A 56,175-nucleotide genomic window follows, 5' to 3' on the forward strand; every position below is an offset into this window, starting at 1 on the left:
CCCCCACCCCTGAAGATGGAATATCTCTGAAAAAACAAGATGAACAAAAGTAATATCTGTATAGTTACTATTCCTGGGTATACAATTACTGAACTTATTTATGCTAGTAAAAAAACTACAGTTTATCGTGGTCAACAGCAAACAACACAGATTTCAGTTATTATCAAGATTCTCAACGCAGAATATCCCCGGTTGCAGGATTTAATAGCATTTAAAAATCAATTTGCTATTAGTCAACAAATAGATCACCCAAATATTATTAAATGTTATGCCCTAGAAAAATATGGTAATAGTTATGCCATAATCTTAGAAGATTTTAGTGGTATATCGTTGAGTGAATATACCAATTTACAAAAATTAGATATTAACTCTTTTATATCTATTGCGATCGCAATTACTAAAGCATTAGAGTTTTTGTATGCCAAGAAAATTATTCATAAAGACATTAAGCCCAGAAATATTCTAATTAATCCCCAAACTCAGGAAATCAAGCTGATAGATTTTGGTATTTCCTCCCTATTACCTAAAGAAACTGCGGACATCAAAAGCCCGAATGTATTATCAGGGACACTTACCTATATGTCTCCAGAACAAACAGGAAGAATGAATAGAGGCATAGATTACCGTACTGATTTTTATTCTTTAGGAGTAACTTTTTATGAATTACTCACAGGACAATTACCTTTTTATAGTCCAAACCATTTAGAATTGATATATTACCATCTGGCAAAAGAACCTATTAATGCTAGAGAAATTAATCCCCAAATTCCTCAAGTTTTAGCAGATGTCATTACTAAGTTAATGGCAAAAAACCCTGATGATAGATATCAAACAGCTAGAGGAATTATATATGATCTAGAAATATGTCAAAAAATGTTATTAACTGAAGGTGAAATTAATAACTTTGAATTAGCAAAACGAGATATCAGTGATAGGTTTCTGATTCATAACAGACTATATGGTAGAGAACAGGAAATTATTACTTTATTAAAGGCTTTTGAGAACGTCAGTGCTGGTAATAAAGAATTAATGTTAGTGGCAGGTTTTTCTGGGATTGGTAAAACTGCTGTCGTTAATGAAGTTCATAAACCAATTGTGCGGGAAAAAGGTTATTTTATCTCTGGTAAATATGATCAATTTCAGCGAAATATTCCCTTTTCTGCATTAGTGCAAGCATTTCGCAGTCTCATGAGACAACTGCTAACTGAAAATACAGTACAGTTACAAGAGTGGAAGATTCAGATATTATCAGCTTTGGGAGAACAAGCACAGGTAATTATTGATGTCATTCCTGAACTAGAAAATATTATTGGTCAGCAATCACCAGTTCCTGAACTGACGGGAAATGCTTCAGAAAATCGCTTTAATTTATTATTTAGTAAGTTTATTCAGGTATTTGCCACAGGTGAACATCCATTAGTCATTTTCTTAGATGATTTACAATGGGCTGATATAGCTTCTTTAAAATTAATAAAATTATTAATGTGTGAAAAATACACAAAATATTTATTATTAATTGGAGCATATCGAGATAATGAAGTCAATCCGGGACATCCTTTAATCACAACTTTAGATGATATTCGTCAAGAAAATATCACAATTAATCAGATTATTTTGCAAGCTTTAGATAAATCTCATATTAGACTATTAGTTACAGATACTCTATCTTGTCCGAAATTACATAACCAAGACCTAACAGAACTACTTTTAAGAACCACTCAAGGTAATCCATTTTTTACCAATCAGTTACTTAAATCATTACATGAAGATGGATTAATTACTTTTAATTTTAGCCTTGGTTATTGGCAGTGTGATATAAATGCAGCCAAAGCTTTATATCATAATGATGATATTGTTAATTTTCTCAAAATCCAATTACAAAAATTACCTAAAAATACTCAAGATATTTTAAAAATAGCTGCTTGTATTGGCAACCAATTTGATTTATCTACCCTGGCTATAGTTTGTGAAAAATCCCAAATACAAATAGCGGCTGAATTATGGGATGCTTTGCAAGAAGAACTGATTATTCCCCAAAATGAAGCATATAAATTTTTTACGGGCGAAGAATCAGTATTTGATGTTTTTAACTTAAATTTCCCGGTTAATAACACTGAATCAATTTTCGCTAAATATAAATTTTTTCATGACCAAATATATATGTCTCAAATGCAACTACAAAGAGCAATAGAGACAGGGTTGAATTTAGTCAACTTGCTGGGAGTAAATTTAGAAAAAACACCTCCACAAAACTTAAATGTTGATGATTTAATCAATTTACCAGAGATGATAGCTACTGATAAACTTGCGGTGATGCGGATTTTAACTAATCTGACTGCTGCTAGTTATTTTGTTGATCCAGAATTATTCCCAGTTATTATCTTTACCATGATCAATCTATCAGTAAAATATGGCAATTCTCCATTTTCTGCTCCTGGATATGTGAATTATGGGGTGATACTCTGCGGTTTTGTTGCTGATATTGAAACTGGATATCGTTATGGTGAATTGGCTTTAAATATATTAGATAAATTTGATGGTAGAACAGTTAAATGTCGAGTTATGCTAATGTGGGCTTGCAATGTCCTATTTTGGAAAAAACATCTCAAAACAGTAGTAAGTAGCTTACAAGAAGCCTTACAAAGCGGAATAGAAACTGGAGATTTAGAATATTCTGGTTACTGCTCGTCAATGTATAACATGAATATGATTTTCAGTGGTGAAAACTTATCCTATGTATTTGAGCAGTTAAAAAGTCATATACTTTTAATGTATAGCTTGAAGCAAGAAGGTAGTGTTTTACTACATAAGCTATGGTATCAGCTAGTTTTTAATCTTGCAGAAATTAATGAAACCAAACAAACATTTGATGGTGAGTTATTTGATGAATCTCAAATATTACCAATTTTGATCGCATCTAAAGCATCAACTGTAATATTTTCATTATATTTAGCAAAAACTATATTTTATTACTTCTCTGGTTTGACCAGTATTGCTGTTGAGAATGGGATTCAAGGTGAAGCTTATTTAGAATGTGTAGTGGGACAAGTTACTACGAGTCAATATAATTTTTATTATTCTTTATCTCTTTTAGCTGAATATGATCAGCAGTCTGTGAGTGGACAAAAACAATATTTAGAAAAGGTTTTATCCAATCAAGAGAAAATGAAAAATTGGGCTGTTCATGCACCCATGAACTTTCAACATAAATATGAATTAATAGAAGCAGAAAAAGCGAGAGTGTTAGGAAACAATTGGCAAGCAATAGAGCTTTATGACCAAGCAATTATTGGAGCTAAAAAACACAAATATCTTCATGAAGAAGCACTAGCTAATGAACTAGCAGCTAAATTTTACCTGAGCTTTAATAAAGAGAAAATTGCTAAAACTTATTTAATAGATGCTTATTATTGTTATGCTAATTGGGGAGCTAGGGCTAAAATTGAGAGTTTAGAAACAACCTATCCTCATTTGCTTGAACCTATTATTAATCAAACTAAAACTAAATTAACAGCCGGTGAAGTAAGTACACTTATTAGTAAACCTAGTTTGACAGGTGTTTCTGCATTATTAGATTTAGGAACTGTGACTAAAGCATCCTTAGCCATTGCTTCGGAAATTCAGATAGATAAGTTATTATATACTCTCATGCAGGTAATATCAGAGAATGTTGCCGCCAATAAATCTGCATTAATTTTGCAAAAAGAGGGAAATTTAATATTAGTAGCTCAATGTATGAATGAACATGAATGTAAATTTTCTACTACACCAATTAACGATAGCCAAGATTTACCATCAAGTATTATTAATTATGTAGCAAATATGCAAGAATATTTATTAATTAGTGATGCTACAAATGATCAGGATTTTGCCAATGATTCATACATTATTCAGCATCAATCTAAATCCATATTATGCAATCCTATTTTGAATAAAGGGCAATTAGTTGGTATTATTTATTTAGAAAATAATCTAACTGTGGGTGCTTTCACTATTGACAGATTAAGAATATTAAATCTCCTATCTTCTCAAGCTGCTATTTCCCTAGAAAATGCCCAACTCTATAGTAATTTAGAAGAAAAAGTCACTCAAAGAACTCAGGAACTCAATGAAAAAAATCTGCACTTAGAACAAACATTGAATGAATTAAAAGCCACACAATCACAATTAATTCAAACGGAGAAAATGTCCAGTTTAGGACAAATGGTTGCGGGTATTGCCCATGAAATTAATAACCCCGTCAATTTTATCTATGCGAATATTGAACACGCTAGTAATTATACTGAATCTATTATCAATTTACTGAATATATATCAACAAGAATATTCTAGTCACTCAGCTACTATTGAAAAATATAAACAAGACAATGATTTTGATTTTGTTATTCAAGATTTACCTAGAATTCTTGATTCAATGACGGTAGGTTCAGAACGGATTCGGAAGATTATTTTAAGTTTACGTAATTTTTCCCGTCTTGACGAGTCCGAAATGAAACCTGTAGATATCCATGAGGGAATTGATAGTACATTAATGATTTTAGAAACTCGATTCCAAGAAAAGTTAGGCTATTCTAGCAATGTAGTCATTAAAAATTATGGTAATCTTCCCTTAGTCCAATGTTATGCTTCTCAACTAAATCAGGTATTTATGAATATCATTAGTAATGCCATTGATGTTCTCAAACAGCGTGAAAAAAGTTTATCTACCGCAGAACTCAAGAATAATCCTAACCAGATCATTATTCGCACTCAAATCATTAATAATAATTGGGTACAAATTGCCATTAAAGATAATGGTATGGGGATAAATCCCGAAATTAAACAACGCATATTTGATCCTTTTTTCACCACCAAACCTGTAGGAGAAGGTACAGGTTTAGGACTATCAATCAGTTATCAAATTATCGTAGATAAACACAGTGGTAAATTAGATTGTATCTCTGCACCCGGAAAAGGAACAGAATTTATCATTGAAATTCCCATAAAACTCCACCAACCATAAAACGCCTACTCTCCGCGCCTCTGCGCCTCTGCGTGCAAAAAAATATTCAACTCTGCATAACAGCATCTAATAATAACCCAGCCCCAAACCGAACAGGATCTGTACAAGGTAACTTAGTTTCTGCTATAATTTGAGCGATCGCATTTTTCGCCTCCACTTCCCCCAAATTCCGAGTATTCAACGCAATTCCCACCACAGGAACAGGACGAAAAGCCCCCGCACCACTAGCAACAATTTCATACATCCGAATCACCTCAGATAACGCTGGAATTGGTATATGAGGATTATTACGGTTATGGGTTTGTCCTGCTTGATGCACCAATATTAAATGTGTAGGCTGAGAACCGCGAATTAACGGTAAAGTAGCCGTTGAGCCAGGGTGTAAAAGAGAACCTTGCCCCTCAATTTGCAAAATGTCGTAATGTTGACCAAAACGCATGACCAACTGTTCCACCGCACCCGCAGCAAAATCCACCCGCACAGCGTCTAAAGCCACCCCTTCCCCTTCCAACATTAACCCAGTTTGACCAGTAGCCAAAAACTTAGAACGGATACCCTGCAACTTAGCCACCCGGTGTAATTCCAGACTGGTAGACATTTTACCAATAGCCATATCCGTTCCCACCGTCAACACCCGCCGACAGGGCAGAGTTTGCGCCATTGCCGAGGCTACATCTAAATTAGCTGGTTCTTTGCGGACATCCCAAATTAATTGTCCTGGTTTCAGGAGGGCATTTAACTCCGGTATATTTGCCATTGGTGTATGTAACCCATTTACCAAAGACATTCCCGCCTTGAGGGCATCTTTGATATCCAGCCAATAATCATCAGGAACAGCACCACCTTTAGGTGCAATCCCAATTACTAGAACTTCCGGTTTATACTGTAAAGCTGCTGTCACAGATGCCACAATTGGCGCATCTCGCTGAATACCTGTTAACTCGACTAAAGACTTACCTACAGATTCTCTATCAATCACCGCCACAATGGGGGACTCGCTGTAGCGTAAAATTGACAACCCTGTTTTTCCTTGAACTCCAGTAATTCCCTCATGAAGAAGAATTGCTATTTTTTGATTAAGCGACAGACGCACAGTGTTTCACTCCCAAACCAGGTAAATTATTCGGCAAAACTCGCCCATTTTCTACCACTGCACCAGTAAAAGGATCATCAATTAGATTTAAGTGACTATCTAAATCCAAATAATCAGCCAGTGGTGCAAGTTGTAAAGCGGCGGTATTAGCTAGACAACTATCAGAATAACAGCCAAACATGATTTGTAAATTATGGGCTTTGGCTGTATGCACCATCCGCATGGCTTCAGTGATTCCCCCAGATTTCATTAATTTGATATTAATGCCATCAACATGATTAGCTAATTGGGGAATATCCGCACTGGTAAAGCAACTTTCATCTACAAAAATTGGTAAGGGGGAATGTTTTTTTAACTGGGCTAAATTTGCTTCTTCACCCCTTGCTAATGGCTGTTCTACATACTTTATTCCCAAATCAGCCAACCAATTACACATATTTACAGCATCGGTTAAATTCCAACCTCCGTTAGCATCAACAAGTATATCTTTTCCGTCCGCTTCTTCCCGTACCGCTAAGAGCATTTTTTGATCTGCTTCTATTCCCTCGGTTGAACCTAATTTGACTTTTAACAACTGCACATCCATAAATTGTAACCAGTCTCCCGTCCTTGCCCTTGCACCTGCTGGGGAGTTAATGCCAATTGTTACCGATGTTGGCACTATAACATTTTTATCCAGTCCCCACAGTTGCCACAATGGCAAATTCACACGCTTACCCAACCAATCATGTAATGCCATATCCACAGCCGCTTTGACTGCGGACGGAATTTGCATTTGTTCTAATAGTGCCTCAATTTCCTGCCGTTGCCAAGGGCTATACTTTTGTAAAGTAGGTATGATTTGCTGCAAGTTTTCCTGGATTTTCTCCGTAGATTGCCTATGGTTGCCTACGCCAAAAGGAGATGCTTCTCCCCAACCTGTAATTCCTTCTGCGGTAATTTGTAACCAGATATTTGTTGTTTGTGCTGTTGTCCCGCGACTAATTGTGAGGGGAAATCGTTTGTTAACGGTAAAGGTTTGAAAATTGATTTGCATAAATATATTCAATGGGGAATATGTATTTTACATGGAGTTGGAATTGTCAGCTACTTGATATTTTCCAGTCTTGTTAACCATTTATCGAAATGCTGACACTGTTTACGTATTGTATCCAATCCGATATCCATAGCAATTAAAGAACCATGTAACGGTTTATCATATCCAGGACAACATCGAAGAATACGTTTAGAACTGGACGTAGATAAATATTATCATTAATAGGAGCAGCTTGTTTTACATAGGCACTGTCGCTGGTATCATGAAAATGATAAACCCGCCATTGCTGCATGGCAGATAATATATATTTATCCATTTTTGTACCAGTACCAGTAAAAGCCTGAGTTTCAAAATGACCACTACCTATTAGTGCTTGCGATCGCATTTTTGACTTACCACTACTCCAGCCAAATGACTCTTTAGAAAACATCAGACGGTTATCTTGAGTAGGTTCAAGGGTGGCAAGGTATCTATTATTGCCAAAATATAGTTCAATCTCTAATTGTTCAGTTGTTTTTCGACCAAAATGCAATATTGTATCTGGTCCACCTTGACGACTAACAAAAACTTGCAAATGTCCATCAAGTATCTCTTGAACCATGCGAAAAAAGCTGATAAAATTGGATTTTCCTGCGCCATTGCAGCCAATGAGTATATTGAGTTGAGTAAGTTCAAGATTACATTCTGCAATAGATTTAAAGCCCTTCAAAACAATCCTTGATAGTTGTTTTTCACTAATCAACTTTGCCAGAGTAATTTTTTCCTCGGTCATATTAATAATCTGACGGGATGACATATTTTCTCCTTGTTTCTGTTTTTGTAACTCTAAAATCCGTTGTTTAGCTAAGTTCAAAATCTCTTGATGATTTATTTTTTGATTCTTTTGTCTCTTGTAATTCTAACCTTTCAACTAGATAACTATAAAGTTCTAACCATTTTTCACGATTCTCTAGCTTTTTTAACAAATCATCACCAGCCTTTAAAGTATCAAAAGCAAATTGATAATTTCCCTGTTCACAATGATGATAAAAAGCATCAATATAATCTGTTAAATCATCTTCCCAATCCCAATCTTCCAGCCAATCACCTTCTATATCATCAACATAAAGATGAATATAATCTGAGCCATAGGTTTCTTTATCTAGCTGCAACTGTTGGGATGCTTCTAGATACTTTTCATCTACCTCGGAAGTTGACTGATTATAAATACTTACATTCTTAGTCATCTTTATTTATTTCTTCTTCTGTGTTCTCAACTGCAAAAGCTTCAATAGCAGTAAAAACTTGTTGTACTGTTTTCGGATGTAGAATCTTACCTGAATGAAAAGGAATCACTACTCTAACATTTTCTCGAAAATAAATTCTGTGACTACCTTTGCTTCTCATTTCTATAAAACCAGCATTTAATAGTAATTTTTCAGATTCTTTGGCAGTTAGTCGCGGCAGTTTAGGCAACTTTCACCTCCAAAGTCATAGTTAATATGTCTTTGTGCTGAAGTGCTTGTTTCTCAAATTCTGATAATGTTTCTATATATAATTCAACAGCTTCTTTGATATTTGCTTGTACTGTTTCTAATGAATCACCTTCAGATTGACATCCAGGAAGTTCAGGACAATAAGCATAATAGCCATGTTCATCTTTTTCAATGACAATACTAACTTTATAGGACATAAGTAACTTCTATTTGATGATTAATGACTGACTATTATATCATAGTTCATTATTTTGCATATCTATAGGAATCCGGTTTGATTCCTGATAGCGTTCACGCAGTGTGCCGTTCGCGGTAGCGTGCCGGAGGCATCAGGCATAGCGTGGCGTTAGCCATATTTTCCTACGTAGGAAGGCAAGAGGCAATCATGCAAGAGGTAAGAGGATTCAAGAATATAAAGGTGTACCGAGTTCCGTTCAAAAATCAAATAGGAGTCCTATAGCACAGGTTGGCGGAAATAAGATAACTATTAAAAGCTCGGAAATTGGTTGATTACAAGGCTTGAAAATGGTTCATTTACTTAAGCTGCACGGTACTAGTTAAAGATATTTATTCTGGGAAATAATTTGTTTTTCTTAATCGAAGTTTTCTTTGTCTGAATGATCATCTTCATTAGATTTTTTCATTCCTTCTTGTAAATTTCTGAGACTTTTTCCCAAGACTCCTCCCAACTCAGGAATTTTCTTCGGTCCAAAAATCAAAATAGCAACTATGGCAATAATCCCTACTTCCGGCCAGCCTAATCCAAACATGATAATTTTCCTCTTGAGTCACTGTAATTATACTAAAAACGGGTGAGATTTAAACTTTTGCCAAATGACAAAGAACCCAGATGTGTAGGGGTAAAGCAAAAGCTTATTGGTGTCAACTTAACGTAAAACATCTATCCCGCAAATCCCGCAAAGAACTCAAGTCGTCTCATTCCCAGTCAGAGACTGGGAATGAATTCTAGAAGGCTCTGCCTTCAATAATATTAGAGGCAGAGCCTCATCAACTGCATTCCTAGTCAGAGACTAGGAACGAGATGTGGTAGGGATTTGAGCTTAAGTTGACACCAATGAAGCTCTTGCTTTACCCCTACGTTTAGAATCAAACAGTCAAGCCGTTTTGAGTATAACTATAGAATTTATTCTGTTATAATTGGCATATTTAACCACTGACTTAATTCCCTGGCTAACCATTCCAGTTGTCCTACCGATTTGATCGGAAAATTATTAACACTAAACTCAAATTTTTCTACCCCTGCCCAAATTACCAATTTTGCAGGTACTTGAGTTTTATTCCCGTCTGAGTCTTTAGTAAAATATTGGGGTGTATAAACCAGTTTATTAATACTTTCTCTGGAAACTGAACGACAACGGGGGATTTTCCATTTCCCTAACTGGTGATTAAGAGAAATTTGTTGCTGATCTATATGTATGCTGACACCACCAAATAAGCCGTATACTATACCGTAAATCATCGAAAAACCTACACCCCAAAAAGGTAGGGAGAACAACGCAAAGGGTATATTACCGGGAAAAGGTGCAGAAAGAGCGCCAATAGTCCAAACTAAGATAAATAAATTCCAAAATATGGCAAAAAAACCCATAAACACCATTGAGGATTGAAAGCCAACGGGAGGAATAGTAATGTCTAAAGCATCTTCATTTTTTGTGAGTTGAACTTTACTACCCGCTGGTTTGTCCTGCTGCTGCTGTTGTTTGAGAGTCCAATTATTCTTATCCCAATACCAATCACCTCGTGTTAATTCTAATGGGATGATTTCTCTGGAAAAATCCTTTTGTAAAACAGACAAAGCTTCACTTGCAGAACTCAAGCGTTTTTCTAAACTAATTTGTGTCATCCACTTTAGCCAGTTGGTTAAACTGGGACTCAGGTTAGTTGCTTGCTCAAACTGAATGCAAAAATCCTTTTGGGGTAAATCTGCTGGGTGAGTCCCCGTTACCAAATATATCAGAGTTGCACCTAAACTATAAAGGTCAGAAGCGGGAACGGTACGCCCTCCAAACTGTTCCTGTGGCATATAACCGTAAGTACCAACAACAGTTCTTGTCCCTCCTTCTGCTGCTAGGACGGTCTGGACTGAACCAAAATCTATTAAATAAACTGAACCAACGCTATTACCAGAGCGCTCTCCCAATAAAATATTGCTAGGCTTAAGATCACGGTGGATAACTGGTGGATTTAAATTATGTAAATATATAAGAATCTCCAAAACGGATGAAGCGATTTCTTTAACTTCAATTTCTGTAAATTTTCTCCCAGTTTGTAAATATTGCTCTAGAGTTTGGGCTGGTATATAAGTTTGGACAAGGGCAAATCCTTGATATTTAGAGGAATTTACTTCAAAATAGTCTAAGTAGGCAGGAATCTGAGAATGTGATAAAGACTTTAAGATTTGGGCTTCTCTCTCAAACAACTTGAGATCATCCCATTCAAAATCACTACTGAAAGCAAGTAACTTGACAATTACCGATTTTCCAGTTACTAAATCAGTAGCGAGGAAAGTCCTTCTGCCAGCTTTTTTGCCTAGCTGTTGTTGAACTTCGTAGCGATTAGCTAATATTTCCCTGTTCATCATTGCAGTTTCCTGATGTCACTTGTCAGTATTAGGTAGGTTGGCGTTGAAAATTGTCGTTATAGCAAGGCAAGAGGCAAGAGTAAGGAAGTTTTCAGCGATTTTACGTTTCTTTACACAGTTTGGTTTTATTGTGTTCACCTACTTAGGGTTTGCTGGTAGCGTAGCGTGGCGTTAGCCATACTCCTGAATGGGCGCAGGCCCTGCGCCCCTACCTCCTGATAGCGCAGCGTGGTGTTAGCCATACTTCTGATAGCGCAGCGTGGCGTTGGTCATACTTCTAGCCCTCACAGATAACTTTTTCAGCAAACTCTACTTAATACCAAAATTATCGTCCCTATTTCCAATTGTTAAATTTTAATTGTTAATTGTTAATTGTTAATTGCTTATGCCTTCCCCACTTTGGCCTTACATCACCCCAGGTATTCCCGACGAATTATTTGAGAATTTACCAGGTATTCCTCTGAGTCAGCGAGAATTAAGATTGTTGTTGATTTCCCAATTACGACTACAAGCTGATTCGGTATTGTGGGATATTGGTGCAGGAACAGGTACAATTCCTATAGAGGTAGGTTTATTGTGTCCCCAAGGACGGGTAATTGCTATCGAAAGGGACGAGGATGTTGCTAATCTAATTAGACGCAACTGCGATCGCTTTGAAGTCAAAAATGTCGAAGTCATTGAAGGTAGCGCTCCAGAATGCTTAGACCAAATCAAGTCAGCACCTGATCGCATCTGCATTGAGGGAGGAAAAGCCATACAGGATATTGTCCAAGCTGCATGGCAGTATTTACCAACATCTGGTCGAGTGGTCGCCACTGCTGCTAATCTAGAAAATCTGTATACCATTTCTCAAAGCTTTTCTCAGTTAAGAGTTAGGAATATTGAAGTTGTCCAATCAGCAGTTAATCGCTTAGAAACACGGGGCTATTCTCAAACATTTGTAGCAGCCGATCCCATTTTCATTCTCAGTGGTGAGAAACTAGAGTGAACTACTCCGCCGTAAAACGGACGGAGCTTCCCAATTCATCGGGAATAGCCGCTAGAACTCCATAGTTCTATGGGTCTGACATTCCCTCCAAGGGCAGGAGTCCTGATTCCCAAGACCCAAATCTTTCTCTGGCGACACTTACCTATCAGCTTGGTTTTCGCTTACGGCATTGGTGGTCAAGATACACGATATCTTACCGAAAAATCCTGGCGATTCGTCATCCCCTGCTCACATCCCCACATTAGGAGTACATTGAAGCTGGGGACTTCCACAAATTGTTAAATTCCTTCGGTTTTCGGTTTTGGGTTGCATCCAAAATCCAAAATCTAAAATCCCAAATATTACCCTATGCCCTGGTCTCGAATTATTAGTGGAATTGTTGCAATTATCATGGCGCTATCTGCAACCCTATTGGGGGGTTGGTATTTTACGATAGCGATCGCTATTGTCGTATTTTTAGGTCAACAAGAATATTTTAATTTGGTTCGCTCTAGAGGCATAACACCCTCAGTTAAAACTACCATGATTGTTAGTCAAGTTCTACTGGCAATTTGTACTCTGAATGGTAGTTTAGCTGATGCAATTATGCCCATAGCCGGGACGCTTATTTGTTTTTACCTACTTTTTCAACCCAAATTAGCCACCATTGCGGATATTTCCGCTTCTATTATGGGTTTGTTTTATGTAGGTTACTTACCAAGTTACTGGGTCAGGTTACGGGGAATTGATCATGCTATTAGCAGTAATTTACCTTTAGGTGGTTATTGGCCATCTAATTGGCAAGATATCGGACAAGGCAATTTGACTGCCTTTCCCACAGGTTTAACTGCGACTATCCTCACGTTCTTATGTATTTGGGCTGCGGATATTGGCGCTTATACTTTTGGTAAATTCTTCGGGAAAACTCGGTTATCAGATATTAGTCCCAAAAAAACCGTAGAAGGTGCAGTTTTTGGCATTAGTGCTAGTGTCGCTGTTGCGATCACAGGAGCTTACTTTCTCAATTTTCCCGACTGGTTAATCACTGGTTTCACATTGGGTCTAATTATTGGTATTGCTAGTTTGTTAGGTGACTTAACAGAATCTTTGCTCAAACGTGATGCTGGTGTCAAGGATTCAGGACAATTGATCCCTGGTCATGGAGGGATTTTAGATCGCACCGATAGCTATATTTTTACTGCTCCTTTAGTGTATTATTTCGTTACATTACTTTTACCTTTATTAGAAAAAACGCTGTAACAGGAACTAAGATAAGATTTAATCTCTACTTGCCCACATCACTCACAATAGCCATATAATTTAAACTAAATTCAGGGAATATTGAATTTTGATTTTTTAATGATTATGGGTTAATGTTAATACGTCCACAACAACTGAGTTGTCCCGGTATCAGAGAAACTTTGGCGATATCAACATCTGTTCCCAGATTTATAATATAAGGAGAATTCCTTTCCCAAAGCACCTCCCGATCAGTCTTGATTTTAACTTGTGTTAATTGTAGTTCTTGACCATTGAGTAGTTCTAAGCCTAAATAAATATTGAAAAATGCCCCTTCTATCTCAGAGACTGGGATACCATTCAGGATCAATACCTGATTGTCAAGGGTGATTCTTCGCCAAGTAATGTCCTTGAAATTTAGGCTATATTCTGCTAGTAGTGGAATCAGTACATCATTTATAGCTGTTAATAATAATGGAGATGACAGAGAATTATTAAGATCCTGTTCAGCGATTATCAGCTTACCAACTACAGGTACTATTGCTGATAATTGCAAAGGTTGTCCTTTCAAAATTGAAGCCACATTCAGTTGGATCTGTTCTGCCTGAAGTTCAATTTGTGTAGCATGAAGACCTTGATACACGGCATTACTAGCAGAAATGGATACTCCAGGAATGCAACCAGACAGCAATTGGCGATCGCTTGCTGTAATCTGTACCTCTAAATGAGATACTTGATTTAATTGGCTTCTTAACCAAAGCTTAATCGCTGATGTTAAAACTTTTGTAATGATCCTGACTTTGCTGTTATTTGTATTTGGGGAACTTGGTTCTGTCATTTTTCGACGGTTATATCAATGTAAATATGCTCAAAACTTGAGTATCTTAAACAAACCTTAACTTTAACATGGAAGTTTGTTAACAACAAAATGCAAACATTAGCAGTATAAAAATATTCAGCGAGAAAATCACAGTTTAAACATGGAGGCACGGCTACAAAAAATTCTAGCTCAATGGGGTATAGCCTCACGACGTGAAGCTGAAGAAATGATTAGGCAATCACGAGTATGTGTGAATGGGGTATTAGCACATTTAGGACAAAAAGTCGATCCTCACCAAGATAAAATCTCTATAGATGGTCAACCTGTACTGGGAGAACAGCGTCCATCCAAAATGTATTTATTACTGCATAAACCAGCAGGATTTGTCTCCACTTGCCATGATCCCCAAGGAAGACCAACGGTTTTGGATCTCCTTCCGTCAGCATTAAGAACCGGATGGGGTATTCACCCGGTTGGCCGTTTAGATGTAGACTCGACAGGAGCATTGATTTTAACCAATGATGGAGAATTGACCTATGGACTTACCCATCCTAGTCATAGTATTCCCAAGACCTACCGCGTTGTAGTTCAAGGACACCCTCCAGCAAAAGTTCTCGAAAATTGGAGTCAGGGTATAGTTCTGGAAGGAAGAATCACAAGACCTGCTCAAGTGCGTTTGATTGAAAATTATATTGATCAAAGCTGTTTAGAGATAGTTTTACAGGAAGGAAGAAACCGTCAAATTCGTCGTATAGCCGAACAGTTGGGATATCCAGTCATTAAGCTACATCGCACGGCTATTGGTTCAATTCAATTAAAAACATCAACAACAGCATCCTTGCCATCTGGTAAATACCGTCATCTTAGTCAGGATGAAATTAGTTTTTTAAATAAGCAGATAATTCGCACACCTATTAAGACAAAGCCGAGTTAAGGAGTAAAAGAAAAACATGAAATGGTTCAGAAAGAAGGGTAAACAGTCAATCAAACCTTCTATCAAGGAACATCAAGCCGAAAAGTTAGGGCAACTTGGCTCTCAACTAGGTTCGCTACGGCAGGAACAGGGTTTAACTCTAGATGAGTTAGTCGTATTCACCAGAATTCCTCGAAGACTTTTACAAGCCATTGAAGAAGGTAATTTAAGCGACTTACCAGAACCCATCTATGTTCAAGGCTTAATTAGACAGTTTGCAGACGCTTTAGGAATTCGGGGTGGGGAATTTGCTAGTCATTTCCCCATTGGTTCTCAATCAGTAAGTGTTCAATCCAATTGGAAAGTACAAGCTGTTCCTCAATTACGTCCTATTCATCTTTACCTGCTTTATATTGGGCTGATTTTCTGCTCTGTTAACGGTTTATCCCAGTTGTTGAATAATTCCACTTTGCAAGCAAACAATCGCCAAATTCAACCAAAAACTGTAACCCAATTGGCAGGGGAAGAAGCTGCTAATAATACATTTATCAACAAGCAAGGGGATCAATCCGTACAAATTGGTGTCACATTAAAAGCTTCATCTTGGATTAGCGTGGTTACAGATGGTAAAACAGCCTTTGAGGGAGTTTTACCACAAGGTTCTAGCCGCACCTGGAACGCCACCGAGCAACTGACAGTAAAAACTGATAATGCTGGTGGTGTGTTAATGAGTGTGAATCAGCAAGAAGCAAAGGAAATGGGAGAAATCGGCAAAGCTCAAGAAATCAACATTGCTGCTAAACCAAACTTATAGTGGTCAGTGGTCAGTAGTCAGTAGTCAGTGGGAAAATTCTTTCTCCCCCCCCTACTTCCCCTACTCCCCCTACTCCCCCTACTCCCCCTACTCCCCCTACTCCCCCTACTCCCCCTACTCCCTGTCACCTGTCACCTGCTTCCCTATAAGCGCGTCCGCAACGGAAAGTGAGAGTTTTTAGGCGATCGCTTAAATCTGGCGTTAATACCCCCGATTGGTAACGCCACTCCCAATTTCCCACCGCCGTACTGGGAAAATTCATCCGGGCTTGAGTCCCCAAACCTAATACATCCTGCAAAGGTATAATTGCTTGATTGGCAATAGAACTCAAAGCTAACCTAATTAAATCCCAGTTTATACCATCTGGACTGATACAACCCAAATACAACAATAGATTTTGCTTTTCGTAATCATTTGCAGCATTAAACCAGCCTACAGTCGTATCATTATCATGAGTACCAGTATAAACTACAGCATTTCGTGTGTAGTTAAAGGGTAAAAAAGGATTACCGGGATCAGAACCAAAGGCAAACTGCAATACTTTCATCCCTGGAAACTCAAACTGATCTCGCAGTGCTTCCACTTCTGGCGTAATAATTCCCAAATCCTCCGCCAAAACAGGTAACTTACCCAAATGCTTTCTAATTGCCTCAAATAAAGCCACTCCAGGTGCTTCAATCCATTCGCCATTCATGGCAGTCGTTTCTCCCTGGGGAACAGCCCAATAAGCCTCAAAACCCCGGAAATGATCAATGCGAATTATATCCACATAATCCAGCATCGCCTCAAAGCGTAATATCCACCATTTGAAATCTTGTTTTTGCAATTCTTCCCAGTTATAAACCGGATTTCCCCATAATTGACCAGTAGCGCTAAAGTAGTCGGGTGGAACTCCCGCCATTAAAGCCACTTCTCCCGTTTCTGCATCTAAAGCAAAAATCTCAGGATTAGCCCACACATCAGCACTATCATGGGCTACATAAATAGGGATATCACCAATAATCTCTATCCCATTGTCATTAGCATAGTTTTTCAGTTCTGACCACTGCCGGAAAAACTCATATTGAACAAACTTGTAATAAAAAATCTCCTCTGCTAATTCTTTTTCCATCTGAGCTAAAGCTGCTGGTTCACGCTTTGCCAATTCCGGTTCCCAATTGTACCAGCTTGCACCATTTTGGATATCTTTAAGAGCCATAAATAGCGCATAATTATTTAACCAATAGCCTTTATCAGCACAAAACTTAGCAAAAGCCTGTTTTTGAGTTGAATTTGCTTTAATTTTAAAATCCTCACAAGCTTTAATGAGCAGATTGACCTTGACAGGGATCACCTCATTAAAATCTACCTTATCTACAGTAAAATCTGGTAAATCAGCCAAATCTTCGGCAATTAACAAACCCTCCTCTAACAACTTCTCTGGACTAATCAAAAAGTAATTTCCAGCCATTGCGGAGTAGCACATATAAGGAGAATTACCGTAACCAGTCGGTCCTAGCGGTAAAACTTGCCAATATTGCTGCTGACTATTTTTGAGAAAATCAATAAACCGATAAGCTTCCAAACCCAAATCCCCAATACCAAACCGACTGGGGAAAGAAGTAGGATGTAGTAAAATACCACTTGATCTAGGAAAAGGCATATTTAACCTGAAATATAGGAAAACGTAATTTTTTATAAATCACGCATCGAATTTATCATGCCATAGCCAGCGTTGACTGTTCTGATTCATGAAGAAATAGAAACAAGAGTAAATAATTAATACATAATCCAAAATCCAAAATCTAAAATTTTATGACTTACAGAAATCCTGCACCCACCGTTGATATCATTATTGAATTAATTGATAGACCTCATCGCCCCATTATCCTGATTGAAAGACATAATGAACCATTAGGTTGGGCGTTACCCGGTGGTTTTGTTGATTATGGTGAATCGGTGGAAAAGGCGGCAATTAGGGAAGCAGAGGAAGAAATAGGTTTAAAAGTAGAATTAGTCGAACAGTTATTAGTGTATTCTGATCCTAAGCGCGATCGCCGTCAGCATACGATTAGTATTGTGTTTTTAGCAACTGCTACGGGTGAACCTTTGGCGGGTGATGATGCTAAGAGTTTGGGTATTTTCTCGCCTTGGTGTGTTCCTGGTAATTTGTGTTTTGATCATGACCGGATTTTGCGGGATTATTGGCAATATAGAAATTATGGGATTCGTCCGAGGTTGGGGTAAGAGAAATAAACCACGAAGAAGCGAAGGACACGAAGGAAGAGAAGAAGAAAGAAGAAAAATGTAGGGGTTTAGCAATGCTAAACCCAAGGCGTTTAACTCTGTAGTCATGTTGCTTCTTTGTTTTATACTGTTTTCATGGTATTCAATGGTGCATTATGGACGCTGAAGAACTTTTAGAGAAATACGCTGCTGGGGAACGGAATTTTCGTTCGGAAAATCTGAAAACGGTAGACCTTGAAGGTGCGGATTTGAGTGAAATCGACTTCACAGGTGCAGATTTGTCGCGGGCAGATTTGAATGATGCTAACCTGAGTAAAGCGGATCTTGACCGTACAAATCTCACGAGGGCATCTTTAGAAAATGCTAACTTGAGTGAGTTAGTATGCGCTTCTAATTTGAATTTGAGTTGGGCTAACTTGAGTGGTGCTAATTTGAGTAAAGCAAAGCTAGAAAGTGCAAATTTCAGTAATGCTCACTTGGATAATGCCAACTTGATAAAAGCAAACCTCAATAGTGCAAATCTCCAAAAAGCCTGTTTACAAGGGGCAAATTTAGAAAGAGCAGATTTACAAAATGCAGATTTAATGAGAGCAAATCTAGATAGTGCAAATCTGAAAAAAGCAGATTTAACCGGCGCGAATATCTACGGTGCAACCTTTAAAAATGCAGACCTCACAGGTGCGATAATGCCAGATGGAGAAGTTTACCAAACATCTACAGATTTAGAATTCGGTAAACCAGAAACACCATTAACAAAAGAGCCAAAAGACATATATATTATGACTCGTAAAGTAATCCGTACCGATAAAGCACCTGCACCAGTTGGACCATACAATCAAGCAATTCTCGCTTCTGGGCAAATGTTGTTTGTAGCTGGACAAATTGCCATAGATCCCCGTTTAGGTGATGTTGACTACACCGAAGATGTAGTTAAGCAAACTGAACAGGTAATGAAAAATATTGAAGCTATCCTGACAGAAGCAGGAGCTACATTTGCAGATGTGGTAAAAACTGGTGTATTTTTAGCTGATATGAATGATTTTGCCGCTGTCAATGCGGTTTATGCAAAATATTTTTCCGAAGATACCGCCCCAGCGCGTGCTTGTGTGGAGGTTTCCCGTTTGCCTAAAAATGTGTTGGTAGAAATTGATTGTATTGCTGTTATTGGTGGTTAATTATACTCAAAACGGCTAGAAACTGGACTTTTTTATCATACAAAGAACAAGCTTCAAAGCCTCTCCCCGTTGCGGGGAGAGGTTTGGAGAGGGGTTTCATATTTGGTTAAACTATGAACCGTTTGCAGTATATCCTGTGGGCAATGCCCACTCTACTTTTATTTTTCTGGTTCGATACCTAATGCTTTTAATTGGGCAGCTAATTTGTCAGCACGTTGTTTTTGTTGTTCTATCTCTTGTTGTTTTTGTTCTACTAATTCTGAACTCCACAACAGCAAATTTCCCTGTTCGTCCCACCATCTTAACCATTTACTAGTGAGGTTTTCCCTTGTCCCTTCCCACACTCCCAAGTAAAGGTTCATTTCCTCTATCCAGTAACGTTGGTTTTCATGAGGATTTTGTAAGGTGTACAAACCTGTATTAGAGTTTAGCTGATAAAATTCTAAACTACCGCTATCTGGTTCAAAAATGGCGTAATTAGGTACTTTTAAGATTTTTTCATAGAAAAACCATTTTCCAGGGGGATAAGTAGGTTTACTGGAATATTCTGTTCCGTCTGTATCAGAAATAAATTCCATCACTATTACGGGAATATCTCCCTGTATTTGGGGTGTATAACTACGAAAGACTTCTTGCTTCGTGACGCGAATTTCGGGTATATAAGCCCAATCAGGAGCTTTAATGACAATTTTGCTATTGACGGTGGCACAGATACCGTAGTTAGTCGGTGTGAGGCAATTTGGGGGAAGTTTACCGGCTAGTTGGAGGCTTTCAGTCAGGGCAGCGGCTTGGGCTGGTTGGTAGATGTTGTCCACTGGATCATCTGGGAGAATGTAATCATCGGGTAGTTTTTCCCAAGTGATTTGGTATGCTTGGGTAGCAATAATCATGATGGGTTTTCCTGTATTCAGGTTGTAAATTCTAGTTTAACTAGTTAACCCTGTTATGTCACTCTCGGAAAACAATAATTGAATCCATTTTTTGTAACTCTTATTTCATCAAGGGTTGGCACTTTTTTTATGTATTAAAAAATAAAATTGCTGCATAAAATGTCAAAACCAAAGCTCCATAAACCTCCCAGGTATTGAATTTTCCCAATCTGACAGAAGAGGATTAACTTCATTTCTCTCGGACCGAAATGTTTTTTCTTTCACTTCCACAGAAGTAAATTGATAATCTTTGGCAAAATAAACCCCTCTGGTAAACCTCTCCAGTATTAAATGTTATTCGGCGTTGCTGATTAAGGGTATGAATTTTAGTCTCACGCAAAGGCGCAATCACGCTTCGTGATCTCGAAGAGTAGACGCACTGAGGTAAGATTTTTAAAGGTTCAATTTGGAAATTTCATACCTCGATTCAGCAACGCCTGTTATTCCTTTTCCCTCTCCTAAGAGGAGAGGGTTAGGGAGAGGTAGGGAAGGGGGGTTAGGTTTCTGAAGATTATCGGTTTCATCTAATACTTTTCAAACACCCTACTTAGGAAGACCTTTACCTATTCGCTAAATATTGATACATTTCCCATCTAGCATTAACTTCCATTTGCGCTTGTTCTAGCAACAACTTGGCAACCTCCGGTTTACTTTTCGTCAACATCTTAAATCGGTTCTCTTGATACATTGACTTCTCCACCGATTCAGAAGGTGCTTTCATATCCAATTGTAAGGGATTTTTACCCTGTTCTTGTAATGCTGGATTATAGCGATATAACAACCATCTTCCTGAGTCTACTAGAGCCTTTTGCTGATGTAAACCTTTGGTCATATCAATCCCGTGAGCAATACAATGACTGTAAGCAATAATGATTGATGGACCGTCAAAAGCTTCCGCTTCTAAAAATGCTTTGAGTGTATGTTCATCACGCGCACCTAACGCTACACTCGCCACATAAACATTACCATAAGTCATCGCCATTAAACCCAAATCTTTCTTTGGTGCTGGTTTTCCGCCAGTTGCATATTTAGCAACTGCGGCTTTTGGTGTGGCTTTAGAAGATTGTCCTCCAGTGTTAGAATAAACTTCTGTATCCATTACCAAAATGTTCACATTGCGTCCTGTGGAAATCACATGATCAATTCCACCAAAGTCTATATCATACGCCCAACCATCACCCCCAACTATCCACACACTTTTCTTGACTAAATAATCAGCGAGGGATTTGAGATTTTGGATTTTGGATTTGAGATTTGCGTCTTTTATAGTTTCCGCAATCTCAGCTAATTTGTGGTTGAGAATGACAATTCTTTCCCGTTGGTCCCAAATATCAGCTTCGGTTTTTTGTTCAGCTTTGAGAATGGCATTAACTAAATTATCGCCAATTTCACTACTTAATTGTGACAATAATTCTCCTGCAAATTCCGCTTGTTTGTCTATAGATAAACGATAACCAAAACCAAATTCGGCGTTATCTTCAAATAAACTATTAGACCATGCAGGACCTCTACCGTCAGCGTTTTGACTCCAAGGAGTTGTGGGGAGATTTCCACCGTAAATGGAAGAACAGCCGGTGGCGTTGGCAACGAGTGAGCGATCGCCAAACAATTGTGTTAATAATTTAAGGTAGGGCGTTTCTCCACAACCAGCACAAGCACCGGAAAATTCAAACAACGGTTCTTGTAATTGCTGCTGACGAATTTGGCTTACTTTCAAAGTTTTCCGGTCTGGATTTGGTAAACTCAAAAAGAAATTCCAGTTTTCCCGTTCCTGTTCCCGCAACGGTAACTGGGGACTCATATTAATCGCCTTGAGGGTGGGTTCTGCCTTGTTTTTGGCAGGACAGACACTCACGCAAATTTCGCAGCCTGTACAGTCTTCTGGGGCTACCTGAATGGTAAATTTCTGGTTAGCAAAGCTCTTATCTTTGGCATTAGTGGACTTAAAAGATATGGGTGCGTTGACTAAGTCACTGGATTGATAAGCTTTGGCGCGAATAGCAGCATGAGGACAAACCATCACACATTTACCACATTGAACGCAGACATCAGCCTCCCAAACGGGGATTTCCTCCGCAACGTTGCGTTTTTCCCATTTTGCAGTTCCACTGGGGAAAGTTCCGTCAGCAGGTAACGCACTTACAGATAAATCATCACCTTCCCAGACCATGATTTTGCTAAGAACATTCTCGACAAATTTGGGTGCATTATTTTGTAGAAATCTTGCGTTATTTTGTAGAGACGTTCCATGGAACGTCTCTACATTTACAGAATGCAGATTTTCTAGGGTGTTGTCTACGGCTTTTAAATTCATCTTGACAACTTCCGCGCCTTTTTTACCATAAGTCTTTTCTATGGCTTGTTTGATTTTAGCGATCGCTTCTCTTTCTGGCAATACCCCCGCTAAAGCAAAGAAACACACCTGCATGATAGTGTTAATTCTGTGTCCCATACCACTATCTTTTGCCACTTGACTAGCATTAATAGTATAAACTTTCAGGTTCTTGTCAATAATTTGCTGTTGAACTTTTGAAGGTAGATTTTCCCAAACATTATCAGCATCATAAGGACTATTTAACAACAAAGTCGCTCCCGGTGCAGCAGCTTTTAAAATATCAATAGTTTCCACAAATCCCCAATGATGACAACCGATAAAATTAGCTTTGTCTATCAGGTAAGTTGAGCGAATTGTTCCAGTTCCAAACCGTAAATGAGAAACTGTCATAGAACCGGACTTTTTAGAATCATAAACAAAGTAACCTTGGGCGTTATTTTCTGTACCTTCCCCGATGATTTTGATGGAGTTTTTATTTGCCCCTACTGTACCATCTGAACCCAAACCATAGAACATTGCCCGAACCACATGATCTGGTTCTGTAGAGAAATTGGCATCAAAATTCAAAGAAGTGAAAGTGACATCATCATTAATCCCAATTGTGAAATGATTTTTGGGTTTAAGTTGAGTCAGATTATCAAAAATACTCTTCACCATTGCTGGAGTAAATTCCTTAGAAGACAGTCCATATCTGCCCCCAACAATTTTCGGGAATGTAGTTTTTTTCCACCCTTCATAAATAGCTGTCACCACATCTAAATATAAAGGTTCTCCTGCACTTCCAGCTTCTTTTGTTCTATCAAGGACAGCAATAGATTTAACACTATTTGGTAATGCTTCTATAAATCTGGCTACATCAAAAGGACGGAAAAGCCGCACTTTGATAACTCCAACTTTTTCCCCTTGATTGTTGAGATAATCTACAGTTTCATGGACAGTTTCACAACCAGAACCCATAATTACAATTACTCTTTCTGCCTTGGGTGCGCCATGATATTCATAGAGTTTGTAATATCTGCCTGTGCGTTCTCCAAATTTATCCATTATTGTTTGAACAATATCAGCACAACCATCATAATAAGGGTTTGCACCTTCACGAGATTGAAAATAAACATCAGGATTTTGTGCTGTTCCTCGTAATACTGGTTTATCTGGAGTTAAGCACCGTTGACGATGTGCAAATACTAAAGATTGGGGAATGAAAGCTTGTAAATCCTCATCAGATAACAACTCAACTTTCTGCACTTCATGGGAAGTTCTAAACCCATCAAAAAAGTGCATAAATGACACTCTTGCTGCTAAAGTTGCCGCATGAGAAATTAAAGCAAAATCATGACTTTCCTGCACAGAAGCCGAACACAAAAAAGCGAAGCCAGTCGCCCTTGCAGCCATAACATCACTATGATCACCGAAAATAGATAAAGCATGAGTAGCTAAGGAACGGGCAGAAACATGAATAACAAAACTGGTTAATTCTCCGGCAATTTTGTACAAGTTAGGAATCATTAATAATAATCCCTGAGAAGCGGTGAAAGTTGTACTTAATGCCCCCGTTTGTAATGCCCCATGGACAGCAGCAGCAGCCCCTCCTTCGCTTTGCATTTGGGTGACACTGGGAACAGTTCCCCAAAGATTTGGTTTATTTTCCGACATCCAAGCATCAGCCCATTCACCCATATTTGAAGATGGGGTAATCGGATAAATAGCAATTACTTCATTCAATTTGTAAGCTACACGGGCAACAGCTTCGTTACCATCAATTGTGGCATAAGATTTGGGCATGATTTTCCTTCTGTGTGTCTCTTTTCTGTTTGTTTCAATTTTTCCGTAGGGTGCGTCAGATTGATAAATAGTCGAATTTAAGTATGATTTAACGTCTGACGCACCTTACTAATCTATGCAGAGAAACCAAAAAGATAAGCATTGAAAACAGCTAAAGTCAGGAAGTTAATTTGTGATATTTTCTACAGTTTTATGAATCGAGAATTATTAATTATCAATTAGTTTGACTTTTAGCCAATATTTTAATTATAGCAGATGGTAAATTTTCTATCTATATTAATGTTGTACTCAAGATTTATGATCTTTAATTTATCAAGGTTTGATGATTGTTATGGGGTAGAGGTGCGGGAGGTTTTTTCTAAAGGCAGAGGTACGCAGAGCTAGTAGCTAGTAAAGTATTTTAGAGTTAAGGATATATTGCTGGTATGATATAATGTTAAAAAGTTTCAGTTCATTACTTAAAAATTCACAAATAACTCAATCAAATGGAAACATTTAGGACTCTTAAGGAATACTTAGAACAATTACGTCTATTAGATGATGAAGGTGAGCGTCTAGAATTTAAAGAATATCAAGGTGGACTTTCGGATTCGATATGGAAATCTATAGTTGCATTTTCTAATACAAGAGGTGGGTATATCTTAGCTGGTATCAGAGAGTCTGACAAGACTGTGCTTGGTGTATCTAATCCAGATAGTGTACAAAAGGATATTGCTAGTGCAATAATAGACAAATTAGAACCACCTTTAGCACCTATTTTTAAAGTTATAGAAATAGATGGTAAGCGTGTAGTAGAAATACATATATTGGAAGCAGAAATACATCAAAAACCTGTGTATGATAAGCCAAAGGGTATAAATAAAGGTGCTTTTAAGAGAGTTGGATCTAGCAATATTATCCTCTCTTCAGATGATATTAGTGACTTTGAATTAGAACGTCGCAAAATTCCTCCAGATTCCCTATGGCTTGAAGATATAACCTTACAAGAATTGGATGAGAATTTGATCGATAATTATCGAAATCGTCTCCGTTCTAAAAAAGCTAGTAGTCCTCTACTAGGTTATGATAATATAAATTTTCTTAAAGGACTACAACTTGCGGTATCCCGTAAAGATAAATTACAAATAAATAGAGGATGTGTTCTTCTCTTTGGCAAATCAGAAATAATACAGGAGATTTTTCCAAGTTTCAAAGTTCAAATCATAGAAATTAATAGTAATGATTGGGAATTTTCCCAAAATGATAGAGGGAAAATAATTAACATTGAAGGTAAATCTATATTACAGCTTATACCTGATGTACAGGATATTTTAGAGCGTTATACACCAGAAAATTTACGCATAATTCCTGGCAAATTAGAACGTGAAATTGATCCGGTTTACATCACTTTAAGAGAAGCAGTAGTTAATGCTTTTATTCACCAAGACTATCTAGCAAATAGACCAACTCAAATCCGGCATTATAATAACCGATTGGAAATAGAAAACCCAGGAACTTCTAAAAAACCCTTGGACGTACTTATTGAAGCTGGTTCTTATCCACGAAATCCAATCCTTGTAAAGGTATTGCACAATATTGGATGGGTAGAAACTATAGGAAGCGGTGTACGTACTATGATTGATTCCATGAAACAAGCTGGATTTACACCACCAGTTTTTGATAGTGATGAAGTAAAAAGAAGTTTTCAAGTTGTTCTATACTGGCATCACTTTATGAGTGAGAAAGATCGCCAGTGGGTATGTCAGTTTCAAAATTTAGATGAACCTAGTAAAAGAGCATTAATCTTTACCAAAGCTGTAGGCAGAATAGCTAATGCTGATTATCGAAATCTTAATAATAATGAAACTTTAGACGCTAGTAGAGGTTTAGCGAAACTTAGAGACAGAGGTTATTTAGAACAACATAATGCAGGTAATAAAACTTATTACACATTGCTTAATAAATATTTAATAGAAAAAAGTGTTAAAGAAACACCTAAAAAAGATAACATTAACAAAGAGCCTACTTATACGCAACTAAATATGTTTACAGATATTCATCCTACATATACGAATACAAATATTGAAAATAAGAAACGCAGTAACTCGCAAGAAACACGTGCAATTATTCTAGAATTTTGTAGAGAACCACATACTTCTCACGAAATAGCTCAGTACCTAGGTCGTAGTCACAAATATATCAGAGAAAAATATCTGATGTATATGATAAAGGAAAAATTACTTGTTCATACTGAACATCCAAGCTCACAAAATGTTCGTTATGTAGTTAGAGAAAATAAATAATTTTGCTAGAAGTGCTAAAATGGACTTCATATCTGAAAAATATCTGACGAAAATATGAACAACACATCTATTAAAAATGAAACTGCCTTTAAACGCATATCAGCAATTGTGAAATATTTGATCGCTAATGACAGTGTGTATCAAGAAAGATTGGAACAAGATAAAATGATTCAGAAAATGTACGAACTTTTTACTAAACCAAATTCTGGTGATGATATAGATACAATTGCTGAAGATGACTTAACAGAAAGAATTAGTAAAATGTTAGCTGTAGAAGCAATCAGTGGTTTGTTAAATGATTTTACACCAGAAGAAATGGCAATATTTGATGAAGCAGTGAAACGGAAATAAGTCAATGGGATATCTACTAGATACTAATATGGTTACAGCAATTCTCAAGGAAAATCCAAAAGTAACCAATCAGCTAGAAAGTTTAAATCGTCAAAACGAGGAAGTTTTCATTAGTGGGATTACTTACTATGAAATTGAGCGAGGACTCTTAGCAGTTAAAGCGGTAAAGAAATTATCAGACTTTGAAAAATTTTTGAAGAAATACCAAGTTTTACTCTTGGACGATATGGCAATTTTTCAGAAAGCGTCAGAAATCTATGCTGATTTAAAACAAAGAGGTTTACCAATTCAAGATGCAGATATATTTATAGCAGCTACGGCTATTATTCACAATTTAATTGTAGTTTCCCATGATTCTGATTTATTAAGAATAAAAGAATTGCAATTGGAAGATTGGTTACAAGAGGAATTAAATTAAATCATTTTTAATCAACCGTTTTTGCAAAGCCGCAACAACAGCTTGAGAGCGATCGCTCACTTCTAAATTTTGTAAGATAGCATGGACGTGTACCCTAACCGTTCCTGGTGTAATATAAAGTGCAAGGGCAATTTCTTGATTAGTTTTCCCCGCTGCCAAAAGAATAGGGTTTAGCATTGTGCTAAACCCCTACAAATTACAAATTATTCAACTGCTACAGATTTCGCGGGTAAGTAGGTGAACACAATAAAACCAATCTGTGTAAAGAAAAGTAAAATCGCCCAAACCCTCTTCACTCTTGCATGAGTGCCTCTTGCCTCTTGCCTTGCTATAACGACAATTTTCAACGCCAACCTACTTAATCTCTGGCTTTTAAGTAGGTGAACACAATAAAACCAATCTGTGTAAAGAAAAGTAAAATCGCCCAAACCCTCTTCACTCTTGCCTCTTGCATGAGTGCCCCTTGCCTTGCCATAACGACGATTTTCAATGCTAACCTACTTACTTCTGGGAAACTTCTAAATTTTGCAACCAAACAACTAAATTATCAAAACTTGCAAAATCTAAAAACACTTCAGTTAAAGCTTCCAATTGTTCCAGAGATAACTTCTCAATCTGCATTTTTAGCTGACTAGGAACTTCCCCAAATCTTTTCGATAACAACCGCAAAATCAGTTTTACTTCTCCCTCCTGTTTACCTTGCTGCATACCTTGCTGCATACCTTGCTGCATACCTTGCTGCATACCTTGTTGCATACCTTGCTGCATACCTTGCTGCATACCTTGCTGCATACCTTGCTGCATACCTTGTTGCATACCTTGTTGCATACCTAATTCGGTCGCTTCTTCTCTGAGTTCTTCATACAAGCGAGTTTGCTGAAAACTTATGCCTAACATTGCTTCTATCTCCACACGACTTAAACGAGTAAACCGATAAGAAATAATCGTGGTAATTATTTCCATTATGCCACGTCTAGCTGTTGGTTCTTGTAACTCCTGCTGACAACGATTGATTAAATATCGTGCTGCTGCTGGGGCTTTGTTTTGTTTTAGAGTTGTCAATACCAACAAACTGACATCAAGGGGTAATTGCTCAAATTCTCCCAACTCATCCAAATATACTCGATGGACTTGTTCCGAACTCAAAAGTGCGCGATAGGGGTGAATGTCCCCTTGTTCCATACTCCGAGTTGGATAAATTAATACCGCTTGCCAATCTTGAAAACGCTCCCTATTTCTGTAAAAATAGAGAAATAACTCCCCAAATAACCGCTCATACAGTCGTTCATCTTTTTGAAATTGCACTTCACAGAAATAAACAATCCCAGGAGTTTCGGTTTCTGGTGGTAAAAACACCCCGTCAATTTCAAACTTTGGTTCTTTCACCGCTACCGAATCAAAGCGATAATTAGCCGCATTTGCGGGGGGATTTGGCAATAACTCAAACAGTATGGTTGGATATGTTTGAAATAAATAATAGAAAATAGAGTCACGTCGCATATTATGATTCTAGATTAATCCTACCCAAAATAAATTCTCCTCTCGATAATTGTTACATACACCAAAAGAGGGAATTATACAACTTTTTTATTTATCAACCTCACAGCAACAAAGTTAAATTTTCTCATCACCATAATGAACACATCAACCACACCATTAACACGCTTAGATTTTTACTACCAGCAAATCAAGACAATTATTTTAGCGCGTCAAAACCCGATTACTGGTTTATTACCAGCAAGTACCGCTATTACTGCTCATGGCGATTATACGGATGCGTGGGTGCGAGATAATGTGTATAGTATTTTAGCCGTTTGGGGTTTAGCTTTAGCCTATCGCAAATTAGATCATGATGATGGGCGAACCTATGAGCTAGAGCATAGTGTGGTTAAATTAATGCGAGGGTTGTTGTTTTCTATGATGCGACAATCCCATAAAGTCGAAACATTTAAACATACACAATCTTTATTAGATGGACTTCATGCCAAATACAATACAGCTACAGGTGATATAGTCGTCGGTGATGATGAATGGGGACATTTGCAACTTGACGCGACATCTATATTTTTATTAATGTTGGCACAAATGACCGCCAGTGGATTATCAATTATTTTTACATTAGATGAAGTGAACTTTGTCCAAAACCTAGTTTATTATATTGGTCGAGCTTACAGAACACCGGATTTTGGTATTTGGGAACGGGGGAATAAAATTAATCATGGTAGTGCAGAATTAAACGCTAGTTCCTTGGGAATGGCTAAAGCAGCTTTAGAATCTATAAATGGATTAAACTTATTTGGTGTTCATGGTAGTCAAGCATCAGTAATTCATGTTTTACCAGATGAAATTGCTAGAGCCAGAATTACTTTAGAATCATTATTACCTAGAGAATCAGGTTCTAAAGAAATTGATGCGGCGTTATTAAGTATTATTAGTTATCCTGCTTTTGCGGTGAAAGATGAGCAGTTACGAGAACGCACCTTGAATGAAATTATTAGTAAACTTGAGGGAAAATATGGTTGTAAAAGGTTTTTGCGAGATGGACATCAAACCGTTTTAGAAGACACCGAACGCCTCCACTATGAACCTGGTGAACTTAAACAATTTGAACATATTGAATGTGAATGGCCATTGTTTTTTACTTATTTAGTTCTTGATGGTTTATTTCGGGGTGAACAAGCACAAGTTGAGAAATATCAGCAACTTCTACAATTATTGTTGGTAGAACAAAATGGGTTACAGCTATTACCAGAAATTTATTATGTTCCTGAAGAAAGTATAGAAGCTGAGAAATTAAATCCTCAGTCTCAGTTAAGATTACCAAATGAAAATATTCCTTTAGTTTGGGCGCAAAGCTTATATTATTTGGGTGAAATGTTAAGCGAAGGCTTAATCTCATTGGGAGATATTGATCCTTTGGGAAGACATTTAAATGTCGGAAAACAGCGCAGTGCTTTAGTTCAAATTGCTTTAATAGCAGAAGATGAAGCTCTACAAACGCAATTAGAAGTATATGGAATTGAAACTCAAACTCCTACCCAAGTTGCACCAATTCAAATCAGAAAATCTGAAGAACTTTCCCAAATTTATACGCAAATTGGCAGAAATGATCAATTGGGTTTAACGGGTCGTCCTTTGCGAAGACTGAGAAGTTTAACGATATCAAGGTTCTTTCGGATTCGAGAGCAAACAGTTGTCTTTTTACCATCATTCCTAGATTCTCAACAGTTTTATTTAACTCTTGATTATCATTTTTTAGTAGATCAAATTAGAGGTGAATTGGCTTATATTCAAAAATACTGGAGTGATTTAGGTCGTCCGACTTTGACTTTAATGATTACTCGAACTATGCTAGAAACTGGTTCTGAAGCATTATTAGAATTAATGCAAGAACTCAAAGATGGTATTTGTAACGGAGTCCATGTAAAATTAGGAAAACTCAATCAATTAATGCTGACAGCAGCAATTCAAAGAATTGATTTTTTGTCAGATGCACAATTCTCTCAATCATCAGTTGCAAATCGGGGAATCCGTTGTTATTACCTGACTTCTCATTTAGAAAAAAGTTGGTCTTTGGGACATACCCAAGAATTCCAAATGGAATGTGAAACTAACTTAGATTTATTATTAAAATATTTGCGCTCATCAGAAAATATTTATGAGCAAATTGAATTACTGCAAACTTTAACTCGGTTACAGGGTTTAGAATTTGATACGGGCTATGCGGGTCCTACCCATGCTGTCACTGTAGCCGATTTACTTGATGAAGTTTATATTAAAGCCGGGGATTTAGGTTTGTGGGCGGTGGTACGACGGGCTGCGGGTTTACGCCAAATGCTCGATATTGGCTTATCAGACGCGATAACGAGTATTTTGGTTCAAGGTAAGCAAATTGCAGTTGGGAGGGCTTATAGTCAGGCTTCTTTGATAGTTGTTCCTATATCTGGAAGTGAGATTACTGAGAAAATTAATAACTTCTGTCGTGAGGATATACGAGATAGAGTTTTAACACAAGAAATTCTCATTTATCTTGGTGTGTTAATCAAGTCAGAACCAGAATTATTTCGTGGATTTCTCACATTAAGAGTCGGTTATTTGATTCTTTTGATTACTAGCGACATAGCCAGAGAATTCATCCTCACCCAAGATGAAGCTTATGAAAGATTAATGCAGCTATCACCTTTTGAAGTAAAAATGCGGTTGCGTCAAGTGTTAACTGGATATAGTGGGGTGAGTAGTTTATTACGTCAACAGGAATCATTGCACGTTAAACAAAAAGAAAGTGACATTGCTTGGGTTGTCCTACCTGTAATTAGTGAAGAAGCAGAAGTTCCTCCTGATGGTTGGCGGAGATTTCGTCAAGCAGAAGGGGCATTAAATCGCGTACCTAAAGACTTTTTTAAACAAGTTTGGCTATTAATGCAGCATTGCAAAGGTTTAGTTATTGGCGATAAATTGGAACGACGGAATCGGTTAGAAAGTGAAATTATGCTTTCGGAAATGACAGCAGGAGAAAGAAATTTTGCTTTATTAGTTGAACATTTGCTGAATAAAATTGAAGCTCCAGAATATCGCCAAGTTAATGTAGAAGCCTTGATGGAATTGGCTGCAATCGTGGCTAATAACCCTAAGTTGCAAATTGAGGAATATATAGTTTTAGATGTGTTAATCGGTCACGCAGTCCGGTTAGCGTGGTTGGAAAATCATCCCCATAGGAGCGATCGCTATGATGAAGATAAAGCCAGTGCATGGCCATCATTTTATAATAGCTCTCCCCAAGATTGTGCCAATTATATTTTGAAGGCGTTTAGGTTCTTAACGGAGTTTGTTGAAGATGTTTAAACTCAAGGCTTTTCCAGCACCTTTCATGTAAAACAGTGAACAGTGAACAGGGAACAGGGAACAGGGAACAGGGAACAGTGAACAGGGAACAGGGAACAGGGAACAGGGAACAGGGAACAGGGAACAGGGAACAGGGAACAGGGAACAGTAAACAGTGAACAGTGTTCACTGCTTATTGCTATCTGGATCAGTTTAGACTACATTTGGCATACACCAATAAGTTCTTGTATTCTTCAATTTTGTGCATTTTTCCCTGTTTTACAAATGATTCAATTATTGGTTGAGCATGACCCCAACCAATTGATTTTGTATAGAAGAGAATTTTGCCATTGGGATTGAGTTTACTCAGAAACATCCCTAGAAGAGATTCTTCATTATGATGCAAAAAAGGTGCTTCTTCAGGCATATAAAATTCGCCGAGATGAAACAGAGAAATTACATCGAGCATCGGTAAAGAACGGTCTGTCAAAGTGTATATATCTGTACAGAGAACTTTGTAATACTTGAACAATAGACGATCTTTAAGAGATAATCGGATATATTCTTGATGTTCGGGTGCAGAAGCGGTAATCCCAATAATTTCATTGGGTTGAGAAAATTTCTGATTTGCCAATCCTAGAATATGATGAGAACCTGTTCCAAAATGAAAGATAGTTTGATCTTGGATATTATGATTTTGTAAATATTCAACTAATTCAAGATCACATGGACAACGTTCTGGTTGTAATCCCCAAGATGATTTTTCGCGGTAGTAATCAGCGCCAACCCATTGTGGTAAAACTGGGCGAGAAAAACTTAAAAAATAGTAAAGTCTTGCTAAGTGGCGATTTGTAAAAACTATCCCCCGAACGGTTTGTCTAATACTATTAACCATGAATTAATCAACCTCAATAGTTGGGAAAAGATGTTTTTGATATGTTGGATAAAAGACGTACTCAGTTAGAGGATGTTTGAAAAGTTTTTAATGTATCAATAAACCCCTCTCCAAACCTCTCCCCGACGCGGGGAGAGGCTTTGAAACCCCCCTTCCCTACAAGGGAATGGGGGAAGGGGGGTTAGGTTTCGGAGATTGTCGGTTTCATCTAATACTTTTCAAACAACCTCTTAGGATGCTACAAATATTCATCAGCAAAACTACAATAAAGCTATATAAAGTTAGCCCAATTCAAATTTATTGAGCCAAGTAAATTGACATCCCGGATTATTTTTGTAATTGTTGTGCTTGATGGCGACAGACAAATGATTACTGATGATTTGCTTGAAGATTGAGTTATCCTAGATGGACAAAATTCATCAAAATCCCTGAAAACCTGCTCTATGTGATTACCCCAAAAAATACTGGGTGCTGAGTTTCTAGAACTTAGGCAAGTCTAACATAGGAAAAATAAAGCTAACATCAAGTACAGATGAAAGTTTAATTAACTTTTGCTATCTGTGGGCATTTTTGATAAACCCCTACAGAATATAGCCATCCTATTTGATTGGTGTCAGAGTCAGATCCCCGACTTCTCAGAGAAGTCGGGGATCTTATTGTAAGCTCAAATCCCTACCACACCTCGTTCCTAGTCAGAGACTAGGAATGCGGTTGATGAGGCTCTGCCTCTAATATCATTGAAGGCAGAGCCTTCTGGAATTCATTCCCAGTCAGAGACTGGGAATCAGATGAACATCCTCTAATTTAAGCTTCAATGACGACGCGTAAGTTACCGCGTTTTTTCGCAACTCGACAAGCGGTAGTGTTACCAACTCGTTCAAATTCTAAATCTAAAATTGTGCCACCAATACGCAAGTTATGAAAAGATAAATTATTAATTGATTCTGGTAAGGCGGGGTCAATGATTCGCAAACAATTATTCTGTGCGTCTGGGACTAAATTCACCATCATTTGCAATAGTTGAAAAATGCTACCTGTAGCCCAGGCTTGGGGAGTACAAGCAACGGGATACTGGACGGGAGAATTATCACCGTTCATTTCATAGCCGCAAAATAGTTCTGGGGGGCGTTGATAGGGTTGCTGGGAGGTCATGTTGAATAACCCTTGAAATAGTTCCAGCGATTGATCAATTAAACCGAGCGATCGCAATCCCATTGCAATCATAGAATTATCATGAGGCCAAACTGAACCAGTATGATAACCCATTGGATTATAAGCAGGGGACAAACTACTTAAAGTTCTAATTCCCCAACCATTAAACATATCCGCCGCCCGCAGTCTTTCCGCCACACTATAGGCTTTTGCAGACGTAAATATCCCCAAATTTAAACAATGACCAGGATTAGAACTAATACTATCTACTGGTTTACCTTCTCCATCTAAAGCCAAAGCACAAAAATCTTCATCTTCTAACCAAAAATCCTGGTTAAACTTAGCCCTGAGTTGTCTAGCTTCTTTTTGCCAAAGTTCTTCTAAATCTGGACGTTGTTGGATTTTGGCAATTTCTGCAAGGCGGTTTTTCGCTGAATAGACATAAGCTTGCACCTCGCACAGAGAAATTGGACCAATGGCTAATTCCCCTTTGCGGTTGACAATACAATCACCCGAATCTTTCCAACCTTGGTTAATTAAACCACCTTTAGATTTGCGAGCATAGCTGAGATAACCAGTTTCTTGGATTTGACGATCAATCCAACCCATAGCCGCTAAAGCATTTGGCCACAGTGCTTCTAGGGTTTCTTGATCATGAGTCCAACTGTAATATTCAGCATACAACATTAACCACAGCGGCGTAGCATCCACAGTCCCGTAGTAGGGTGTATGGGGAATTTCTTGACATCTCGCCATTTCTCCCAACCGCAGTTCGTGTAATATCTTACCCGGTTCTTCTTCCCGCCAAATATTATCCGTTTGACCTTGATATTCTGCCAATAGTAGCAAGGTTTCTTTGGCAATTTTGGGATTCAACATCAAGGTTTGGGACGCAGTAATGATGGAATCTCGACCAAATAGAGTAGAAAACCAAGGGACACCAGCAGAAACAGTTTTATGTTTGCCAAAGGACTGAAGCAACAAATATATATCTTGTTCAGCCCGCAAAAGGACGCGATTAAAAAGACTTTTATCGGAGCTAATTCGGGTAATTTGCTGCAACCAATTTTGCTCCTCCATTAATTCAGCGGCTTTTGCCTGTGCCAAAGTAGAGGCAGAACTGATAGTAGAACTAGGTTGGCTGTCAGTGAACATCTTCAGCCGATAACCTAACTTTTTAGTTTCATGAGCCGCCAATTCTATCCGCCAAACCGCCGTATAACCGTGAAACCGACTTGGTTGCAAATGCTGAAATTGAATTAGAGACTCCATGATCGAACCATCTAAGCCCTGATATGCTAGGGTAAGGGATTCTTCTTTGTATGATTGAGAAGACACAGGTGCAACATGATCAGATGTTGGGTTGTTTAAGTGTAAAAGTCTTCCCCGTTTTTGGCGGTGATGACCTCTAACTTCAAATAAATCCACAAAATCAGCTTCAAAACTCAGACTCAATTCAAAAACAATGCTGGTAGTGTTGTAATTAGCAACTTCTATTTCTTCAAATAATGCCCCATTCAGAACCAGTTCTCGACGAATACCCACAGTATCAGCCTTAAAAAGATTGTCTAAATCAGGATTGGTGCATAAAACCGAGAGGGCAAATCCCTTGTCAGCGTTACTACTCAGTAGTATAGGCGATCGCCCCTCAATCTGTAACTCCAAACGACTCAAAAACCTTGTATCACGGCAAAACATCCCCATACTAGGAGTGCTACCATAAAGGTAACAATCGGAAATATTCCCCATCGTATCTGTCACCAGGAATAAATCATCATCTTTAACTGTAATGGTTGGCTGTGGTCTTTGACTGACAACACAAGGCCATTCGGAAATCTCTTTTTGGTCTGCGGGAGTAAAAGTTCTGTTGTCGAGGACAATTGTTTCTGGAGTCATCAATGTATCCGGTGTCATTAGCCAGAGTTACCTATACAGGTGTAAATTTGCTCAAATCAATACTGTTAAAAGAGAAAAGTAATTAAATCAAAGACAATGAATTTCTATAAATGTATACCTTATTAATTAGAAGTCAAGCCTGAAAACTGGCTGTTTTCCAATAGTTTATTCCTTCCTCAACATTGAGAGGTGCTAGGGGTAGAGAATACTTACTCAGGCATAAAATCTCATAAAAGTAGAAATAAGTGAATAAAAAATACCCACCACCTTTGTTTCTTTTCATACGGAACCAATAAGATCCCCGACTTCTCTAAGAGGTTGTTTGAAAAGTTTTAGGTTGTGATTTTAGGCACTTACAGATCCCCCCTCACCCCCCTTAACAAGGGGGGAACTAGAGTCAAAGTCCCCCTTTTTAAGGGGGATTTAGGGGGATCTAAAAATATTTGATACACCATGAGGGACTTTTCAAACACCCTCTAAGAAGTCGGGGATCTGACCACCTTAATTTTGTTTAACGAAACCATTATGTCAACAACATCAGAAATTGCCGTTGAGTTTCAAAATACCAGTTTTGCCATTAATCACCGTCCTTTGTTATCTAACTTAAATTTGAGCATTCATCAAGGGGAAGCCTTAATTTTATTAGGACGTAGTGGTAGCGGGAAAACTACAACTTTAAAATTAATTAATCATTTACTTGTCCCCACCCAAGGACAAGTTTTAGTCCAAAATCGTCCCACAACTAACTGGGATGCCATTAAACTGAGAAGACGGATAGGTTACGTCATCCAAGAAACAGGTTTATTTCCCCATTTTACCATCGCTGAAAATGTCGGACTTGTGCCATCTTTAGAAAAATGGTCACCACAGAAAATTCAAAATAGAGTTTATGAAATGTTAAACTTAGTGGGATTAGAACCAGAAAAATTTGCTCAACGTTATCCCCATCAATTATCAGGAGGTCAACGTCAGCGAGTGGGAGTTGCTAGAGCTTTAGCCGCAGATCCACCTATCCTATTAATGGATGAACCTTTTGGCGCACTTGACCCAATTACCCGTTTAGAATTACAACAACAATTTCAATATTTACAACAACAATTAGGAAAAACCGTGATATTTGTCACCCATGATATTCAAGAGGCCTTCTTTTTAGCTACAAGAATTGGTTTAATGGATGAAGGGAATTTAGTTGTATTAGGAACTAGAAGAGAATTTCTCCAATCTCAACATCCAGAAGCAAAAGCATTTTTAGCTTGTTTAAATACTAGTAATAATTGGGAACAACTTAATTAGAATGAATATTAATTTAATTTTTGTAGGTTGGGTTGAACGAAGTGAAACCCAACATTATCGGCAAGATAGCAAGGAGTATTGGGTTATGCTTCCGGCACACTACGTGAACCTTCCTTAACCCAACCTACAATAAATTTTGTTTTAAATAAAGGAAACAGTAGATCCATTAAAAGTAGATAAAGAAATCCAAAAATTATGTTTTTATTTCAATACGGCACAGAAATAATTATCCACAGTGGAGAACATTTAATATTAGTCATTATCTCCCTAGTAATAGCAATTTCCATTGGTCTTCCTGTAGGCATTCTGATCACTCGTCAATCAAAATTAGCTTCCCCCATTCTTGGTTTAGCAAATGCCATTCAAACCATCCCTAGTTTAGCCATCTTCGGCTTTTTAATTTCCGTACCTTTTCTGGGAGGAATTGGCAAAATCCCCGCCATAGTTGCCTTAACTCTTTATGCCTTACTTCCCATAATTCGCAATACCTATATTGGCATTAATAGCATCAATTCCGCCATTAAAGAAGCGGGTATAGGCATGGGAATGACAGATCAACAATTACTATTGCAAGTAGAAATTCCCCTGGCTTTACCAGTCATTTTAGCAGGGGTAAGAGTAGCCACAGTTATATCCGTAGGAATTGCCACAATTGCTGCTGCTATTGGTGGTGGTGGTTTAGGAGTATTTATTTTTCGCGGTATTTCCACAGTTAATAATGAATTAATTTTAGCCGGAGCAGTCCCCGCAGCTTTGATTGCTTTGAGTGCAGATTTCGGTTTAGGATTATTAGAAAAAAGACTCACCAACCAAATAGAAAAAAAGGGTAAATTTAATTGTAAAATTGCCATTGTTTTAGGAATTGTTTCTTTAATCATAGCTGGATTAATTGCCTTTAACTATCAACAAAAACCCGCAACAATTATCATCGGTTCAAAGAATTTCACAGAACAAGTAATTTTAGGAGAAATATTAGCACAACACATAGAAAATCATACGAGATTAAAAGTAGATCGTCGTTTTAATTTAGGAGGAACATTTATTGCTCATGAAGCAGTAAAAGCCGGAAAAATTGCCGGGTACGTGGAATATACAGGAACTTCATTTACGACTATTTTAAAAGAAAAACCAATTAGTAATCCTGAGACTGTTTATAAAAAAGTCAAGGAATACTATGATCAAAAATTGAAATTAGCAGTGATGAAGCCTTTAGGATTTGAGAATACCTTTGCCATGATTATCAGAGAAGAAGATGCCAAAAAATGGCAAATTAAAAGCCTTTCGGAAATTGGTAAATATAGTCCACAAATGAAAGCAGGATTTGGATATGAATTTTTAGAACGTGAAGATGGTTATCCAGGATTATCTAAAACCTACAACTTAAAATTTGCCAATATTAAACAAATGGAATTAGGATTAATGTATCAAGCATTAAAAGAAAAACAAGTAGATTTTATTGCTGCAAATTCTACAGATGGTTTAATTCCAGTTTTAAACTTAGTGATTTTAGAAGATGATAAAAAATACTTTCCACCTTATCAAGCTATACCTATTTTTAATCAAGAAATTCTCCAAAAATATCCAGAGTTAACAAATACCATTAATCAATTAGGAGGTAAAGTTTCGACAACTGCAATCCAAAAGATGAATTATCAAGTAGATAACCAATCTCAACCCGTGGAAAAAGTTGTCAGTGAGTGGTTAAAATCTCAAAAATTATGATTTTCAGATATTTGATTCTCAAAAATATAAAATTTTCTTTAGCTTTTCTTATAAATTTTTGCTCCTCCGATGTCATAGAAAAATACCTTCTTTTTTGACATTATAATTAAAGGGAGTATTTTCATTTTCAAACTTTGCTGAAGAGATGAAGTGACGAGAAATAACAACATCGTTATTTAGACAAATATTTGAGATTATTTGACTTGTTCTATCAATTTCATGATAGGGGTTAATCTCTGATTTCAGAACAACCAGAATATCAATATCAGAAAATTCTTGAGCGTCTTCCCTCGCTTGAGAACCATATAAAATAATTGCTTCCAGTTGGTTTTGATAAAGTTTTTGCAAAGCTTGTTTAACTTCTTGTAATATCAAGTTAAGCTGTGATTTGTTCATTGCGTAAGCGTGGCGTTAGCCATATGGAACGAAGTGAAATGAAGCAATTCCAAGGGTTGTGATTGCTTCCCTTCCCTCGCAATGACTGTAAATATTTTTGTCCAATTACTTATACCGAAGAAAGAATTAACCGTAGATAAGTAGGTGAACACAATAAAACCAAACTGTGTAAAGAAATGTAAAATCGCCTAAACCCTCTTCACTCTTGCCTCTTGCCTTTTGCCTTGCCATAACGACAATTTTCAACGCCAACCTACTTAATTTCTCCATGATGTCCATGAGTTGTCAAACTATCAATTTTGACAACTGAAATTTTCCTTATTTACCACCACATAGTTCCTGGTTCACCTTTAAATGGTCCAACAATATCAGAAGTAATCCACCCTCCGTAAAAATCACCTGTTTGGGCTTTAACTAATTCATCATTCACATAGCAAGCATCCATTAAACTGGCATAAAAACTGTAATATTCTTGAATTGATTCAAAATTAGGACTAGGTTGAATATATCGCCAAGCACCATTATTTATGTATTTATCTCCTACGGAAATATCATAATATTGACACCAACCTTTCCATTCACACCAAGTTTTTCTAGGTGTCTCTATTAAATGTTCTAACTGAATATCTTCAGCCGGAATATAATAACCCGGAGGATGACTTGTTTCTAAGACTCTTTTAGCTTGATGTGTTTGAGCCAAAACAATCCCATTAACAATTATCTTGAGATGTTTGTTAGTATCTTCTAAAATTGCCGGACGGGGATAGTCCCAAACTGATTCTTGACCTGGTTGTGGGGGGATAGGATTTGGTCTCATGATTATTTAATGGATGATTTTGATGATTATAATTACGTCATTATATCACATATTTACCGACTTTCTAGTATTTAATTCACCAAAAATGCTATTAATTTTAGATTCAATTGAACTCACAGGAAACATAATTCCCGTTTTTTTATTAATAGGATTAAGTGTATTAAATACCCTATCCCAAAAACCATGAATACCATAATTACCATTAAAACCAGTATGATGCAAATCATGAAAATCTGAAGGAATAAAAAATATTGATAAAGAACTATGACCTTCTAAATTATAAATGTTACCTATTAAAGTCCATGCACAAAGTTGAGTGATGTCATACCCAAAGATAAAAATAGGTAAAACATCCGTTATTGTAACAATAATATATTCTATAAGGCTTTTATGTCCAGCGACAAAACTTGATGTATCTTGGAATTCATGATGTTTAAGATGAATTTTGAGAAATGATTTTGTATGAAATAATCTATGGGCTATATAAAAACAGAAATCAGCAGTAACTATTCTCATCAAAAACCATCCCAAATTTAAAAGTAAACTATTACCTCTATGAACTTCTGGAGCTAAATATATAATGATTAATGCGGTAATTAGAGCTTTTATTTCTCCTGTAATGATACCTTTTAAAGTGAAATTAGGAAATAATTGTTTTTTCACTTTTTTGACTCTTACAGTTAGTTTATCATGAAAAAAATCGTTACTTTTGATTAATTTTTCAATAAAAATACCAATAGCATAAAATGAGATAGTTCCAACCAACCAGTATAATAATGCTTGGGTAATAAAATTTAGTTTGAGCTTATTTAACAGCAAAAAAAATAACTGTTGAGCAATTGTACAACTAATGGCAATTTTGAGATAAAATTCCATCTCAAAACAGAAATTCAATAATTTTTGCATTTTTATTACCTCTAAGTTCCTTAAATAAACATTTAATTGATTTTATCTAGTTGAATAATTACAATTATCAGCATTCAGCATTTTACAAGTATAAGTATTTTTCATCCTGATTTTTAAATCCTGAATGCTGACATAAAACTTATACAACTTGACAAAGAATCAACCCAAACCACTCTTTTTCATCTGTCCAAGTTTTCACAGTTTTCAATCCTTTATCTGACAAGTTTTTTTCCATTGTTGCTAAATTAAACTTACGAGAAATTTCTGTAAGGATACTTTCTCCTGCTTCAAAGTTAACCTTTAAATCCAAAAGTTCTAAAGATACCCAATGGCTTTTTTGGCAATGTAAATACATTTCAATTTGATGATCAACTTGATTATAAACCGCTTGATGTTTAAACAAACTGATATCAAAGTTACCTTGAAACCGCCAATTTAAATGAGAAAGCATATTTAAATTAAAAGCAGCAGTCACTTCCTGACTATCATTATAAGCAGCTTCTAAAATATCCAGGGGCTTTTGTAAATCAATCCCTAGCAGAAAGTAATCTCCTGGTTGTAAGGTTCGAGAAACTTGATTTAAGAAAATATCACATTCTTCCTGATTAAAATTCCCTAACGAACTTCCCAGAAAAAACAACATCCGTGATTGTAAATAATTCGATTCTAGATGAACCAAAGCTTGTTCATAAGTTCCTAATAACCCATGAATAGCAATATCAGGATACTTTTCTTGTAACTGTAAAACACTAGTTTTCAGAATACCCCCACTAACATCAATAGGAAGATATCTACAAGAATTAGCAATTTTTTGATAAGCCGTTAATAAAGCTTGAGTTTTCGTAGAACTACCACTACCTAATTCTATCAAGTCACAACAATTTGTAATTGCGGCAATTTCATCAGCATATTCTTGTAAAATCCAGGCTTCTGTGCGAGTCGGATAATATTCTGGTAACTCACAAATTTTTTCAAATAATTGAGAACCAGGATCATCATAAAAATATTTGGGAGGTAAACTTTTCAGTTTTTCAGTTAACCCCTTAATAACATCCTTGCCATCAATACTTAACTCTTGATAATGATGATCTAAAACTGTTAAAGGCTGTGCAATCATTTTCTAAATCCTCTAGAGTGATTATAAGATCCCCGACTTCTGATATCAATTGATAATTTATTCACAAAATAAAAAAAGAAGTCGGGGATCTCGATTTTATTAATCCAAATTTTCAGCAACTCTAAAACCGACGTGCTGATAAAAATAAGGACGAAACCAGTTACGATAACAAGGTAAAGCCATTGTACCATTCGTTGCCCAAGAACCACCCAACATCATAAAATGTTTATCATCAAAAAAGGGTGCAGATTGATCTTCATAAAGATGGTGAGTTTTAAATCCTGGTAAGGGTTTGAATGTTTCCCCTAACCATTCCCAGACATTACCCCGTAAGTCATAAAGTCCAGATTGATGATTTTCTGAAAACATTCCTACAGGAGTTGGAGAAATAAATTGTAAGTTAAGATTATAGTTATTTGCTAAACTGGAATCTTCAGATATTTTTAAGGCTTGATGCCATTCTGCTTCTGTCATTAACCGAGTATTTTTACCTTTCCACCGACAAAATGCCATGGCTTCATAATGGTTAACTTCTACAGGCCAATCTAAAGGTAAATCTAGTTCATCAAATGTAGCACGATAGCGATAGTTATTTTCTTGGTGTATCCAGAATTTGGGATATTGGATATTGTAGAGTTGTTTCCATGTCCAAGATTCAGTATGCCAATAATTTACATTATTATAACCACCGGCTTGGACAAATTCTAAAAATTCTCCATTGGTAATCAGATATTGACTTGCTAAAAATGGTGGGACTTCTCCTTCTAAATCACCATATTCACTATCCCAAGCAAAAGTTAAATCATCTTGGCGTTTTCCTAATTTGACTATACCACCAGGAATTTCTCGCATTTGATTATGGGGAATTTCTCGATTAGTAGGTGCATAATTCCATTCTTGGGGACGGTTTAAGTTCTCAATAGGTAATTGACGCAGTAGCATAGATGAGGTTTCTAGGTGAATGCGACTATGTTCTATTCCCATTAATAAAGCCCAGATAGGATGCTGTTGATGAATGGGTAAATTTAAAGGAGTTTGATGAATAATTGCGGTAATTTCTGCTCTAGCTTTGTCTCGATATTCCCAAACTTTTTGAAGTTTAGGCCAATTAACTCCTTGAATGGCTATTTCTAATTCTGCCGGTGTTTCTGGATCAACGCCAATTTCAAATAGGGTTTCATATTGGGGGTTAATCCGATGTTTGATTAATCCCACCTGAATTAATTTATTGATATAAAAAACAGCCGAATGTTCAAGGTAAAAAATTAATTTATTTCTTAAAGGATCGGGATTTAGATAGAAGGTTTCTTCCTTAATTACACTTTTCATTAAGGTTTCTTCCATTTCCCAGGAATTTTCAAAATAGTTAAGTAGGATTGTTGAACTACAATCATTGAGTCGGGGAATAGGAGCATCTATCATTTTATTGACCTGGTGAATTAATTGTTGGTAATATCTGGATTGATTAATTTTTTTAAATCAAACCAGTGACTAATCCTGGGATTAATAAAATTTTTATCTGAATGATAAATATTTACAGGAATTGTACAGGAATTTTTGTGCGAGAATTATATGCTATGTATTTAATTATCTTATTTTGATACCATTTTTTTGTTTTTAATTAAAATTTAATATTTTCCAGTAAAATCACTACCAGCCGGATTCCTGTATTTAATGTTTTCAGTAAAATTACCAATAGCTGAATTACTATATTGACAAAAACAAATATAAACAATCTTTTTAGGCTAGTCTAAACTAAGTATATTAATTTCTAAGAATACCAATTTTTTGGGCGAGTTTGTTAGAATCATACATTAGCCCCTGTTATAGTGTTTTGGCGTTAGTTGCCAACAAAGCTATATTGGAATCGTCAGTAACCCAGCCCCAAAGGGACTGGCTTACGCAATGACATTGTGTAATTAATTCTATCTCACTCAAATCTCTGAAAACTTCTTTTCTCTTGCCTATTGCCTATTGCCTATTGCCTATTGCTGTATGTGTTTAATGACCAGTGACCACTGACTAACGACTAATGACTAATGAGTATTTCTACTTCTATACTGAGTGATTTACTAGACTCACTCCCCCATCTACGACCTCAGTTATATTTTAAGGCTTCACTAACTGCGCTCTCCCATGCTATGGAGGATCAGGTTTTAGCCGCTAATTTGGATCGTCCTCTGATTATTGCTAGTTTTCAGAAAGAGCGATTTTACCGTCAAGAAGCCCATCGTTATCAAAAACTGGCAGAAAAAAGTAATCAAATATATGTATTATCTGCACCGGAAACGGAGTTTGCTAATAGCTCAGAATATTATGAGAAGATCGCTTTTGAGCATGATGATGCTTTAGCTCAAGAATGGCATTTGCTAGTAGTTGCTGATAATTATGCTACTTGCTTAATCTGTAGAGAAAGCTTGGGTTCTCTGGCTAAAAATCAACATACCTCAGAGATGCTCCCTAACTTGGATATGGATACAGCGCAAAGATTTGAGGGGATTTGGACATCGGAAAAAGGAGTGTGTTTAAAAGCTGCCCAATTGTTATTAGATAGAATTCAGGCGTATCGTCCAGATTTAGCGGAAAAAGTGGATGAAGTGTCCAGTCGGTTGGGAATTGGGAAATTAACAGGTAGGTCAGTGATCAATTCTGATCATGAGTATGCTTGTGATCTTGATACTGACCCGTTTGTGCAGAGGTTGGTGACATATCTGCAAGCTAGTCAGTATAAGCTGCATAAAGCTTACCGTTCGATTGCGGCTCAAGCTCAGAAAGAACGGCTGGTAAATTCGATTAGTACAGCAATTAGGCGATCGCTTGATCCACGGGAAATTCTTCAAGTGGCAGCGCAAGAATTAGGACAACATTTAGGAGCCTGTCGTTGTCTAATTTATCGCGCCCAAGCTACAGATGCCAAAGCTATAATTGAACATGAATTTTTGAACTCTAATATCACATCGGTACTGGGTCAAAGTTGGGAGTTAGAACATAATCCCCTATTTCAGCAGGTGCTACAACAGCTTGAGGGGGTATGTGTGGCTGATACCCTGGGGGACTTTCAAGTCAAGAAATCACCAGCCTTATCGTCCATTGTCAGGCAGTTTGGCGTGCGTTCTTGGTTGATCGAACCCGTATTATATCAAGGGCGACTATTGGGAATTGTGGAGTTACATGATTGCCATTTTCCTCCCCATGAATGGCAACCAGGGGAGTTAGACTTAGTGAAAGCGATCGCCACCCAAATTGGTACAGCCCTGATTCAAGCCGAATCTTTTGCCAATTTAGAAGAACTCAACCAACAACTAGAAGCTTTAGACCGCACTCGGAGTAATTTAATTGCCATTACAGGACACGAACTCCGCACTCCATTATCCACCATTCAAGTTTGTTTAGAAAGCTTGGCTACTGAACCGGATATGCCTTGGGAATTGCAACAAATAATGTTGAGTACAGCCCTTACCGATTCCGAAAGAATGCGGAAACTGGTACAAGACTTTTTAACCCTTTCTAACTTAGAAAGCGGTCGGGTAGAATGGCATCCTGAATCATTAACCATTCAAGAATGTATAGATTTAGCCCTCAGTCGCTTACGGACACGCTCTAGCCAAGAAAAAATACCCAAAATCACAACTCAAATTTCCGCTAACTTACCTTTAGTCAGGGCTGATGGTGATTGGTTAGTGGAGGTAATCGCCAAACTTGTAGATAATGCTTGTAAATTTACTCCCTCTTCTGGGCAAATTATTATTAAAGCCATTAGCAATAGTCAGGAGATGCTAGAAGTCACCGTAGCTGACACAGGGCGAGGAATTGAACCCAACCGCCTAGAAATCGTTTTTGACCGCTTTTATCAAGAAGAAGGGGCATTGCGCCGAACTACCGGGGGAACTGGCTTAGGTTTAGCCATTTGTCGGCAAATTGTCAATGGCTGGCATGGAAAAATTTGGGCAGAGTCCACAGGTAAAGACCAAGGCAGTCAGTTCCATTTTACTATTCCCATTGTGTATGGTAGTCAGGAAATTGACACTCTCCGGTCTAAAGACGCGGAGATTCTATAGAGAGTTTCAGTCTATATCCCTCAGTTATCCCAGTTTCAGGCACTGCCTTAAATATTTGGGTTCTTGCCCTGATTTCGTTGGCCTTGGCGGGCGAAATCATATCTGACAAGCGTAACTTTCCGAGAGTCCCTCGGTAGCTTTTTATGTCTTTAGTGACAATATAGTTGTATCACGAATATGGATTAAAATTTGAAATTATTTCAAATTTTCAAATTAACGTCAAGGCAGGATTTATCGTGCCTCTAGCCTTCATCCCTTGTCTAAAGTCCAAATGTGGCTTCCTGAGTCAGCCACATTTTCAAGGGTTTTCGGCGTTCTTCCTTATAATTGACGACTGACAACCAACCAATCACTAAGGGATCACCAAAAAATAAATTACCCAATTTTGTGGGATGGGCATCCTGCCTGTCCTTGGTAATTAGCGGGCAATTCGTCCCGCACCACAAGAAACTTTTGGGGATTTTTTTAATTGGAAGTCCCTAAAAACTGTTACAGTCTATAACGCGATCGCAACATAAGTCGAGTTCCAATGTTAGTATGCCGTAAAAACCTACAAGAGACAGTTTATGGCAACTTTGACTGGAAAAACCCCAATCTTTGGTGGCAGCACTGGCGGGCTACTCACAAAAGCTGATGTAGAAGAAAAGTACGCTATCACCTGGACTAGTCCCAAAGAGCAAGTGTTTGAAATGCCCACAGGTGGCGCTGCTAAAATGGTAAAAGGCGAAAACCTACTTTACATTGCTCGCAAAGAGTACGGTATTGCTTTAGGCGCGCAACTTCGCAAATTCAAAATCACCGACTACAAAGTTTACCGCATTCTCCCCGGCGGCGAAACTACCATGATTCACCCTGCTGATGGCGTTTTCCCTGAAAAAGTAAATGCTGGACGTTCTATGGTGCGTCACGTACCCCGCAGAATCGGTCAAAACCCCAACCCTGCACAAATCAAATTCAGCGGTAAAGCTACTCACGACGCTTAGTACCGCAGGGCGGAATTAAAAATTAACAATTAAAAATTAAAAAAGCAGAAATAACTAGCTTTTTGTGTGATTTTTAATTGTTGGTTGATTTACGCCGTTGTCAACTAATCGTTATGTAGTGGGTAATGGGTAATAGGGAAAAAAGAAAAATTTTGCCCCCTTACCCATGACTAAAAGCTCGTTGTTAATTTTTAATTTTTAATTGTCAATTTTTAATTATTTATGATTTTCCCCGATTTCGACCAGTTTCAAAAGCTTGCTGTCCAAGGTAATTTTGTGCCAGTGTATCAGGAATGGATAGCCGACCTGGATACACCTGTATCTGCTTGGTATAAAGTTTGTGCAGATCAACCTTACAGCTTTCTGCTGGAATCGGTGGAAGGTGGGGAAACTGTAGGGCGTTATAGTTTATTAGGCTGTGATCCTTTGTGGATATTGGAGGCTAGGGGTGATAAAACAACCCAAACCCATCGAAATGGTGATCAACAGGTTTTTATAGGTGATCCGTTTACAATTTTATCTGAATGTTTAGCGCCTTATCACCCAGTAAAATTACCAGAATTACCTTCAGGAATTGGTGGTTTATTTGGGTTTTGGGGTTATGAGTTAATTAATTGGATTGAGCCGCGTGTACCAATTCATGCTCAAGATGAGCGCAACATCCCCGATGGATTATGGATGCAGGTAGACCAATTATTGATTTTTGACCAGGTAAAACGGAAAATTTGGGCGATCGCCTACGCAGATTTACGTGATCCAGCCGGGTTAGAGGTAGCATATCAAAAGGCGAGCGATCGCATTCAGGAAATGGTCAGGAAGCTATCTTTGCCCCTATCACCAGAAAACACCAAATTAGCTTGGACAGCCCCCGGAAACAAGCCTAAAGCGGGCATAGAGGACTATACCAGCAACTTTACCCGGACAGAATTTTGCGCCAGTGTGGAAAAAGCCAAAGCACATATTAAAGCTGGTGACATCTTCCAAGTCGTCATTTCACAACGCTTATCCACAGAATATACAGGTAATCCCTTCGCCCTGTACCGTTCTTTGCGCCAAATCAATCCTTCGCCATACATGGCTTATTTTAACTTCCAAGACTGGCAAATTATCGGTTCTAGCCCCGAAGTCATGGTCAAAGCCGAATGCAATGATGAAGGGGAAATTATCGCCACAGTCCGTCCCATTGCGGGAACTCGACCAAGAGGGAAAACCTCAAAGGAAGATGCAGCTTTAGCCGCTGATTTACTTCAAGACCCCAAGGAAATCGCCGAACACGTCATGTTAGTAGATTTAGGACGCAATGATTTGGGGCGGGTGTGCAGCAGTGGTAGTGTGAAGGTTGATGAATTAATGATCGTTGAACGCTACTCTCATGTTATGCACATTGTGAGTAATGTGGTGGGTAAGTTAGCACCGGGTAAAACTGCATGGGATTTATTAAAAGCGTGCTTTCCTGCTGGGACTGTCAGCGGTGCGCCTAAAATCAGGGCGATGGAAATTATTAATGAGTTAGAACCAAGTCGCCGGGGTGTATATTCGGGTGTCTATGGATATTACGATTTTGAAGGACAATTGAATAGTGCGATCGCCATCAGAACTATGGTATTACATAATCAGACGGTTACAGTCCAAGCTGGTGCAGGTTTGGTGGCTGATTCTGACCCAGAAAAGGAATATGAAGAAACTCTGAATAAGGCTAGAGGTTTATTAGAAGCAATTCGTTGTTTACGATAAACTCTACTTTTTAGAAAGAAGGGAAATTAAAATCAATACTGGAGTTAAACTATGATACCAGCTATTAGTAGACCTTCAACATTACTTGGTCGAATTAAAGTTGAAAAAGTAGATAAATTCAATTTATTTAAATTTACTGATGAACTCCAGAAGCGAATGGAAGAACTTTTGGAGAGAAAAAAAGCTGATTTGCTGACTTCAGACGAAGTTATAGAATTGGAAGCTATTGGAGAGTTAGATAGAATTTTCACTCACATCAATGCGATGTTAGTATGACTATGTAAAAGAATATCAATTCAGCAACGCCAAATCCCAGCAGGAGAATAGAGATATGAGTATTGTGATTACAGATGAAGTCTTGCAGACAATTCAAATGTCTGACAAAGAATTAGTTCAAGAAATAGCAATTTTGCTCTTTGAACAAGAACGGTTTACTTTAGGACAAGCGAGTAATTTTGTAGGAATGAATCAACTTGAATTTCAACGATTACTTGCTAGTCGAAAAATTCCCATTCACTATGATATTGCTGAATTTAGGGAAGATGTAAAGAGTTTAGAAGCTAATAATTGGCGATGATTATTATTAGCAATACATCACCTATCAGTAACCTCGCTGCGATTGGACAATTAACTTTGTTGCAGCAACTTTATGGTAAGGTCATTATTCCGCCAGCAGTCTATCAGGAAATTCTTGCTTCTGGTAGTACAGATCCGGGTACACTAGCACTTGAAACTCTCGATTGGATTGAAGTTATGCCAGTTACAAATGTTATCCTAGTTCAGACTCTACAAACAATTTTAGATCCAGGTGAAGCAGAAGCGATCGCTCTTGCTGTTGAGTTAAATGCTGATAGACTGATTATTGATGAGCGAAAAGGTAGAAATGAAGCAATAAAGTCCGGTTTACAGGTTACTGGAATCTTAGGTATTGTATTAGCAGCTAAACAACAAGGGATTATTCCACTGGTAAAACCGATATTAGATGATTTGATTGCTAATGGCTTCTGGATTCGTGAACAGTTGTATGCAGAAGTTTTATTAGTTGCAGGAGAATAGCAACCGGATGATATAAAATAATATAAATCTCTGTTTAGGTAAAATTTTAGCATTTGGGTGGGGTGAAATTTGATTTTAGACAAACGACGAGAACTACTAGAAAATTTTATAGTTGATAATGAAGATTTAGAAGAACTAGAAGCAAAACTAGCTGAATTCAATATTTTTGAAGCTATTGGTGTAGTTAGACAAGAAATTAGACATTCAAATTTTTTAGCATTTCTTTTAGACCCATCTCAAAATCATAGACTTGATGATATTTTTCTTAAGCGATTTCTGAAGCGAGTGCTTTTAGAAACTGATAACCCTACAGATACAAATAATGCAAAAATTAGTCCTGTTGATATAGATATAGCTGATTTAACAGACTCAGAGATTAGACGTGAGTGGCAAAATATTGATATTCTTATCCGTTCACCGCGTAATAAATTAATATGTGCTATAGAAAATAAAATTGATTCGGGAGAACATTCAAACCAGTTAGAAAGATATCAGAACATTATTGATATTGAATACAAAAATTATAGAAAGATTTTAATTTATTTAACCCCAGAAGGAAGTTTATCATCTGAAAATAATTGGAGAATATACAGCTATTCTCAAGTAGTAGAAATAATTGATAGTATTTGTAAAAGTTATAAATCTACTATTGGTGCAGATATTTACACATTAATGACACATTATTCTACATTAATTAGGAGACATATTGTGAGTGATTCAGAAATTGCAGAACTTTGCCGCAAAATTTATTTTAAACATAGACAAGCTCTTGATTTAATTATTGAGCATCGTCCCGACTTACAATCAGAAATAGCTGTGGAAATTAAGAAACTACTAAATCCACTTATTGAATCTAACGAAATATTTGCAGATTTTTGGAACAAGGGATGGATAAGTTTTGGAGCTAAAGACTGGGAAAATAAATCAGGAAGTCGAGAAATGATTTGTTTTGTAATTGAAAATCTTCCTGGTTCTCTTATAATGATAGTGCAACTTAGATCCATTGAAGATAAAGAAATTCGTCAGAAAATATTTGATTTATTACAAGAGCAAGACCATTCAAAAATTTTAAAAAAAACAAAACTAAATCGAAAGTATATGACTATTTATAATAGACAAATTTTAAATAAGATTGATTATGAGGATGGTGATATTGAAAATATATTCAAAAAAATTCAGGATTTTTGGGAGGATTTTATTAAAAATGACTTTGTATCTATAGAGAAGATAATCAGTGAAAATATAGAGGTGATTTTGAAGGACAATTGAATAGTGCAATGATATCACACAAGCGAAAAAAGAGATTGATGGAATATCAATCAATAAGCAAGAATATATCAATTATTTTATTTATAAAAATGTTGAATTTTGCAACAAAACTTTATCTATTTGTTTTAAAAGTGATTCTAAATTACCAGAATTATCTAAAACCACATCAGCACGAGCGATTTTTTCCGCAATAGGTAATTGACTATTAATTCTCGCTGCTGCTTGTTCCGCTGTTAAATTATTCCGTTCTATTAACCGCTGTTGTTGCTGTTGTGGAGAACAAGATACCACCCAAATTTGATTAACTAGATTTTCTAAATTAGCTTCAAATAATAGGGGAATCACTAAAATTAAAGTATTTGCAGATGATTCATTAATAGCTTTATCAAAACAATTTCTCACATAAGGATGAATTACCCTTTCTACCCAATAACGTTCTTCCGGTTGATGAAAAATAATTTCTCCTAATTTGGCTCTATTTAAATTACCATCACTTAATATGATTTCTCTACCATATTTTTCAGCAATTTGTGACAAAATAGGAGAACCGACAGATACTGCATCTCTCGCATAAATATCTGCATCTAAAATCGGTAAATTGTAAGTTTTAGCTAAGTAATTAGCAACTGTACTTTTACCTGTCGCAATTCCACCAGTTAAACCAATTAAGTTTTTAGTCATTGGTTATAATACTAAATTAAGATGAATCTTCATAGAATCAGATTTTAAGATTTATTGAACGCAGATAAACGCAAATAAACGCAGACAAAGAGGGATGAATTAATGGATTTCATGATTCTGTGCCACCTCACATAAGGTTGGTATTAGTCATTAGAAAATTCAGCTATGATTTGTCCATTTAATTATGGCATTTGTTAAACCTTCTAAGGTATATTCTTCTGCTTCAATATCTACTCTCCCAAATACAGTTTGACAGGTTTTTGAAGTTTGGGGACCAATGGAAGCTATGCAAACTCTGGCTAAATTTTCGGGATTGTAGGTAAATATATGCGCTGTTAATTGCGAGAAAAATAGGACTGTTTTAGAACTGGCAAAGGTAATAATATCTACAGTATTATTAACTAAGGCATATTCAGCCGCAGGAGGGATACTTTGAGGACAGCAAGATTCATAAGCGGGAACTTCAATTACTTCTGCACCTTTGGCTGTTAATTCTTTCACTAATACTTCTCTTCCACCACTTTCAACTCTGGGAAATAATATCTTTTTACCTATTAGTGATTCGGGAAAGTTTTCCACTAAGGAATCAGCCACAAAGTTAGGAGGAATAAAGTCAGCTTGGATATTTTGTTTTTGTAAACTTTGGGCGGTTTTTTCCCCAACAACGGCAATTTTCACACCTGATAAAGCATTTTTATCTTGACCGGATTTTTCTAATCGCTCAAAAAAGTATTCTACACCATTACTAGAAGTGAGAATTAGCCAATTAAAAGTTGATAAATGCAAAATTGCCTGATCTAAAGCTGACCAACTGCTAGGGGGTCCAATTTCTAAAGCTGGCATTTCTATCACATTAGCACCTGCGGAGGTTAAGCGATCGCTAAATTGATGCGATTGTCCCACAGAACGGGTAACTAAAATGGTTTTCCCAGTTAAAGGAGAAAGATTGTAATTCACGGTTGACATTAAATTTGTTGTCTTAATAATTTTAGGTTTCGCGCAAAAAAATATCCGTAGGTTGGGTTGACGCAAGGAAACCCAACATTTCCTGTACCCCAACATTTCCTAGAATTAGTTGGGTTTCACTTCGTTCTACCCAACCTACAATTTTACAAATGGAAATCTTTTACAGGTAATCGCGTAATCGCACAATTTCACCAATGACTATAACTGCGGGAGAGAGAGATAAACCAGCGGTTTGTTCGAGAATATTTCCCAGTTCTCCTGTCCAGACTTCTTGACTAGGCGTTCCAGCCCAACGGATAATAGCAATCGGCGTAGAATGGGATTTTCTATATTTTATCAGTTGATGGATTATTTCTGGTAAATTTTTTCCCCCCATCAAAATTACTAAGGTTTCTAAACTTGCTAATGCTTCCCAGTTTAAAGTTTCTGGTTCATGGGCTGTACAAACTGCAAAACAACGACTAAGAACGTTATCTGTAAGCGGAATTCCGGCTAATAATGGTGCAGCTAATGCAGAAGAAATTCCCGGAACGATTTCAAATTCACAACCTGCATTTTTTAAAGCTACAATTTCTAAAATACAGCGCCCAAATATGAAAGGGTCTCCCGATTTTAGTCGAATAACTTGCTTTTTTTCTAAACAATATTTTACCAATAAAGCGTTGATTTCAGTTTGGGAAGTGCTGGGTTTACCTCCACGTTTACCAACATCTATTTTTAGGCAATCAACAGGAACACAATCTAATAATTGACTATCAACTAAAGCATCGTACACCAACACCTGAGCAGATGCTAACAGCCGATAGGCTTTAACGGTTAAGTATTCTACATCTCCAGGACCTGCACCAACAAGATAAACTTTACCTATTTCTTTAATCATATTTATTGTTGACTTTTAATAATTTACCATTGGGTTTTGATGCGATATATAATACCAATTTAGGATGAGAATAGAATCAGATTTTAAGAATTATTGACCGCAGATAAACGCAGATAAACGCAGATAAAGACGGATGAATTAATGGATTTCCTCTGCCCTAGTAGTCAAGACTCACCAAATTTCGCTAGATTAGATCCAGGTACACTTATAGGAATTTTCAATGTCAGCACAATTGTTACTGGTAGATGACGAACCGGGATTACGGGAAGCCGTCAAAGAATATTTACAAGAAAGCGGTTTTAGGGTTCAAACTGCCAGTAATGCCCGTGAAGGTTGGAACTGGATGCAAGAGAACACCGCTGATTTGGTCATTTCTGATATTATGATGCCCCAGGTGGATGGCTATCAGTTCCTCAAGCAAATGCGAGATGACCCCCGTTTCCAAGCCTTACCAGTGGTATTTTTAACGGCTAAGGGCATGACAGGCGATCGCATTCAAGGCTATCATGCAGGTGTTGATGCGTATTTACCTAAACCATTCGATCCTGATGAATTAGTTGCCATAGTTGAAAACTTACTAGCGCGTCGCAGCGCCCAATCTCCCACTACCGGAGAAGACGGCGACACCCCAAATCTTGCCGATTTGGCTAATCAAATCGCTCAAATTAGAATACTATTAACTCATCGGAGTGCCATATCCCAAACGCCAGCCCCGTTTAAAATAGATTTGACTCCTAGAGAGCAAAGTGTTTTAAATTTGGTAGCGGAAGGATTAATGAATAAAGAAATTGCCCGTCGCCTAGAAACAAGCGTCCGCAATGTCGAAAAATATGTCAGCCGTTTATTTAGTAAAACTGGTACTAATAGCCGCACGGAGTTAGTTCGTTTTGCGCTAGAACATGGTCTAGCTAAGTGAACTAATCCTTTAGTGATGAGAGTTACTTGGTAAGAAAATGGTAAAATGCACCTAGATAAATTTGCTGCCGAAATAGTAACATAATGTTGCATATTTTACTACTAATTTTCTTAGCTTGCTAGTACGAAGACACAAATATTGTAGACGTATTTTTACGTTTACAAGCAAGCTTACTATTTGGGAAAATAGGTAGAGGCAGACTTTTAACACTTAATCCTGAAACCCCTAAATTAGACAGGCTATCACAAATAACTAAGCTGAATACTATTGTACGGTATCAGCGAAATTGCGTAACCGCATCAGTTGACGGCGCATTTGTGGAGAGGCTTTAAACTCTGAAATCTCCTGAGCTTTAACTGATGCTTGTAAGGTTTCTAAAAAATCGTCAGATCCTTCTGTTAAAGCTTCTAGTAATACTTGTAACAGTTGCTCACGATCACTTAACAAACTCTTTTCCTCAATCAGACGGAATTTGAGGTGAATTTCACAGTCATAAACACCTACTTCGGGATTATTTATTTGACGTGGTAATGCTTTGGAGTTCATAGTTTTGAGGATTTATTTGCTTAGTGGTTATACGGATTAGGGATTAAATCTCCAGAAAAATTCCTTATACTTTCTTTATACTTTTGTGAATCCAAAGTTTTTACAGATCAGAATTTCTCCTTATCCGTAAAACTGGCATTCTATTTTACTCCCCCTGTCTTTTTTCAGTTAGATTTTACTATTTTTCGATGTTTCTTTACTAGTTATGGCATATCTTAGCCATAAACTATTATTCGATTTTCAAGATGTCATACCATGAAGTTTTTGTAAATAGTTGATTAGCCCTTGATAAAGGTTTTTACATCAACTTGTTAAAAACGTCAAGAAATATTATTTTTTTTACTTTTATTTCCTGATAATACTTAAGCATTTTTACTGAAGACACTCCTTTGATAAATGCAATTCATAATTGTAGGAAAATTCACTAAAGTCGCTAGAAGTTGAGTATATTTACATGAGAAAAAACCAGAATCAGTAAAAAAATTAGAAAATTTTTTGTGAATAATCACATCCATGAGGCCAAGTTAACTTCTCAATTGCAACAGAGGGCAAGTAACTGGTTGTCAACCCGAAAATGGCGGGTGAAGGCAAGCAGGGGAGGTAGGGGGAGAAG

At 37.2% G+C, this 56,175-nt stretch carries 46 protein-coding genes and 2 pseudogenes; 21 read left to right on the forward strand and 27 right to left on the reverse strand.

Annotated features, from left to right (window positions below; genetic code table 11):
- Window positions 1-39: 39 nt before the first annotated feature.
- Complete coding sequence (locus AN486_RS08790; protein WP_290600207.1) at window positions 40-5,001, forward strand: ATP-binding sensor histidine kinase; 4,962 nt, start codon at window positions 40-42, stop codon at window positions 4,999-5,001.
- A 46-nt stretch (window positions 5,002-5,047) separates the two neighbouring features.
- Here AN486_RS08790 and AN486_RS08795 read toward each other — a convergent pair whose 3' ends face one another.
- The 9 genes from AN486_RS08795 to AN486_RS08835 all read right to left on the reverse strand — a co-directional run bounded on the left by AN486_RS08795 (window position 5,048) and on the right by AN486_RS08835 (window position 11,204).
- A complete protein-coding gene (locus AN486_RS08795; protein ID WP_039202759.1) occupies window positions 5,048-6,094 on the reverse strand; it encodes a DUF1611 domain-containing protein in 1,047 nt (348 codons plus the stop codon).
- Entirely contained in the window at window positions 6,078-7,130 is a 1,053-nt protein-coding gene (locus AN486_RS08800) for a dipeptide epimerase (protein WP_290600210.1), read from the reverse strand. The genes AN486_RS08795 and AN486_RS08800 overlap by 17 nt, the downstream gene beginning before the upstream one ends.
- 50 nt (window positions 7,131-7,180) lie before the next feature.
- A complete protein-coding gene (locus tag AN486_RS08805) occupies window positions 7,181-7,315 on the reverse strand; it encodes a DUF4276 family protein (protein ID WP_290600261.1) in 135 nt (44 codons plus the stop codon).
- Window positions 7,267-7,983 carry a hypothetical protein gene (locus AN486_RS08810; RefSeq protein ID WP_290600212.1) on the reverse strand — a complete coding sequence of 239 codons (717 nt, stop codon included), beginning with the start codon at window positions 7,981-7,983 and terminating at the stop codon, window positions 7,267-7,269. Before AN486_RS08810 ends, AN486_RS08805 begins: the two co-directional genes overlap by 49 nt.
- Window positions 7,970-8,356: a hypothetical protein gene (locus AN486_RS08815; RefSeq protein ID WP_053539013.1), complete on the reverse strand. Its 387-nt coding sequence runs from the start codon at window positions 8,354-8,356 to the stop codon at window positions 7,970-7,972. Before AN486_RS08815 ends, AN486_RS08810 begins: the two co-directional genes overlap by 14 nt.
- Window positions 8,349-8,585: a type II toxin-antitoxin system HicA family toxin gene (locus AN486_RS08820; RefSeq protein ID WP_027400864.1), complete on the reverse strand. Its 237-nt coding sequence runs from the start codon at window positions 8,583-8,585 to the stop codon at window positions 8,349-8,351. The genes AN486_RS08815 and AN486_RS08820 overlap by 8 nt, the downstream gene beginning before the upstream one ends.
- Window positions 8,578-8,802, reverse strand: coding sequence for a type II toxin-antitoxin system HicB family antitoxin (locus AN486_RS08825; RefSeq protein WP_027400865.1), 225 nt, complete (start codon window positions 8,800-8,802; stop codon window positions 8,578-8,580). The genes AN486_RS08820 and AN486_RS08825 overlap by 8 nt, the downstream gene beginning before the upstream one ends.
- A gap of 396 nt (window positions 8,803-9,198) precedes the next feature.
- Window positions 9,199-9,375, reverse strand: a complete 177-nt coding sequence (locus AN486_RS08830) for a twin-arginine translocase TatA/TatE family subunit (protein WP_027400866.1) — start codon at window positions 9,373-9,375, stop codon at window positions 9,199-9,201.
- 374 nt (window positions 9,376-9,749) lie between these two features.
- Window positions 9,750-11,204 carry a serine/threonine-protein kinase gene (locus AN486_RS08835; protein WP_290600262.1) on the reverse strand — a complete coding sequence of 485 codons (1,455 nt, stop codon included), beginning with the start codon at window positions 11,202-11,204 and terminating at the stop codon, window positions 9,750-9,752.
- Between the two features lie 388 nt (window positions 11,205-11,592).
- On the opposite strand from AN486_RS08835, the gene cbiT reads away from it, so the two are divergent.
- Both cbiT and AN486_RS08845 read left to right on the forward strand, forming a co-directional pair.
- Window positions 11,593-12,195, forward strand: coding sequence for a precorrin-6Y C5,15-methyltransferase subunit CbiT (gene cbiT / locus AN486_RS08840; protein ID WP_290600218.1), 603 nt, complete (start codon window positions 11,593-11,595; stop codon window positions 12,193-12,195).
- A gap of 348 nt (window positions 12,196-12,543) precedes the next feature.
- Complete coding sequence (locus AN486_RS08845) at window positions 12,544-13,434, forward strand: phosphatidate cytidylyltransferase (RefSeq protein ID WP_053539016.1); 891 nt, start codon at window positions 12,544-12,546, stop codon at window positions 13,432-13,434.
- A gap of 103 nt (window positions 13,435-13,537) precedes the next feature.
- Here the strand turns inward: AN486_RS08845 and AN486_RS08850 are convergent, their stop codons facing one another.
- The gene (locus tag AN486_RS08850) at window positions 13,538-14,251 is read right to left on the reverse strand and encodes a DUF2993 domain-containing protein (protein WP_290600220.1); all 714 of its coding nucleotides are present in this window, start codon (window positions 14,249-14,251) and stop codon (window positions 13,538-13,540) included.
- A 142-nt stretch (window positions 14,252-14,393) separates the two neighbouring features.
- Here AN486_RS08850 and AN486_RS08855 point away from each other — a divergent pair, with 142 nt between their 5' ends.
- Both AN486_RS08855 and AN486_RS08860 read left to right on the forward strand, forming a co-directional pair.
- A complete protein-coding gene (locus AN486_RS08855; RefSeq protein WP_053539018.1) occupies window positions 14,394-15,167 on the forward strand; it encodes a pseudouridine synthase in 774 nt (257 codons plus the stop codon).
- Window positions 15,168-15,183: 16 nt separating this feature from the next.
- Entirely contained in the window at window positions 15,184-15,960 is a 777-nt protein-coding gene (locus tag AN486_RS08860) for a RodZ domain-containing protein (protein WP_053539019.1), read from the forward strand.
- A gap of 124 nt (window positions 15,961-16,084) precedes the next feature.
- On the opposite strand, the gene malQ is transcribed toward AN486_RS08860, so the two are convergent.
- Window positions 16,085-17,602: a 4-alpha-glucanotransferase gene (gene malQ / locus AN486_RS08865; protein ID WP_053539020.1), complete on the reverse strand. Its 1,518-nt coding sequence runs from the start codon at window positions 17,600-17,602 to the stop codon at window positions 16,085-16,087.
- A gap of 152 nt (window positions 17,603-17,754) precedes the next feature.
- On the opposite strand from malQ, the gene AN486_RS08870 reads away from it, so the two are divergent.
- A complete protein-coding gene (locus AN486_RS08870) occupies window positions 17,755-18,186 on the forward strand; it encodes an NUDIX hydrolase (RefSeq protein WP_290600223.1) in 432 nt (143 codons plus the stop codon).
- A 155-nt stretch (window positions 18,187-18,341) separates the two neighbouring features.
- Window positions 18,342-19,361 (forward strand): Rid family detoxifying hydrolase, encoded by a 1,020-nt coding sequence (locus AN486_RS08875; protein ID WP_053539022.1) that lies wholly within the window; start codon window positions 18,342-18,344, stop codon window positions 19,359-19,361.
- A gap of 158 nt (window positions 19,362-19,519) precedes the next feature.
- Here the strand turns inward: AN486_RS08875 and AN486_RS08880 are convergent, their stop codons facing one another.
- Complete coding sequence (locus AN486_RS08880) at window positions 19,520-20,251, reverse strand: Uma2 family endonuclease (RefSeq protein WP_027400876.1); 732 nt, start codon at window positions 20,249-20,251, stop codon at window positions 19,520-19,522.
- Between the two features lie 598 nt (window positions 20,252-20,849).
- Window positions 20,850-24,407 (reverse strand): pyruvate:ferredoxin (flavodoxin) oxidoreductase, encoded by a 3,558-nt coding sequence (gene nifJ / locus AN486_RS08885; protein WP_290600226.1) that lies wholly within the window; start codon window positions 24,405-24,407, stop codon window positions 20,850-20,852.
- Between the two features lie 485 nt (window positions 24,408-24,892).
- On the opposite strand from nifJ, the gene AN486_RS08890 reads away from it, so the two are divergent.
- The 3 genes from AN486_RS08890 to AN486_RS08900 are packed head-to-tail and all read left to right on the forward strand — an operon-like array spanning window position 24,893 to window position 27,458.
- Window positions 24,893-26,689 (forward strand): RNA-binding domain-containing protein, encoded by a 1,797-nt coding sequence (locus AN486_RS08890; RefSeq protein ID WP_290600228.1) that lies wholly within the window; start codon window positions 24,893-24,895, stop codon window positions 26,687-26,689.
- Window positions 26,690-26,743: 54 nt separating this feature from the next.
- Window positions 26,744-27,040 carry a hypothetical protein gene (locus AN486_RS08895; RefSeq protein ID WP_290600229.1) on the forward strand — a complete coding sequence of 99 codons (297 nt, stop codon included), beginning with the start codon at window positions 26,744-26,746 and terminating at the stop codon, window positions 27,038-27,040.
- Between the two features lie 4 nt (window positions 27,041-27,044).
- On the forward strand, window positions 27,045-27,458 hold the full coding sequence (locus tag AN486_RS08900; RefSeq protein WP_290600231.1) for a type II toxin-antitoxin system VapC family toxin: 414 nt from the start codon (window positions 27,045-27,047) through the stop codon (window positions 27,456-27,458).
- Here AN486_RS08900 and AN486_RS08905 read toward each other — a convergent pair.
- Both AN486_RS08905 and AN486_RS08910 read right to left on the reverse strand, forming a co-directional pair.
- A pseudogene (locus tag AN486_RS08905) lies at window positions 27,450-27,620 on the reverse strand (LuxR C-terminal-related transcriptional regulator); the annotation flags it as partial. The gene AN486_RS08900 and the pseudogene AN486_RS08905 overlap by 9 nt on opposite strands.
- A 339-nt stretch (window positions 27,621-27,959) precedes the next feature.
- Window positions 27,960-28,958, reverse strand: coding sequence for an Rpn family recombination-promoting nuclease/putative transposase (locus AN486_RS08910; protein WP_053539028.1), 999 nt, complete (start codon window positions 28,956-28,958; stop codon window positions 27,960-27,962).
- 135 nt (window positions 28,959-29,093) lie between these two features.
- On the opposite strand from AN486_RS08910, the gene AN486_RS08915 reads away from it, so the two are divergent.
- The gene (locus AN486_RS08915) at window positions 29,094-32,300 is read left to right on the forward strand and encodes a glycoside hydrolase family 15 protein (RefSeq protein WP_053539029.1); all 3,207 of its coding nucleotides are present in this window, start codon (window positions 29,094-29,096) and stop codon (window positions 32,298-32,300) included.
- A 187-nt stretch (window positions 32,301-32,487) separates the two neighbouring features.
- Here AN486_RS08915 and AN486_RS08920 read toward each other — a convergent pair whose 3' ends face one another.
- On the reverse strand, window positions 32,488-33,174 hold the full coding sequence (locus tag AN486_RS08920) for a hypothetical protein (RefSeq protein WP_027400825.1): 687 nt from the start codon (window positions 33,172-33,174) through the stop codon (window positions 32,488-32,490).
- An 804-nt stretch (window positions 33,175-33,978) separates the two neighbouring features.
- Window positions 33,979-36,240, reverse strand: a complete 2,262-nt coding sequence (locus AN486_RS08925) for an amylo-alpha-1,6-glucosidase (RefSeq protein ID WP_290600234.1) — start codon at window positions 36,238-36,240, stop codon at window positions 33,979-33,981.
- A 507-nt stretch (window positions 36,241-36,747) separates the two neighbouring features.
- On the opposite strand from AN486_RS08925, the gene AN486_RS08930 reads away from it, so the two are divergent.
- Both AN486_RS08930 and AN486_RS08935 read left to right on the forward strand, forming a co-directional pair.
- Entirely contained in the window at window positions 36,748-37,515 is a 768-nt protein-coding gene (locus AN486_RS08930; RefSeq protein ID WP_053539031.1) for an ATP-binding cassette domain-containing protein, read from the forward strand.
- Window positions 37,516-37,710: 195 nt separating this feature from the next.
- Window positions 37,711-39,237, forward strand: a complete 1,527-nt coding sequence (locus AN486_RS08935; RefSeq protein ID WP_290600237.1) for a glycine betaine ABC transporter substrate-binding protein — start codon at window positions 37,711-37,713, stop codon at window positions 39,235-39,237.
- A 72-nt stretch (window positions 39,238-39,309) separates the two neighbouring features.
- Here the strand turns inward: AN486_RS08935 and AN486_RS08940 are convergent, their stop codons facing one another.
- The 5 genes from AN486_RS08940 to ovoA all read right to left on the reverse strand — a co-directional run bounded on the left by AN486_RS08940 (window position 39,310) and on the right by ovoA (window position 43,895).
- A complete protein-coding gene (locus AN486_RS08940; protein WP_039204366.1) occupies window positions 39,310-39,633 on the reverse strand; it encodes a nucleotidyltransferase domain-containing protein in 324 nt (107 codons plus the stop codon).
- 322 nt (window positions 39,634-39,955) lie between these two features.
- Entirely contained in the window at window positions 39,956-40,450 is a 495-nt protein-coding gene (locus AN486_RS08945; protein WP_148765839.1) for a DUF427 domain-containing protein, read from the reverse strand.
- A gap of 45 nt (window positions 40,451-40,495) precedes the next feature.
- Window positions 40,496-41,356 (reverse strand): sterol desaturase family protein, encoded by an 861-nt coding sequence (locus AN486_RS08950; RefSeq protein WP_148765837.1) that lies wholly within the window; start codon window positions 41,354-41,356, stop codon window positions 40,496-40,498.
- 139 nt (window positions 41,357-41,495) lie between these two features.
- A complete protein-coding gene (gene egtD, locus AN486_RS08955) occupies window positions 41,496-42,473 on the reverse strand; it encodes an L-histidine N(alpha)-methyltransferase (RefSeq protein ID WP_290600244.1) in 978 nt (325 codons plus the stop codon).
- A gap of 99 nt (window positions 42,474-42,572) precedes the next feature.
- Window positions 42,573-43,895, reverse strand: coding sequence for a 5-histidylcysteine sulfoxide synthase (gene ovoA / locus AN486_RS08960; protein WP_290600246.1), 1,323 nt, complete (start codon window positions 43,893-43,895; stop codon window positions 42,573-42,575).
- A 617-nt stretch (window positions 43,896-44,512) separates the two neighbouring features.
- Between ovoA and AN486_RS08965 the strand changes: the two genes are divergently transcribed.
- Window positions 44,513-46,531, forward strand: a complete 2,019-nt coding sequence (locus tag AN486_RS08965; RefSeq protein ID WP_053539040.1) for a DICT sensory domain-containing protein — start codon at window positions 44,513-44,515, stop codon at window positions 46,529-46,531.
- 260 nt (window positions 46,532-46,791) lie between these two features.
- Here AN486_RS08965 and AN486_RS08970 read toward each other — a convergent pair whose 3' ends face one another.
- Complete coding sequence (locus tag AN486_RS08970; RefSeq protein ID WP_290600249.1) at window positions 46,792-46,914, reverse strand: hypothetical protein; 123 nt, start codon at window positions 46,912-46,914, stop codon at window positions 46,792-46,794.
- A gap of 183 nt (window positions 46,915-47,097) precedes the next feature.
- Here AN486_RS08970 and AN486_RS08975 point away from each other — a divergent pair, with 183 nt between their 5' ends.
- The 6 genes from AN486_RS08975 to AN486_RS09000 all read left to right on the forward strand — a co-directional run bounded on the left by AN486_RS08975 (window position 47,098) and on the right by AN486_RS09000 (window position 51,573).
- Window positions 47,098-47,514, forward strand: a complete 417-nt coding sequence (locus AN486_RS08975; protein WP_015079642.1) for a photosystem I reaction center subunit II PsaD — start codon at window positions 47,098-47,100, stop codon at window positions 47,512-47,514.
- 222 nt (window positions 47,515-47,736) lie between these two features.
- Entirely contained in the window at window positions 47,737-49,248 is a 1,512-nt protein-coding gene (gene trpE / locus AN486_RS08980) for an anthranilate synthase component I (RefSeq protein WP_290600253.1), read from the forward strand.
- A gap of 51 nt (window positions 49,249-49,299) precedes the next feature.
- Entirely contained in the window at window positions 49,300-49,524 is a 225-nt protein-coding gene (locus AN486_RS08985; RefSeq protein WP_168636018.1) for a hypothetical protein, read from the forward strand.
- A gap of 55 nt (window positions 49,525-49,579) precedes the next feature.
- Window positions 49,580-49,825: a UPF0175 family protein gene (locus AN486_RS08990; protein WP_168636017.1), complete on the forward strand. Its 246-nt coding sequence runs from the start codon at window positions 49,580-49,582 to the stop codon at window positions 49,823-49,825.
- Complete coding sequence (locus AN486_RS08995) at window positions 49,822-50,304, forward strand: DUF3368 domain-containing protein (RefSeq protein ID WP_168636016.1); 483 nt, start codon at window positions 49,822-49,824, stop codon at window positions 50,302-50,304. The genes AN486_RS08990 and AN486_RS08995 overlap by 4 nt, the downstream gene beginning before the upstream one ends.
- A 69-nt stretch (window positions 50,305-50,373) precedes the next feature.
- Window positions 50,374-51,573 (forward strand): PD-(D/E)XK nuclease family protein, encoded by a 1,200-nt coding sequence (locus tag AN486_RS09000; protein ID WP_168636015.1) that lies wholly within the window; start codon window positions 50,374-50,376, stop codon window positions 51,571-51,573.
- An 81-nt stretch (window positions 51,574-51,654) separates the two neighbouring features.
- On the opposite strand, the gene coaE is transcribed toward AN486_RS09000, so the two are convergent.
- The 3 genes and pseudogenes from coaE to cobA form a co-directional block, all read right to left on the reverse strand.
- Window positions 51,655-52,254: a dephospho-CoA kinase gene (gene coaE, locus AN486_RS09005; protein WP_053539045.1), complete on the reverse strand. Its 600-nt coding sequence runs from the start codon at window positions 52,252-52,254 to the stop codon at window positions 51,655-51,657.
- Between the two features lie 159 nt (window positions 52,255-52,413).
- On the reverse strand, window positions 52,414-53,220 hold the full coding sequence (locus AN486_RS09010) for a uroporphyrinogen-III synthase (protein ID WP_290600258.1): 807 nt from the start codon (window positions 53,218-53,220) through the stop codon (window positions 52,414-52,416).
- A 163-nt stretch (window positions 53,221-53,383) separates the two neighbouring features.
- Window positions 53,384-54,100, reverse strand: a pseudogene (gene cobA / locus AN486_RS09015) (uroporphyrinogen-III C-methyltransferase); the annotation flags it as partial.
- A 220-nt stretch (window positions 54,101-54,320) separates the two neighbouring features.
- On the opposite strand from cobA, the gene AN486_RS09020 reads away from it, so the two are divergent.
- On the forward strand, window positions 54,321-55,016 hold the full coding sequence (locus AN486_RS09020; protein ID WP_190383342.1) for a response regulator transcription factor: 696 nt from the start codon (window positions 54,321-54,323) through the stop codon (window positions 55,014-55,016).
- Between the two features lie 264 nt (window positions 55,017-55,280).
- Here AN486_RS09020 and AN486_RS09025 read toward each other — a convergent pair whose 3' ends face one another.
- The gene (locus AN486_RS09025) at window positions 55,281-55,562 is read right to left on the reverse strand and encodes an Npun_R1517 family heterocyst differentiation transcriptional regulator (protein ID WP_027400789.1); all 282 of its coding nucleotides are present in this window, start codon (window positions 55,560-55,562) and stop codon (window positions 55,281-55,283) included.
- Window positions 55,563-56,175 lie beyond the last annotated feature (613 nt).

The organism is Anabaena sp. AL93 (genome assembly GCF_001672085.1).
Lineage (GTDB): Bacteria > Cyanobacteriota > Cyanobacteriia > Cyanobacteriales > Nostocaceae > Dolichospermum > Dolichospermum heterosporum.

Excerpts from the sequence above, each read along its gene's own strand:
- AN486_RS08825 (WP_027400865.1), bottom strand. The coding sequence starts at position 8,802 with ATGTCCTATAAAGTTAGTATTGTCATTGAAAAAGATGAACATGGCTAT.
- AN486_RS08870 (WP_290600223.1), top strand. The coding sequence starts at position 17,755 with ATGACTTACAGAAATCCTGCACCCACCGTTGATATCATTATTGAATTA.
- AN486_RS08990 (WP_168636017.1), top strand. The coding sequence starts at position 49,580 with ATGAGTATTGTGATTACAGATGAAGTCTTGCAGACAATTCAAATGTCT.
- AN486_RS08900 (WP_290600231.1), top strand. The coding sequence starts at position 27,045 with ATGGGATATCTACTAGATACTAATATGGTTACAGCAATTCTCAAGGAA.
- AN486_RS08915 (WP_053539029.1), top strand. The coding sequence starts at position 29,094 with ATGAACACATCAACCACACCATTAACACGCTTAGATTTTTACTACCAG.
- AN486_RS08890 (WP_290600228.1), top strand. The coding sequence starts at position 24,893 with ATGGAAACATTTAGGACTCTTAAGGAATACTTAGAACAATTACGTCTA.
- trpE (WP_290600253.1), top strand. The coding sequence starts at position 47,737 with ATGATTTTCCCCGATTTCGACCAGTTTCAAAAGCTTGCTGTCCAAGGT.
- AN486_RS08880 (WP_027400876.1), bottom strand. The coding sequence starts at position 20,251 with ATGATTATTGCTACCCAAGCATACCAAATCACTTGGGAAAAACTACCC.
- AN486_RS08975 (WP_015079642.1), top strand. The coding sequence starts at position 47,098 with ATGGCAACTTTGACTGGAAAAACCCCAATCTTTGGTGGCAGCACTGGC.
- AN486_RS08940 (WP_039204366.1), bottom strand. The coding sequence starts at position 39,633 with ATGAACAAATCACAGCTTAACTTGATATTACAAGAAGTTAAACAAGCT.
- egtD (WP_290600244.1), bottom strand. The coding sequence starts at position 42,473 with ATGATTGCACAGCCTTTAACAGTTTTAGATCATCATTATCAAGAGTTA.
- AN486_RS08875 (WP_053539022.1), top strand. The coding sequence starts at position 18,342 with ATGGACGCTGAAGAACTTTTAGAGAAATACGCTGCTGGGGAACGGAAT.
- AN486_RS08895 (WP_290600229.1), top strand. The coding sequence starts at position 26,744 with ATGAACAACACATCTATTAAAAATGAAACTGCCTTTAAACGCATATCA.
- AN486_RS08925 (WP_290600234.1), bottom strand. The coding sequence starts at position 36,240 with ATGACACCGGATACATTGATGACTCCAGAAACAATTGTCCTCGACAAC.
- AN486_RS08830 (WP_027400866.1), bottom strand. The coding sequence starts at position 9,375 with ATGTTTGGATTAGGCTGGCCGGAAGTAGGGATTATTGCCATAGTTGCT.
- AN486_RS09020 (WP_190383342.1), top strand. The coding sequence starts at position 54,321 with ATGTCAGCACAATTGTTACTGGTAGATGACGAACCGGGATTACGGGAA.
- AN486_RS08935 (WP_290600237.1), top strand. The coding sequence starts at position 37,711 with ATGTTTTTATTTCAATACGGCACAGAAATAATTATCCACAGTGGAGAA.
- AN486_RS08920 (WP_027400825.1), bottom strand. The coding sequence starts at position 33,174 with ATGGTTAATAGTATTAGACAAACCGTTCGGGGGATAGTTTTTACAAAT.
- AN486_RS08860 (WP_053539019.1), top strand. The coding sequence starts at position 15,184 with ATGAAATGGTTCAGAAAGAAGGGTAAACAGTCAATCAAACCTTCTATC.
- AN486_RS08945 (WP_148765839.1), bottom strand. The coding sequence starts at position 40,450 with ATGAGACCAAATCCTATCCCCCCACAACCAGGTCAAGAATCAGTTTGG.
- cbiT (WP_290600218.1), top strand. The coding sequence starts at position 11,593 with ATGCCTTCCCCACTTTGGCCTTACATCACCCCAGGTATTCCCGACGAA.
- ovoA (WP_290600246.1), bottom strand. The coding sequence starts at position 43,895 with ATGATAGATGCTCCTATTCCCCGACTCAATGATTGTAGTTCAACAATC.
- malQ (WP_053539020.1), bottom strand. The coding sequence starts at position 17,602 with ATGCCTTTTCCTAGATCAAGTGGTATTTTACTACATCCTACTTCTTTC.
- AN486_RS08845 (WP_053539016.1), top strand. The coding sequence starts at position 12,544 with ATGCCCTGGTCTCGAATTATTAGTGGAATTGTTGCAATTATCATGGCG.
- AN486_RS08995 (WP_168636016.1), top strand. The coding sequence starts at position 49,822 with ATGATTATTATTAGCAATACATCACCTATCAGTAACCTCGCTGCGATT.
- AN486_RS08950 (WP_148765837.1), bottom strand. The coding sequence starts at position 41,356 with ATGCAAAAATTATTGAATTTCTGTTTTGAGATGGAATTTTATCTCAAA.
- AN486_RS08815 (WP_053539013.1), bottom strand. The coding sequence starts at position 8,356 with ATGACTAAGAATGTAAGTATTTATAATCAGTCAACTTCCGAGGTAGAT.
- AN486_RS09010 (WP_290600258.1), bottom strand. The coding sequence starts at position 53,220 with ATGTCAACCGTGAATTACAATCTTTCTCCTTTAACTGGGAAAACCATT.
- AN486_RS08910 (WP_053539028.1), bottom strand. The coding sequence starts at position 28,958 with ATGCGACGTGACTCTATTTTCTATTATTTATTTCAAACATATCCAACC.
- AN486_RS08850 (WP_290600220.1), bottom strand. The coding sequence starts at position 14,251 with ATGACAGAACCAAGTTCCCCAAATACAAATAACAGCAAAGTCAGGATC.
- AN486_RS08790 (WP_290600207.1), top strand. The coding sequence starts at position 40 with ATGAACAAAAGTAATATCTGTATAGTTACTATTCCTGGGTATACAATT.
- AN486_RS08855 (WP_053539018.1), top strand. The coding sequence starts at position 14,394 with ATGGAGGCACGGCTACAAAAAATTCTAGCTCAATGGGGTATAGCCTCA.
- AN486_RS08800 (WP_290600210.1), bottom strand. The coding sequence starts at position 7,130 with ATGCAAATCAATTTTCAAACCTTTACCGTTAACAAACGATTTCCCCTC.
- AN486_RS09025 (WP_027400789.1), bottom strand. The coding sequence starts at position 55,562 with ATGAACTCCAAAGCATTACCACGTCAAATAAATAATCCCGAAGTAGGT.
- AN486_RS08835 (WP_290600262.1), bottom strand. The coding sequence starts at position 11,204 with ATGAACAGGGAAATATTAGCTAATCGCTACGAAGTTCAACAACAGCTA.
- AN486_RS08965 (WP_053539040.1), top strand. The coding sequence starts at position 44,513 with ATGAGTATTTCTACTTCTATACTGAGTGATTTACTAGACTCACTCCCC.
- coaE (WP_053539045.1), bottom strand. The coding sequence starts at position 52,254 with ATGACTAAAAACTTAATTGGTTTAACTGGTGGAATTGCGACAGGTAAA.
- AN486_RS08930 (WP_053539031.1), top strand. The coding sequence starts at position 36,748 with ATGTCAACAACATCAGAAATTGCCGTTGAGTTTCAAAATACCAGTTTT.
- AN486_RS08985 (WP_168636018.1), top strand. The coding sequence starts at position 49,300 with ATGATACCAGCTATTAGTAGACCTTCAACATTACTTGGTCGAATTAAA.
- nifJ (WP_290600226.1), bottom strand. The coding sequence starts at position 24,407 with ATGCCCAAATCTTATGCCACAATTGATGGTAACGAAGCTGTTGCCCGT.